This is a genomic window from Sphingomonas sp. BK481 (genome assembly GCF_014194875.1).
Lineage (GTDB): Bacteria > Pseudomonadota > Alphaproteobacteria > Sphingomonadales > Sphingomonadaceae > Sphingomonas > Sphingomonas aerolata.
In genome coordinates this window covers 112333-169821 of record NZ_JACIAP010000009.1, presented here as the reverse complement: position 1 = coordinate 169821, position 57489 = coordinate 112333, and the positions used below count along the sequence as shown (strand labels likewise).

Genomic DNA, 57489 nt, shown 5'->3' with positions numbered 1-57489 from the left:
CGAGGATCCTCGCACCCGACCGCGTGCTGGTAACGCTTCGTGTCGCGTCCAGAGGCGTCGTAGCCGATCAGCTTGACGACGCGCCCGCCTGCGTCCCAGCAGCGGCGCGCGGGTTCCCACTGAGCGGTCCAGGCATCTTGCGGGGCCGCCTTCCATTTCTGGCTGCACGACCCGCCACCAAATACCACGGAGGGCAGGGTGGCGTTGGTCAACATGTTCTCGGCGATGCCCGCATAGGGCGGCCAATGTTTGAAGTTTCGGGGCTGGTAGCGGACGATCTCGGATGGGATGCCGCGTTCCGACATCCAGGCCCGGAACACGGGGATGAACGCATAGGTCGCCGACTTCTCGGCGCCGGGATCGGCGAAGAGAACCATGTCGATGGGCTCGCCGCGTTCGGTGAGTTCGACGATCATGGCGGTAGAATCGACCCCGGCACCCCAGGCCGCGATGACGGGCGGGCGGTCAGCCACTGGCCGCGTCCCTTACGACGATCGCGGCATGAACGATGCGGTAGGCGCGCTTCCGAAATGCCGGGATGCGGCAGATGGCGCGGCTTTCCGGGTCGCGGAAGAGTGGCGTCTTGCCCTTAGGATTGGCGACCACCTCGAAGCGGCTCCGGTCGCGACCGTCGCTGAAGCGCATGGGCTCATCGAAGATGATGGTCTGCCCGGGCTTCGGGGTCGGCTTGGCCCGGTCGAGCTTCTTCGCGAGCAGGTTGGCGCGGCACCGCGCGCGCCAGGCCAAGGCATATTCGCTGTCCGTGGCGGTCAGCTCGTCGAGGATGGCAGCCGGACACTCGCTCTCGTTCGGCCCGACCGTTTCATCCATATCCTTGTACCCGAACGTGCATCCGTCGCGCGCGCCGGTGCTGGTCTTGGTGAGGCAGACGATGCCGAACACGATCCGTTCGACGTCGTCCGCGAGGCGCTCGCAAGCGGCGTAATAGGTTGATCCGACCATGGCGGATGCCAGCACGGTCAGGCGATGCGTGTCTCGCTGGTAAGTGAACTGGTTGTCGAGATAGGAGCGCGAGGTGGCGTGGCCGCCCAAATCGCGCATGAAGAGCCAACCCATGATAAGTCTCCGATGACGTGAGGATCAGGCGGCAGCGGCGAGGCGCGGAGTGCCTACGTCACCAACCGTCGCCGTGAGCCGGCGCTGGAACGTGGCTGCATCCAGCAGCTCGGCGATCGGTGCGCGCTGAACGGGGCCGGCGTGTTCGCCGCCCCGGCAGCGATTGAAAGTGATTTCGCTGTCGGGGAGGAAGCTGTGCGGCCGCACCCGGATCGACAGATCGGCGTGGCGCAGATCGGTTGTTCCGTCGTCCGCGATCCCGCCCATGTCCGTGTCGATGCGGACGTCATGCGCCTCGAGGCCGATCGCCGCGGCAAGCGAAGCGAGCGCGAGACGTGCCTGTCGATGAAAGGTCCGTTTCGCCGCGCCATCGCCGGCGACGGTATTGCCGGCGATGGCGAGCAGCGCTGATCCGGCGATGACGGTGCCCCGACCTTCCGCACAGCGCAGGCGCAGTTCGTTGGTGCTGGGCGCACCAAATTCGGCGACGGACGCCAGGTTGCGGATCAGCAGCAGGATCGACGCATCACGGTCGATCGGATTGCCGGCACGCCGGCAGTCGTCGACGCCCGCGTTCAGGGCATGGAGCGCAGCGGGCAGGGTGCCCAGCGCGTCAGGGGAGAGCGCCTCGTTGTGGCGGTAATGGGTGTCGTAGAGCATGACCGAACCTCCTGAGCGCACACGCGCGCTCAAAAGGCCGAAGGCTCCCTCTCCTCCGTGGACGGTGCCTTGGTCAGAGCATAAAGCGTACAGGATCGGCAGATCGTGAGGCCGCGTCATAGCCGGACTGCCAAGCCGTGCGGAGGTTGCTCCCTCGGCGGTAATGGCAACGGTCGTTGCCCATGACAAAGCAGCGCCATCCCGATTTCTCGGCTTCCCACAGCGGGTCTTCCCGCGTGGGACCGAGCAGGTCCATGAGATCGACGCGCGTCGCGGCGTTCATGGCGGGCCTGCATGGTCGCCGAAGGCGCCGGCAGGGAGCGTCCAGCGATCCGCCAGGATCGAGAGACGCCAGACCGGATCATTGGCTTGGGCCAATTCGTCGGGATGGAGCGTCGCAGCCGGGAACGCCGTGCCGCGGTCAGCGAGCTGCGTGACGGTGAGCGAGCGATGGATCGTCTTCCCGCTCGCGGCTTCGCGAGCCGCGACCCGTCGAAAGGCGGCAGGGAAGACGAGCCGGAGCGTCGCCCATTGGTCGGGCGAGCCGAAGATGCAGGCTCGGCAGGACAGGCGGCCCCAACCCAGGACGTAGGCTGGGTGGGGACGGATCCGCGCTTGCGCGATCGCGTCCCAGATCAGGCGCTCGGTCCAGTCATGGACCGGGCGCCAATGATCGACCGCACGCGCGAGGGTCGATGTGCGATGCGGCTCGAGCGTCGCATAGCGCGCACGCGAGGGACTTTCCTCGGCGCGCTCGCCGGTGATGACCAGCGTGCGGCCGTCGAGGAAGCGCGGCTGATTCCGGATCGCGGCCGCGAGGACGTCGATCTTCAGCGCAGGGCTGCACCAGCGCACGCGAAGATCGGGAGACGTCTGGGGAAAGAGCCCGCGCGTGCCGGTAGGGCCTTTGCCCCCGGCATGGCCAATGCCGGTTGGCGTCTCGAACGCGATCGGCGCGGTCGGCGCGTCGTCGCGCGCCAGTTCGCGCGCGAAGCCGCCCTCGCGCCACGAGACGTAGAGTGCGATGCCGAAATGCCCGGCGATCGCGCGGACATAGGCGGGCGTGCACGGCCAATCCATGAAGGTCGGCCCTTGGCCGTCGACATCATGATGATGCAGTTCGATCGCGTGTGCCGGCACGCCGAGGCTGAGGAGGTGGAGCAGGGCGGCAAGGCTGTCCTTGCCGCCACTGAATGCCACGACGAAGCGCCGGTAGGCGCCGAGTCGGGGAGGGCGGCCGGAGCGGTCATGCTGCTTCACGGATCTGTTCCTCGGGTTCGGCCGAGGCGTCGAGGCCGGTCGCGCGGAGCAGGTAGCCGGCTGCGGCTTCGGCCTTGGCGGCTGCGGTCATGATCGCGCGCGAGTCCTTGCGCAGCACCTTAAGCCAAGAGTCGATATAGGCGGCGTGGTCGTCCATATGCGAAGTCGGCAGACCGAGATCGGCACCGAGCAGCGCTGAGGTCATCTCGGCACAAAGCTCCTCGAACGCATAGGCGTCGTCGCCGAAGCGCTTGCCGAACGTGCGATCGAGCCGGTCGGGATGGCCGCTCCAGTGGCCTGCCTCATGGGCGAGCGTTGCCGCAAAGTAGGCGCGCGTCGAGAATAGCGCCACGGGCGGCATGGTGATGGTGTCGGCGGTGCGGTCGTAGAACGCGCGATCGCCGCGCGTGTGGACCGTAGCCGGCAGGGCATCGAGGAAGCGCTGCGCGCGCTCGGGCAGCGCATCGGCCGGGGGCACGATGCTGACAGGGCTCGGGTAGAAGTCAGGAGACAGCCCGTCGATCTGGTCGCAATTGAACACGGCGTAGGAGCGCAGCACGCGCCGCATCTCGTCGGTCGTGTCGCCGGTGACGACGGATTCGACGGTTTTGCTGTAGGATTTGTAGAAGATCGCGATCTGCGAGCGCTCGCCCTGGCGGACCTGGCCGCCAAGGGCCTGCGCCTGTTTGTATGTCATCCAGGTGCGCGAGTTGTAGCCCGCGCCCTCGGCACACAGCCACAGCCAGAAGCAGTTGATGCCCTTGTAGGGGTCGCCGGTCGCGCGCAGCGGACGGCCGCCAAGGCCGGGGCGCCATGGCTTGACCCAGGGACGCACCCCGGATTCGAGCTTGTCGATGATCGTGTTGGTGATGATGTCGGCAGGCGAGGGCTTATCGGTGGTCTGTGCCACGATCGTTCTCCTGATTGGGTTGAGGCAAACCCGCGTGACCATCCTCCCCTCTGGAAGGGCGGTGCCGGGTCACAAAAAGAGGGGCGACACTTGCGCGAAGAGTGCCGCCCCCAGGTGCCTCGAAATGTGCAAGCCGGCGTCAGGCCGCTTGGCTGAAATCCTCCTCTTCCTCGTGATCGATCACTGCGTCGTCACCGGTGTCGAGGTCGGTATCCTCGTCCTCGTCCTCGTCTGGATCGGTGCCGGTCTCGTCGTCGGCGAAGCTGGAGCGCAGCGGCGTGCGCGCCGCCTTCTCGGTCCCGTCGAAGCGCATGGCTTCCGGCAACCAGGCCGTCGCCTTCTCGCGGATCTCGGCCTCGACGATGCCCTGGCCGTTGCACAACGACGAGCAGGTTGCGGCAAGGTCGCCCTTCTTGGCGTCCTTGTACCGGCCGCGCAGGATCGGCCCGCCAATTTCCTCGAGCGCGTCGAGCATGACGGTCTTCTTGACTCGGCCGAAGAAGTTCTCGGCGGTCGGACGCCACCAATTTTCGACCTGGATGTCGAGGAGGCGACCGAGATGGTCGTGGAAGCCGTTACTCCGATAGCTCTCGGCGACGTTGAGCGTCGGTTCGAGAGTACGTGCTATCGAAAACGCGACCCATGCGCCCCGGGCCTCGTCATCGAGCGCCCGGAAAGCGTCGAAGCGCGCGGTCATGGTCGGCAGTCCCGCCCAGCTCGTGTCGAGCTTCTGGCGTTGGTCGTCGATCGTCTGCGACGCCATCGATCCTTCGTCGCGGAACCCAAAGATCGGGAACCCCGCGGCGCCTGACTTCAGGGTCGAGTGGTTGGAGACGTGGGCCTGCTCGAACACGACATTCTGCGCCATCAGGAAGATGGTCAGGTCGAGTGCGAGTCCCGGGTCGCTGGCGACGTGCGCGACGAGGATCTGGCGGCGCTGCGTTGCCAGTTCGTCGATCAGCGTGGCGCTGAGCTTGCGCCCCTGCTCGCCGTCGACGGCATCGCCGTCCCCGGCTGCGCCGCCCGACTCCTTGGGCGGGGCGTTCGGATCCACCACTGGCTTTTCGCTGAAGAGGCGGGTGTGGACGCGGGGTTCGCCATCACCCCCGATATAGACGAACGTTCCGATCTGGCTTTTAAGCGCCGGATCGATCTCGTGACGGGAGTCCTCGATCGTCTCCAGTTCGCGCTCGATCGCTTCGATGCGCGCGTTCGCCGCCTCGGCTTCGGCGCTGCCGTCGGGCAGCTCCTGCTCGAGCTGGTCGATCAGCGCGTCGTTCTCGACCGAAAGAACCGCGACACGCGCGGTCTCGTCCTCGGTGAGGGCGCGGGCGGGAGCGTGATACTCGTGAAGCTGGCGCTCGAGGTCGTAGGGGACGTGCGTCGCCGCGATCGGCTTGACGAACGCGAGGCCCTGGTCTCGCGCCAGTTCGGCCGCTGCGGCTTCGAGCTTCGAGGCGGCGAGCGTCTCGATCAGGTCGACGTCGATCCAGTTCTCATCGCCCTCCGTGGCGAACAGGTCGCCCTCGATGCGACCGCCAGCGGCGACATAGGCTTCGCGACCGACGAAGCGCGCCTTGGCGTCGTTCGCCTTGACGGTGCCGTTGAGGATCGCGCGACGGATGTTGTCGGGATTGCCGCCATAGTAGGACGTTTTCATCTGGGCGAACACGCGCGTCTGGCGATCGACGTCGGTGGTGACGGCGTAAGCCTGCGCAACGCCAAGCGTGATCTCGCCGGCTGCGAGCGCCTCGAAGACAGGCGGGGCCAGTTCGGCGAGGCGGACGCGCTGCTCGACGAAGCGGGTGGTGACGCCCTGACGCTTGGCGACGTCCTCGGCGGTCATGCCCTTCTGGATCAGGAAGTTGAACGCAGTGCATTCGTCCGCCGGATTCATCGGCACGCGCTGGAAGTTCTCGGCGAGGCTCGCCTCGATCGCGTTATCGTCGTCGCTCAGAACGAGGACGGGCACGGTGTGATCAGCGGGGAGGGTGCCCTGCTGGATCAGAAGCTGGAGCGCGCGCAAGCGGCGACCGCCCGCCTTCACCGTGAACGTACCCGCCTTCTTGAGAGGGGTGACGATCAGGTTCTGCAACAGCCCTTGGCTTGCGATATTCGCGGCGAGGGTGTCGATCCCTGCGTCACGGTTGGATTTGCGCACATTGTCCTTCGACAGCGTCAGGTTCTTGACTTTCACGGACTGGATCATCGGTCGTCTCCGTTTGGAAATGGCGCGCCGCGTCCCGCGGTCACGCGAGCCTGGTCCTCCAAGCTCACAAAGCCGAAGGCTCCCTCCCCTCCCTTTGACGATCGGGAAGAGAGCCTCGTTCGGGTCAAGCGATGATGCGGTCGATCACGGTCGCGGCGGTCGCGACGGGGACGAACATCCGCGTCTTGTGCTGGATGATCTCGGTGAAGCATCCGGCCGCCTTCAGCTCCAGCAACCGCGTGTGCGGCCAGTCGAGCAGTTCGAGACGCTGCTGGCCGGCGACCAGGCTGCGCTTCAGCCGGTACGAACCGAGCGCGGTGATCTCGCCACTGCCCATGACGTGCTTGGCGGTCTCGGCACCCGACACCGTGATGGTGGCGGCGATGCCGAAGGCGTCCGCGAGCTTGGTCACGAGCGGCGCAGGAACGATGCGGCCGAGGAAGGACTGGCCGTCATCGGTGTTGAGACGCCAGACTTGAACGTGATCGTCGGGCAGGCGGTCCCAGACCGGCAGGAGCAGGCCGGTGACCAGGTAGAGTGTATTGGTGCGGGTCTTGCCCGACATCTCCTCGACCTCGGCCTGCCAGAGCGCGGAAAACTCCGCCTCGCTCGCATCTTCCCACATCGTTTCGAGGAGAAGATCCTGCCGCATCCGCTCGGTGCGTGTGGGGCGGACCAACTCGTAACGGCGCACGATCTCGCCATCATCGTCGGTCAGCGAGTAGGTGCTGCACCGGATCGCGGCCTTGCCCGACTTGCGATTGACGATCGGGCGGGCGTCGTCGCCAAGAACGCGCAGCGCGCGGTCGAGCGCGAGCGGCTTGTAGCGTTCCTCGGTCTCGAGCCGGAGGATCTCGGTCTCTGCGCCGCTGGTCTGGTCGCGCCGGATGACGGTGCGATCGAGGATCGTGATGCGCTCGGCGTTGATGCTCTCGACGCCAAGATCGAGCGTGCCGGCTTCCTTGGCCGCCTCGATGCGCGCCTCGATTAGCCCCAGATACTCGTCGAAGATCGCGTTCTGCATGGCGATGCGCAGCGCGAGGATGCGATTAAGCCATCGCTGGATTGGGGGCATCTCCTCCTTGAGCCCGCCACCTTCACCCTCCAGCTCGAGGCCGGTCAGTTTCTGGAACTCGTCCAGCGTGGTCGAGCGCAGCTTGCCATTGGCGAGCAGGCGAAACCACTGCTCGAGCGACTCCTTGGCATAGTCGCTTTCGAGGTTGTCGCGCGGGTCGAACAGGCCCTGACCGCCGGTCTGGCGCTGACCGCGGGTGAGCGCGCCCAGGCTGTCGAGCCGGCGCGCGATCGTCGAGATGAAGCGACGTTCGCCCCGGCAGTCGGTAGAGACGGGCCGGAACAGCGGCGCGGTCGCCTGATGCGTGCGGTGCGTGCGGCCGAGGCCCTGGATGGCAGCGTCAGCGCGCCATCCGGGCTCGAGGAGGTAGTGATTGCGCCGCGACTGGTTCTCGGCCGTGAGGCTCGCGTGATAGCTGCGGCCGGTGCCGCCAGCATCGGAGAATATCAGGATCTTCTTGGCGCCGCGCATGAAGGCATCGGTCTCGGCGAGATTGGTGCGGGGTGAGCGGCTTTCGACGCGCTGGCGGCCGCCCGCGTCCATGATGACGCGCCGGCTGCGCCCCGTCACCTCGGCGACGGCATCGGTGCCGAAATGCCCGATGATATGATCCAGGGCAGAGCCGACGACGGGGAGGGCGCAAAGCTGCTCGACCAGGTTGTCGCGCATCTCGAGCGCTTCCTGGCTGAACACAGGTCGGCCATCTTCGTCCGACATGGGTTCGGAGCGCGTCTTGCCGGTGTCATCGACATAGGTCTTCATCTGCCGGACAGGGAAAGCGGCCGTCAGATAGGACATGACGAACTCGCGCGGCGAAAGCTCGATGTCGAGATTGGCGCGTTCCTCAACCGAAAGAGCCGCCAGTGCCCGGTTGAGCATCGCCTCGGACGTCGAGACGAGCTGGATCACGACGCTCTCACCGCGGGCGAGATCGGCGCGGATCGCGGGAACGAGTGAGGGCAGCTTCATGCCGATCAGAAGTTGGCAGAAGAAGCGCTGCTTAGTGGATTCGAAGATCGACAGCGCGGCCGCCTTGGCGCCGCTGTTATAGGTGTCGTTCGAGAAGCTGTCCGTCACGCGGGTCGCGTCAAGCGCCGCGCGCAGGTTGCTGTGGATGATCGCCCACGCATCGGCATAGGCGTCATAGACCTCGGTCTGGGCAGGCGTGAGCTTGTGTTCGAGGATATCGTACTCGACGCCGGCGAAACTCAGCGCGCGCGAGACGTAGAGCCCCTGCATCTTCAGGTCGCGCGCGATCAGCTCCAGCGCGGCGATCCCGCCCCGGCGCAGGGAGTCGACGAAGGTCCGGCGATCGGCGAACGCCGTGCCCGGACCCCACAGGCCAAGCCGCGTGGCATAGGCCAGATTGTTGACGTCCGATGCCCCGGTCGCCGAGACGTAGAGGACGCGGGCGCGCGGCAGGAGGTTCTGCAGGCGTACGCCGGCGATGCCCTGGTCCGAGCCGTCCTTGGTGCCGAAGCTACCTTCGCCGCCTGCGACACCGGCCATCTCGTGCGCCTCATCGAACACGATCATGCCGTCATAGTCGTCGCCGACCCACTCGAGGATCTGCTGGAGCCGCGTTCCCTTGTCGCCGCGATTGGAGCGCAGCGTCGCATAGGTGAGGAACAGCACGCCTTCGGCCGCGCCTACGGGCGAGCCCAGCTTCCACTGGTTGAGATGCTGGATGTCGAGCGCGAGACCGCCAACGGCGGTCCAGTCGCGACGCGCATCTTCGAGCAACGTCTCGGTCTTGGAGACCCAGATGTGTTTTCGGCGTCCGCGCAGCCACTGGTCGAGGATGATCGCGGCAACCTGACGGCCCTTGCCGGCCCCGGTGCCGTCACCGAGGAAGAAGCCGGTCCGGTAGGGACGCCCATCCTCGGACGGTGCGATCGAGAGCCCCTCCTCGACAGGTTTGAACAGGCCGGGAATGTCGCGCTCAAAGGCGTCGCCGGCATAGATCAGCGTCTCGAGCTGCGCGTCGGAGAGCGTCTTCGCGTCGACGACAGCGTGCGGGAGCGTGGGAACGTAGGTCGGCCGTGGCGCTGTGATCGAGCCCATCGCGATCGATTCCACCAGCGCGGTTGGATGCGCCGATGCGCAACCGATCGCGATACGGCTTGGCCGATAGGGGAGGTACACACCGACAGACTCGCCGGTCGGTAGTGGCTCGGCAAAAACGGTATAATCGATCGGGATCGCGGTCTGCGACCTAGCGGCTTTTGCGGGTGGTGCGCTCAGGCGCGGTTTGCTCGCCAAGCCGCCAAGAAGCGAGCTACGCCCGGTGGGGCGGGTGAGCAGCGACGCCGTGCGCGGGACAGGCGCGCACACAGGCGGAGCGGTCTTGGCGGTGATCGCCGCAAGCGCATCGGCGAGCGTCGAGCAGCGGATCAGCTCGGCAGGCGTGCCAGTGCCCTTTTCCAGCACCATGATTTTCACCGTCTGGCTGGTGCCATGCTTCGCATAGGTATTCGCCGGCAATTCGAGGTGCAGCGTCAGCGTGCAACCCTCGGTCGCCTTCGCCCAGGCGCGGCTCGAGGTATCGACGCGGTCGGGCAGGATGGCGGCGCAGCGGCCTCCGGTGCCGAGACGCATCAAGGCGGCGCGAAGATGTCGGAACGCTGCTTGGCGGTCGGCGTGGCGACCGATGCTGCGCGAGAAGGGAGGATTGATGAGGACGGCCGTTGGCCGGATCGTTGGTTCGAGTAGATCGTGGATCAGCTCGCCGTCGTGCCGCGTGACAGCAACGCCCGGGAACGCGGCAGCGAGCATCTCAGCGCGCGCCGGATCGATCTCGTTAAGGACCAGGCGGGCACCGACGCGGTGCGCGAAGGCGGCGAGCAGGCCGGTCCCGGCAGACGGTTCGAGGACCAGATCCGTGGTCGCGATCCTGCCGGCGAGCGCAGCGAGGTAGGCGACCGGGGCCGGGGTCGAGAATTGCTGAAGCTCGATCTGCTCCTCGCTGCGAACGGTATGCGTCGGCAGGCCGGCGACCAGCTCGGTCAGCGCGGCAAGGCAATCGCCGGGTGTGGACGGCAGGTCGGCCTTCGCCAGGTGCATGACCTCGGCGAGTTCGAGCATGTCGTAAGCGTCGCGTAGCGACCAACGACCGTCGGCCGAGGATCCGCCATAGGCTTGCTCCATAACCCACAGCAGCGTGTCGCGCTGGAGCGAACCGTTCCTCGCGATGGTGTCGGCGACCGCCTTGGCGGCCGTGATCGAGGGTTCGGTGAAGTCGAGTTCGAGAGCTGCGGCTGAGGTGCGCATCGAGGGCTTCCTTCTTGTCGCCCGGTGCTCATCACCGGATCAACAAGCCGAAGGCTCCCTCTCCTCTGAACGCCTTGTGCCCGACGAAGCATCGCTACCGCGAAGCCATCTCCCAAAGCCGGTTGGGACGCGTCGACCGCAGCTAGTTGCGCAGGATGTCAGGCATATGGATCGATATCAGGCGGCCAACGCGGCTCGACTTCCTGTCAAACGATCCTTGGGCTTCATCACAACAACCGTCTCGGGCTTCCCGACCCGTCGGCCTAGTTTATCCCGCGCAGGGACTTCCGGAACAACTTCCCGCACTTCGATTGAGTAGCTCGGCATTTTATTCTCGGCTGCGATCTTCTTCAGCTGACTTTTCAACGTGCGGAGCGGCGACGTTGAGCCGATCTTCGCACCCAGCATTTCCAGAGGCATTTCATATTCTTCATCACGACAATAGCAGTGCGCCAATTCATAAAGGCGTCGTTCAATCGAGCCGAGACGAAAATAGTCGTTGTGGTAGTCATAGATACGGCTGTCACGAGAGACCGCGCGGACGAGCCAGTCACAGAGCTGGACGCGGACCGGCATGAGTTGATCGACGCCGCTCGCCGTTTCGCGAGTGGTCGCCTGCGCTTCCGCGAACCAAGAGAAGAAGCCCTTCGTCCCCACGGTGCCAGTTTTGATGTTCGTCCGGATCTGCGTGCCCTGCAAACGACCGAGCGCTTCGATGAAGCGATCGTAATCACGCTTCGATGGGCGTCCAACGCCGGTCGCCCGGAAGAAGTCGTGTGCATTGAACGTGAAGACGTTCTGTACTTCACCCCCGGTCCGACCAATATGCTGCACCATCAGCGACAGGACGTAGATCAGGACCTCTTTATCCCACATCGTCGCGATACCGCTCGAACTGGGCTTGATCTCGATTTTGACGCCGTCCATCTCGTAGGTCATCGCCTCCATCTGAGGCCGCTTCGCTAACGAGAAGAGTGGAAAGTCCATGATACTCTGCTCGCCACGGACTTTGCCGTGTAGCGGGCTGTCGAGATAGTCGAACAGCTTACCCTGGGTGAGAGCGACTTCTCGCGAATCCATCGTCGGGGCTCCCACCAGCTTCACTTAGCAAACCCGCTTATAGCGGATCGGCCGCAAACCTGCAGTCGGATAAGCGACCGCGTTATCGATAGCACGAGGATTTGGAGCGATTTAGCCGGTAAATCGGGGTGTGTTTCACATTTCGGTAGGTGCGGGCCACCGCAAACTCGGTCGGGACTCGTGCTATCGGTAACGCCGTGAAAGCCGTTCAAAGACCAGGTGTGCAGCACGAGGTCCAGGCCTTTGAAAAGATGAAGAGATCCCGTCATCGTAGTCCGGCTCCCCGGGAAACCAGCCGCGACATCAGGCTCCCGATCGGCGTCGCGTCCGTCCCATCGGACATCCCCCGCATGGCGACCGCGCGGCTCGTGTCCTTGAGACCGTGGAGCGTCCGCCCAAGGTTCAATTCGCCCTTACCAGCCTTGCTGCTCATTCCGCGGAGATACGCGCCGGGCCGCTGAACCTCGCCGCGCCGGTATTTCTGGATGGTGGCGATGACGGAGGCAGCAGCACCTCGTTGCCCCATGATGCGACAGGCTTCCTTGAACGCGTGATTGCTGATCCCCGACTGGCCCGCAAGCCGCTCCGCGGTGGCGACCACCTCGCCCCACGATCCATCCCGGTGGAGCAGACCGGAACAGAGCTCCGGCGCGATCGACATCATGAATTCCGGATCGACACCGTGTTTCTCCAGATCGTCGTCGACGGCAGTTTGAGGTTGAGAGGGGAGGGCGTCCCCATTTCCACTACTCTTTTTCGCTAAGCCGCTACGGGTATCTGCTTTAGCAGATTGGAGTTGGTTTGTAGTTGTAGAGTGGATGTCCTCCGGTCCATCCCAGCATGAACTATCATCCTGATCGCTAACTATATTGGGGACGGCAATCTTGGCCGAAACAGCCCCGGCAAGACGACGCGCACGCTCTTCGATCTGCTCCACACAGGCCGTCAGAAGGCCGGCATCGCGGACGCAGCGCATCTGGTCGGTGGCCATCAACGCCAACGCAAGATCGTCGCCCGCCTTCAAATCGTGAAGATCGGCGTCGAATGCCGTTTGGGCCAGAGCCCTGATATTCCTGCGGGCAGCGGCAAGGCGCTTGCGGAGCACTGTCAGTGCCGCGTCCTCTGCGGCTCCCTTGGCCGCGCGGGCAGCAAATTCTTGAAGCCTGGTCCCGATCGGAGCGAGCACGATGCCGTAGCCCCACGTGATGAAGCCGTCGGCCCCGCGGCGTCCACCACGATGACCGTTCGGACTATCCCGAAAGCTGATCAGGCCGAAGGCCTGTGCCTGGTTCAAGAGCTTTTGAACCTGTCGGACGGTTACGCCCAGCTTTTGCGCGAGCAGGTCGTTCGACGGCCAAACGACGGGGATTTGGCCACCCTGCCAGTCCTGCGGCTTCGTCCAGGCAAACAGGAGATCGATGACGGAGACCACGCGCAGGGGGACGCCCATATAAGGAGCCGCCCTTTTGAGCGCCGCAAGCGCGTTGGAAGGTGCCATTCCGGTCTCGAGCCCGCAAAATTCATCGACAAGCTTCGTCGCCTTGGCGGCATGCTCGTCAAACCGGCGTAGTCCCCGGCCGGGGCTTTGGGCAGCAGCCATTGTTCGTTCTCCCTGGGAGGGGAGCCCGTGCAGACAAAGCGACTCCGTGGCGCCACGGTCGGCGCTTTGGGGTAGCAATATGAAAGGGAGCCAGTTAGGTGAGGGTTCTCACATCCGCCCTAGCAGGCGTCCCGAAAAGCCCGGCCTCGTGCCGGGTTTTTCATGTCCGCACAGCGTCCCCCTTGATCGTTGTGGCGCCCGCCCGGGTGGACGGCGGCGGTCAGCGTTGAGCCGATCCACAACGTCGATTGTTAAGCATCGCTGGCGGGTCAGTCGTGCGCGATGAATCGTGCTATCGGTAACGGGACGCGCAATAATCACGTGCTATCGGTAACGAAGCGTCGATCTTCGCTCGTGCTATCGATAACGCCGTGCCGCTGAGACACGTGCTATCGGTAACGTCGTCGCGCTCTCGCTCGTGCTTTCGGTAACGGCGTGAGAATCCGACGATTCGGCTGTCTCACGTGACATGTAGCGCAGAAGGAGAGCATCCTCCACTGTGCCGCGCCGGATAGGCGTGGCGGGGCAATGGCAGTTAAGTTAGCGAGGCATTGCAGGTTCGGGCTCGAAATTGGCTGACGCCGTCTGTCCAAGCGGTAGATCGAACGAGACCTTTTCAGTCGTTCGATATGTCTCTGATGATCAAAAGAACGGAGTCTAGTGTGAGCCGTAGAAAATCGTCAGCCCGATCTCCGATCCTGTATTCGGGACTCGGCGATTTGAAGATCGAGCCACTGCTCGGAAGCAGCAAGAAGGGGAGCGAGCGTGCCGACAATCAGGCGGCGTCCGTCCTCGGGATCCGTTTGTCTGACTATGTATCCAAGCGCCTCGAGATGCTCGATGTGGCGCAAAGCGGTGGTCGTCGAGCCTCCGCTCAGCTTACAAAGCTGGGACACAGCGATGCGGCGCCGCTCGCACGTAGCCACGTAAAGCTCCAGGATCATGTCCCAGCTCGGATCATAGAAGCGGACCCCGTTGAAGTGGGTCGCCCGCCGACGCCGGCCGACCAACACCGCCCTGGCCTCGGCGAGCCTGCGCTCGGACAGGTCTCTCGCGTCTGGCGGCATAGACAGCAAAGTTTCTTCGATCGCCTTGCGCGGCAGCCGCACGACGACGTCGATCAGGTCGTCTCCTTCAGATGCTGCACCCATAATCGTCTTGACCCGTTTCCGATGTAGGGCTCGGCGTTCGCTGGCAAGCGGAACGTGCCGAGCGCAAGCGCGCCGAGCGCGAGGTAGGCGTAGATCCCAAGCCCGGTGTGGTAGGCAAAGAGCGGCACGGTTGGCAGCAGGGCGCCGAAGATGCTCATGAAGAGATCGGCTACCGCAAAGCCTGCTGCCCAGATCGGCCAGAAGCGGATTGTCGATATGCCCAGCCAGAAGAATCCGGCGGCGACGCCCGCATCAATCACCAGGATCGATACCTCACCTGGAGCCCAGCCTTCGCTCGCCGCGATCAATCGAATAGCCGTAGTCGTGGCGAACCCCGCCATGTTGATGAGCGCGCCCAGTCGCTCGGGCCGGCCTCCTCGGAGTGCTGCGAAGAGCAGCACGCCGACCATGACGACGTTGAAGATGACCGCGAGGATTATCTGGGGGCTCATAGGATTTCTCCCGGCCCGCCCGCCGTTACCCCTGCGGTGACGTAACCTCGACAATCGGCGGAAAGTCGATCTCCTCGAGCGACGCAGATGATGGCTTCGGCAAATTCTCGCCCCAACTCGTCTCCGTCAGACCCAGTTGGCGACCGACCTTCTCGACAAACAGATGTGCTCGCATTGCCATCTGATCCTGACCATCGACGAGGGCCGACAGCGCCGCGACCGTCGCCTTCACCGTGCGCTGCGTCATCGCGGCGGATAGGCTGTGCGCCTCCGTCGCCTCGAGCGTGGTCAGCAAAAATTGCGCCGTATCGCGTGTGGCTAGATTGATTGATCGCTCCGCTCTGCGCAGTTCGTCCGCGACGATCCGGCTTGTGTTCGAAAGGGATTGCATAAGGCCTCCTTGGGCACCGCGCGCCCATCACATTGGTTTCAGCCCGAGCAGAAGAAGCAGCGTTACGATCGCCATGCCGGCCGCAGTCAGCCCCAAGGGGGTCACGATCGAGATGATCGCGGTCCAGAAGGCAACCTGCTTCCAGGTGAGCATATTCGCTGCCGCCCCAGCGGTCGGCAACGGGAGGGGAAGCGGGAAAGTTGGTGGCGCGGAAGGTAGGTCGTTTGCAGGGGGTAAAGGCTCTACCCCTCCGTCGTACTCCGCCAGTAGCCGCGCGGCATCAAAACGGGTCGGCGCACCGAGAATATTGTTGGCCTTTAACAGCTGCTTATCGACCGCCCGGTGGCTGCTACCTGTGGCCGCCGCGATCTCCTTCGAGTTGCGGTTCTGAAGCACAAGGCGGAGATAAGACCGTTGCCGATCGGTCAGGCGGGCAATGCGATCCGGTGCGCTTACATCGGGCGTCGGGGTTGGGGGCGTCCGTTCGGCAGGACGTCTGCCCGGTTCGTTGGTCAGCATGCTCTCGAAAATACTCGCGACGCGGAATGATTCGGCTCCAGATCAGGGATAACTCCTGACGGGCTCTGTCGATCAAATTGACATCTCGAATGAGTTCAGTCGGCGCGCGAACGCGGCGAACAGGTCACGTTCGAGTGCCCACGACGCGTCGCCGAGTTCTCACTTTCGAAGCAGGCCGACCCCATGCGCACCTCGGCGATCGGCAGCGGCCGCCACTCAGCATGAGTGATAGCCCTAGTGAACGGACGGAAATTTGCCGAGCGTTGCGGCTGCGTCGTTCAAGCGTGAGGCCCAAAAGGAAAGGATCTGTCCCTCGGCAGGGCGATCTTCGGCTGTATGCGCGGCAAATTCGGACAGGGTGCGGGCGAGTTCGGCGCTTGTGATCACGCGTTCGCGTTCCAGTATCGTGGCCAGAAGAGCCAGCCAGTCACCATGTGCCTGCACCAGCGCTTCGACCTGAAGCATTCCCGAACCACTTCCGGAGAAACCCTTTGAAGGGCTTTGATGCCGGCGGAACCTCGTAAGCAAACTTTTGATCAAGGACATGGCGCGCGTTCCATCAACCGCCCGTAGCCGGGACGGTTGAACACGCGGGAACACTGGTAACCACGCCCCACGTATTCCCCGCACCGACAAGCGGTAGCAAGGTCTTGTATTTCGCGGGCCGCCCGACGGAAATCGGGGACCCAGCATTCGACCGCACATGCGGGCCAAGGATGGTGTTCAAGCCATGCCCAAGCCCGACCGCTATGGCACAAGGCTCAAGCGAAAACACGCTGTCATTGCAAACCCGAGCAGAGCCCAGCATCCTGGAAGTAGGCGTCGCGCTCGTTGCCGTATCGATCTGCCGCATGGCGGGCGGCGCGGGAGCTCGCCCGGACGATCGTCGTGTCGATCGCCTCCGTGGAGGAGGTCATCAACAACTATCGGGCATTGCTCGCGCGTTGCGCGTCCACAGGTGTGCCACGTGGCACACCTCAAGCGAGGATCCTCACCCGCGAGGGCAGGGACGCTGGCACGGTGGCTTGGTCCGCGTAAATGCGCCGATGGAGCCTTGCCCGGTAGGGGGTCGGTACATAGAACGGACCCAGATATACGCTAAGGTTTCGCCGGGCCTTCTACGGCGCGGGTCTGGCGGAGCGGCCTGAGGGCTTTCGATGGCGCGTCGGGATCGGTCCAGAGATAATCGCCGGTGAGGTTGATGTGCTGCCAGCCGAGCGGCGAAAGGTGTTGCAGCAGGTCCGGGGAGACCGGCCGGCCGAGGTTGGCGAGATGCTTCCGGGCGGCTTGCAGGTAGGTCGTGTTCCACAGGACGATGGCACCTGCGACGAGATTGAGCGCGCTCGCCCGATGGCTCTGCGCTTGCAGCGCATGGTCGCGGATACGGCCGATCCGGTGGAAGAAGATGGCGCGTTTCAGCGCATTTTCGGCCTCGCCCTTGTTGAGTTCGCGGGTAGCGCGACGCCGCTGTTCGGGCTGCTCGATCCAGTCGAGCGTGAACAGGGTACGCTCGACGCGGCCGATCTCGCGCAATGCGAGTGCCAGGCCGTTGGCGCGGGGATAGGAGCCGAGCCGTTCGAGCATGATCGACGCGCTCACGACGCCGGTGCGGATCGATGTTCCCAGACGCAGCACGTCGTTCCAGTGCGCGGCAATCAGGGCTTCGTCTATCCCGCCCGCGACCAGCGGCGCGATATCGGGTCCGGGCTCAATGCCGTCGAACAGGTGCAGACGGCGCGCGGCGATGTTCGGGATGCGCGGCGCGAATCGAAATCCGAGCAGATGGCATAGCGCGAACACATGATCCGACACGCCCCCGCCATCGACGTGGTGCTCCTCAATATGCAGATCGGCACCGTGGTGGAGCAGCCCGTCCAACACCTGCGCGGCCTCGCTCGCGGACGCCGAGATGACGGTGGAATGGAACGGCGCGTAGCGATCCGAGACATGGCTGTAGAAGGAGACGGCAGGCTCTGCCCCCTTGTGCGGATTGACCGCGCCGGTTGCCTGGGCGCGGCGATCGAGCGGGAAGTTCTGACCGTCCGAACTGGACGAGGTGCCGGACCCGAACAGGGCGGCGAGTGGCGCGGTATGCTGGGCGTCGACCAGACGAGCGAGAGCGCGACCGTAGGTTTCCTCGCGCAGATGCCATGAGGCGAGCCAACCAAGCTGGCGCTGGGTCACGACATTGCAGGCTTCCGCCATGCGCGTGTGGCCCAGATTGGTCGCATCCGCGAGCACCGCCGTCAGGATCGCACGCGGTTCATCGGCGACACGGCCACTTTGCAGATGCGTGAAGCACTGGCTGAATCCGGTCCATCGATCGACTTCAGCAAGAAGGTCGGTGATGCGGATCGCGGGCAGATGGGCATAAAGCGGTGCGAGCGCGGTATCGGCTTCTTCGGGCGTGATCGCCTTCAACGGCGAAATCCGCAGCCTGCCGAGGCTGAGCCGCACGTCTTCCAGCGCGTCCGTCTCCGCCTTTCGCTCGACCTCGGCCAATCGACGGGCAAGGCGGGCGCGTCGTTCGGCCAGCCAGACACCGGCCGTATCCGGTGCCGGGATCGGCAAGGGACCGGCCGCGCGCATGGCAGCGAAGACGGGACCGGAAATGAGTTGTTGTTCGACGGCACGATAGCGCCGGCTTCCCTCGACCCACATGTCGCCGGCGCGCAGCCGGTCGCGAAGCTCCACCAGCACGCACAGTTCATAGGTCCGGCGATCAGGAAGGCCGGAGCCGATCGTCCGACGCCAGGCCTGTCGGATGAAGCCGACCGGCGCATCGGACGGCAGTTTTCGCAAACGACCGAGATGAAGGTCGCGGATGATCGCAACCGCTCGCGCGAGCGCATGGCAGGCCGGCACCGCCCCGAACGTGAACGACGCGATGAATGAGGGGCCGACCTGTCGGAGAACGGGGTAGTGGGTCGCGGCGATCGTGACGGGATCGACGGCATCGGGGCGGATCAGCTTGCGGGCTTCATCGACCTCACGGCCGAGATCGTCCCATCCGATCGCGGCCTCGACCGCAGCGGCGATGTCGCCGCCCGACACCCTGGCGGCAAGCAGGGCATCGCCGAGCCGGGCGAGCAGCCGGATCTTGCCGTTGATGGTGCGCCGGTCGCGCTTGAGCGCGGTGTCCGCGCTGTTCTGCTCGCGCCGGAACATCTGCCCCAACAGGCGGTCGAACATCAGCACCGCATCGTCGGTGAGCGTGACGATAGTTTCGAGTATCGTCGCCACCAGGACCGCGCGACGCCGCGTCGCTTGCAACGTTCGGACATGTTGCGCGGTCAGCCGCGCCCCTTGCTGACAGAGGCGTCGCAGGCGCTCAGGGTGGATGCCCGTAGCGATATCGGGATCGATCCCGATATCGCGGAGCAGCGCGAGCCGCTGGGCGATGATGGCGAACGTCTTACGGCCCGGCTTGCCGGGTGGCTGTCGCACCCATCCGAGGCTGCTCATGTTCGTACCGGCATGATGCAGGAGAAGGGCATCGAGCAGACGGCATTGACCGGTATCCAGCCCTCGGGTGAGATGGTCGGCGACATGGCGCTCGGCATCGAGCAACCCCTGCGCGACCATCCGTTCGACCGCACTGATGCCCGGCATGATGATGCGCCGTCGCCGGCACTCGCCCAGCAGCAACCGCGCCAGCCCGGCACCGCTGGTCGTCGTCAGCGCGATCGGCAGGAGCCATTCCTGCAATGTCGTTCGCAGCGGCCGACTGAGCGGCGAAAACCCGAACGCATCGCGCAGCGCATCGAGTTGTTCGTACCGGGTCGGGCCGCGTGTCGCGTAATCGGCCAGCACCTCGGCCGCGACCTGCAATTGCTCGGCGACGAACGCGAGCGGGGTGGCGGGGATCAGTTCACCGGGGCGGAGCAGGCGACCGGGATAGCGCAGCGCGCAAAGCTGGATGGCGAAACCCAGCCGGTTGTGCGGCCGCCTCCGGCGCACGATGACGGCCAGGTCGTCGTGGCTCAACGTCCAGTGCTGGACGAGTATGGTTTCGTCGTCGGGAAGCGCGAGCAGTGCCGCGCGTTGTTCCTCCGACAGAACGGCGCGACGCGGCATTGGCTCAGACCTTGGCGGGCGGGGTCCAGCCGATCCGGGCCAGCGTCCCAAGGAGGGTCGAGCGCGGCACCTTGAAGGTGCGACAGACGGACGCCTTGCTGGCGCCGCCATCCAGCGCGGCGGTGATCCGTTCGAGCGTTTCGGCGTCGATCATCGGCGGACGCCCGCCCTGTCGGCCCCGGCGCTTCGCGGCAGCGAGCCCCGCCATCACCCGTTCGCGCGTCAGCGCCCGCTCGTACTGTGCCAATGCACCGAACAGTGAAAACAGCAATTCGCCATGCGGGGTGGTCGTATCCATCGCTTCCGTCAGCGATCGGAAGGCGATGCCGCGCGCCTTCAGGTCGGTGATGATCGTCAGCAGGTGCGGCAGCGAGCGTCCGAGCCGGTCAAGTTTCCACACGATCAGCGTGTCGCCTGCGCTCAGATAGTCGAGACAAGCTTTCAGCCCCGACCGATCGTCGCGCGCGCCGGATGCCTTATCGGTATGGAGATGCCGATGATCGACACCGGCTGCGACCAGCGCGTCGCGCTGTAGATCGACCGTCTGGCGGTCGTCGACCGACGACACCCGCATATATCCGACCAGCATGTACGACAAACCTCCGAACGCATGTTCCCACACACTCTATCAAAGCGACAGGGTTTGTCGATTGTTATGGGCGGAGGCGCGTGTGGTTCGGCGAAGGCACAGGTCCGGGGTGTCGCTTATCATGTGTTTTCCGACAGTCTCAAGACGCTGCGGCAACCTATACCGGCGTCATGACCAAGATACTCGATACGGACAGGAGATCGCAGGGTTCACCTGAACCCTCATTTCTGCACCTGAACGACAGCGCTCGGCATCATCGGGTCGCCTGACGCAATGACGAGGTACCGGCGCATGTCGCCCTTCGCGTCGCTGACGATCTGGCGGAGCGGTCCGAGCGTGTTGACGATCGCGCCGCCCGCGGGATTGGTCATGAACTTTGCCAGAGGCTGGATCACGCCGCCACCATCAGCGCGGGAGGATAGCCCAAGGACATAGGGCATCTTTGGGCTGAGGCCCGCAACCGCCGCCTGCAGGATCTGGACTTGGCCTTGATCGAACAGCGTGACCTGGCTGCGGCCAGTCCCGGCGAGGGTCAGCTGGATCTTCATGCCGGCCTGTGCGAGCGGTATCAGGTTTGCACGGCCTTCGCCTACCGGCACCGCGCCGGGAACATAGGCCACGCCTTGCGGCCCCTGACCGATCGGAATCGTCGCGATGACGGTGTTGCTGGCGGTGTCGATCGCCGCAACAGCGTCGGCGTTCTCCAGCCCGACATAGATCCGCGAGCCGTCGCCCGACGGCCACAGACCGTGCGGCAGCGCGCCGACCGGGATGCTCGCGACCTGCACGAAGTCGGTGGTGCGGAACACCTTCACGACATTCTCGGTGCCGACCGTCACATAGGCGAACTGGCCGGCCTTGGTGCGGGCGATGTTGACGTGGTTGGTGATCGCGCCGGTGTCGAACGTCTTCAGCACTGCGAAGGGTGGCTTGGCGTCGAACACCATGACCTTGCCGACGTCCTTCAGCGTCAGCCAGACCTGCTTGCCGTCGGGCGTCGCGGCGATGTCGGGGCAGAACGGGCTTGCCTGCTTGACGCGACCGACGATCTTCTTCGAGGCGGTGTCGATCACCACGGTCTCGGGTGAGAAGCTCGAACAGACATAGCCGTATTTCCCGTTCGGCGAGAAGATCGTCATGCCGGGGCCGTTAGGTACGGGAATGCGCGTCGTTGGCGCGAACGTCTTGCCGTCGAGTACCTGAATGTAATCCTCGCCGCGCACCGCGACCCACACTTCGCGACCATCGGGACGGAAGAACGCCTCGTGCGGCGAGCGCCCGACATAGGTCGTGTGCTTCACGGCGTTGGTCGCGGTGTCGATGAACGTCACCGAGTTCGACCCGATGGAGATCACCGCCAGCGTCTTACGGTCGGGCGAGAAGCCCATGCCGTGGACGAGCAGCTGCCCCTTGTAGAGTGGGCTGAGATTGGCGGGGGTCTGGTCACCGAGCTTGATGACGCCGAGCAGCGTGTTGGTCGACGGATCGATCACCGACACGGTGTTGGAGAACTGGTCCGAGGTGTAGAACCGGTCCTGCGCGCTGACGGGTATGTCGGGGCTCGCGTTCGGAACCTGCTGCGCAAATGCCGGGGCCGAGAAAGACAGGGCGGCACAGGCGGTTAAGGTGAAACGCTTCATGGACGGTCTCCTTGATGGGGGTGACCGGTCGCGGTCGGTTCGGTGTGGGGCGGCAACGCGCCGCCTTCGGATAGGATGCTCTGCATCACCGCGATTTCCTGTCGTTGTTCGACGATGATTCCCTGCGCAAGCCGGCGCAGGCGTTCGTCTTTGCCATAGCGCAGTTCGACTTCGGCCATGTCGATCGCGCCCTGATGATGGGGAATCATCATCCTTGCGAAGTCGCGATCGGGATCGCTCGAATAACCGGTCATCATCGCGCCGTGCATCCGCGTCATCGCCGCATCCATCGCGGACGCGAAGCCGTCCGTTTGCGCGATAGCAGCGGTCGATACGGACAAGCCTATCGCCATCAGCAAGGTCGTGCGTGATCTCATCGTCCTGTCCCTAGTTTTACTGTTTACGACACGCGAGCGATGATGCCGATGATCGTTGCTAGCACGGCCATGCAGGCCGGGAGAAAGAGCATCTGTACAGCCGCTTCGCGCCCTGTGATCGTGCCCGTCAAAATATCGACCGGGCCCTTGATGAACTCCGGGAACGAGCGGAGATGTTCGCCGGGGGCGGGAGTATCGCTGAGTACGATGCCGCCAGCAATCAGACCGAAATACAGGATCATGAAGACCGACACGACCGTCAGGACGAGCGCCGTAGCTGCATCACGTGCGAAGAAGGTCCAGAAAGTCAGCAACATTACTGCATACACGCCGACGAGCAAGCCCAACGTGGCAGGATGGACGCCGCGCGATGCGATGCCTGGAGCGGTTCTTTCCAGGTCGTCATAATTGCCTGCATCCGGCACGATTGTGAGATGTCGGCGCACAGGCGTAGGAGCAACGAGTGTCTCGATAGCGAGATCGTAGATCGGCTGTGTTGCCATGAGGAAGTCTCCGCGCGTCTCGATGAATGCCGAGCGTGACAGGATAGATGATTGCGGCGGGGCGGTCGGTCCAACGCATAACCACAGTCGTTCCGATCATCTAACAAGAACGGTAGACAATCTATGATCGCGTTTTCGTATTGAAACCATCGCGACCATGCGTTGGACGCAGGGGACATATCGGTCGATCTAGCGGCATCGGACTGGCACGATCACCCGCCGGATCCGCGATAAGGATCGAACGATGAAAGCTGCGATCGTTTTGGTTGCCGCGATGTTGGCCTCCGTAGCGCCAGTCCCGGCGATCGCTCAGGCCTATTGGGCTGCACCTGCGGCGGGCGACTTTCCCTACGATATCAAGGCGGTTCAGGCACCGTGGTCGAAGGCTGATATCGACCTTAGCCATCATGACCGGATCTATGTGTCTGACCCGACATCGACGAAGATCGTTGTCATCGATCCTGCAGCGGGCAACGAACTGGGACGCATCGACCTCGCCAAAAGCGCGATAGCTGAGCCCAGCTTTTCCAGCCCCAAAGTCCAGCACCTGGCTGCAACGCGTGACGGGCGGACCCTGGCGGTATCGGCATTAGCGCAGCACAGTGTGACGCTCGTAGATCTGGCCACGAACACGGAACGAGGCCGGACCGTGTTCCAGACGTCTCCTACCGCCGTCGCGTTTACGCCCAATGGGCACGAACTTTGGGTTTCGCTCGGCGATGAACATGCCATCGCGGTCGTGGATCCTAAGACCGCGCGGGAGATCACCCGCGTACCAGCAAGTGGCGGAGCAGGCGCGACCATCCTGTCGCCAAACGGACGCTATGCCTTTGTATCGCTTACTGAAAGGCCGTCCATCCTGGTTGTCGACGTCGAGCATCGGCGCGTCGTCGGACACGTTGCCAGCAACGGTGCAGGTGCGGGAGCAATCGCGGTCTCGCCAGATGGCAAACAGATCTGGGCAACACGCCGCGAGAGCGGCACGACCACGGTCTTTGCTGCCAAACCGCCGTTTGCGGTACGCGAAGTGATAAACACTGGTCCAGCAACGGGCGCGGTCAACTTCGCTCAGCGCGCGGACGATTCCTTTGCCTATGTCAGCGTTGGCGGCGATCAACCTGCAATCAAGGTCTATAGAACCGACAGCCTGGAGGCTGTGACAACCATCCCGCTACAAGCGGCTCCGACCGCGGTTTGGCCGTCGGGCGATGGTACGAGGATCTATGCCAGCCTGGCCGGAACCAACAAGGTCGCTGGGATCGACACGCTGACGTACACCACCGCGTCGACGATCCCGATCAGTACGGATGTGCAAAGCCTGATCTACGTTCCTGGTGCCGTAAGATCAGGAAAAGGTCTCGCCAATCTAGTGCCATCCGGGCGCGATGCAGCGCTTGCCCTGGCGGCGCGTTGATCGGTCTTACACCGTCTGTAATCTCCCAACGAAAGCCCTTTCCAAAATGACCAAGCCCCCCGTCAGGATCGTGATCAGCGGTGCCGCAGGACAAATTTGCTATTCGCTGCTCTTCCGGGTCGCGCAGGGTGATGTGTTCGGACCGGACCAGCCCGTTATCCTTCAACTGCTCGACGTGCCGCAGGCGATGGACGCAGTACGCGGCGTGGTCATGGAACTGGAGGATTGCGCGTTCCCGCTGCTGGCAGATGTGATCATTACTGATGATCCGATGGTGGCTTTCAAGGACATCGATGCGGCCATGCTGGTCGGGTCTCGTCCCCGCTCGAAGGGCATGGAGCGCCGTGATTTGCTCGCTGCCAACGCAGCGATCTTCAAGACGCAGGGCGCAGCGCTGGACGCAGTGGCCAAACGCGACGCCAAGATCCTGGTCGTCGGCAATCCCGCCAACACAAATGCCTGGATCCTTGCGCAAAGCGCGCCGGGTTTCCCTGCCGAAAACATCACGTCGATGATCCGCCTCGATCACAACCGCGCGCAGGGACAGCTTGCGGCCAAAGCGGGTGTCGGTGTCGATGCGATTACAAAGCTCGTCGTCTGGGGAAACCATTCGCCGACGATGTTTGCCGACTGGGGAAATGCCGAACTCGATGGCCAAAAGCTCGCCGACCGTATTGGAGACGAGGCTTGGTACCGCGAAACGTTGATCCCCACCGTTGCGCAGCGCGGAACCGCGATCATCGAAGCACGGGGTGCGTCCTCGGCCGCATCGGCCGCAAATGCGGCGATCGATCATCTACGCGACTGGGTGCACGGCGCAGGCGACAATTGGGTGTCGATGGGCGTGGTGTCAGATGGCTCCTACGGTATCCCGCAAGGGCTGGTGTGCGGCGTGCCGGTGCACTGCAAAAGCGGTGGGTATGCGCGTATCGAAGGACTGATCCTCGATCCATTCCAGCGAACGATGCTCGATCGCACGATTGCCGAACTGGTCGAAGAACGTGAGGCGGTTATCGACATTCTGAAATGAACGACCGGTATATCTGATTGGAATGACCGTAATCTTTGGTTGGTGCGATTGATCTCCTTTCCCTATCATTGGGGCAAGGAGATCGGGCATGACCCTGGAACAACTCAGGATTTTCGTCGGTGTCGCTGAGCGCGAGCACATGACGCGCGCGGCCGAAGCGCTCAATGTGACGCAGTCAGCCGCAAGCGCTGCCATCGCCGCGCTGGAAGCCCGGCACGGCGTGCCGCTGTTCCACCGGGTCGGCCGTGGGATCGAACTGTCCGAAGCGGGCCGCATGTTTCTGGTCGACGCACGCGCAGTGCTTGGCCGTGCCGCCAGCGCGGAACTTGCACTGGCCGAATATGCAGGACTGGAGCGCGGCACTCTGCGGCTAGTCGCAAGCCAGACGATCGCGGGCTATTGGCTGCCCCGCCAGCTGGCCGCGTTCCATGCGCGCTACCCCGCGATCTCAATCGAACTGGCGATCGACAACACCGAGGGGGCCGCGGCGCGCGTGCTCGACGGTGCGGTCGAGCTCGGCTTCGTCGAGGGTGTGATCGACGAGCCCGCGCTCGCGCATTGGACGGTCGCGAACGACCGCATGGTGCTGGTAAGCGACCGCGCAGCCGACACGATCGACGAGGACTGGATCCGCGCCGCACGCTGGATCGTCCGCGAGCAGGGATCGGGCACGCGCTCGTCGTTCGAGGAGGTGCTGCGCCAGCGCGGCGTCGATCCGTCGGACCTCACCGTGGCGCTGATGCTACCATCGAACGAGGCGGTACGTAGCGCGGTCGAGGCCGGGGCGGGCGTCGCGGTGCTGTCGCAGCATGTCGTCGCACCTGCAATCGCGGCCGGCACGTTGCACGATCTGCCGCTCGGTCTGCCGCGGCGTCCGTTCTACGCGCTGCGCCATAAAGAGCGGTATCGAACGCGGGCGGCCGATGCGCTGACCGATCTCATCAAGGAGACTGGCAAGTGACCGCCGATCTGAAACCCGTTCTCGATGGCCTGAAGCCCCTCAGCCGGCTCGACTCCCCGCGCGAGATGATCCGGCAGTTCACCCCCAACTGGTTCGCCGCTACGATGGGCACCGGCATTCTCGCGCTCGCCTTGCCGCAGGTGCCGGGCGTCGGCGCATCGCTGCACCCGGTCGGCGAGGCGCTGTGGTACTTCAACATCGCGCTCTTCACGCTGTTCGCCGGGCTCTACACCGCGCGCTGGACGATGTTCGGACACGAGGCGCGGCGGATCTTCGGGCACAACACCGTGTCGATGTTCATCGGCACGATCCCGATGGGGCTGGCGACGATCATCAACGGGTTCCTGGCGTTCGGCCTGCCGCGGTTCGGCGCTGGCGTGATCCCGATCGCCGAGACATTGTGGTGGATCGACGTCGCGATGTCGCTCGCCTGAGGTGTAGCGATCCCCTACCTCATGTTTACTCGGCACGAACATTCGCTCGACGGCATGACCGCGGTGTGGCTGCTGCCGGTGGTCGCGGCGGAGGTCGCAGGTGCGAGCGGCGGCCTGCTCGCCCCGCATCTGGCGGACGCGCATCACCAGTTCGTCGTGCTCGCAACGTCGTATGTGCTCTGGGCTTATTCAGTGCCGGTCGCGTTCGGCATCCTCGCGATCCTGATCCTGCGGATGGCACTGCACAAGCTGCCGCACGAGAGCATGGCCGCCTCGAGCTGGCTCGCGCTCGGTCCGATTGGCACCGGCGCGCTTGGGATGCTGGTGCTCGGCAGCAACGCGCCCGCGATCCTCGCCGCCAACGGCCTGGGGCAGATCGGCGCGGTAGCGCAGGGGATTGGCACGATTGCCGGGCTGCTGCTCTGGGGTTTCGGTCTGTGGTGGCTGGCGCTCGCGACGCTGATCACGATCCGCTACTGGCGCGCGGGCATTCCGTTCAACCTCGGCTGGTGGGGCTATACCTTCCCGCTTGGCGTCTCCACGGTCGCCACCTTCAAGCTCGGCACGACGCTTCAGCTCGGCTTTTTCGGGATCGTCGGCACTGTCCTCACAGTGGCGCTCGCAGCAATGTGGCTGCTGGTCGGCGCTAAGACGGTCGCGGGCGGCTGGCGCGGCAACCTGTTCGTGTCGCCCTGCATTGCCCAAGCCAATTGATGGGCCAAACCGATCGTCCTGCCGGATCGAACCGGCGAATCTGATCGACCCGTACCGGGCAGACCGGCGGACGGGTCGCGCATACAGAACATGACAGAAACGGGAGAATGTTGGTGGACAGCCTGGATATGAAACTGGCGCAGGCGACGAACCGCCGTCGCTTTCTCGCAGAGGCCGCGATCGGCAGCGGCGCGCTGATCGCCGCACCCGCGCTGGCGCAGAGCATGGTCGATCTGCACCTGCCGGGCGGTCCGTCGGAACGGCCGATGACCAGTGCGTTCCCCGGCAAGGGCAACATGATCCTCCAGCGTATCCACCCGCCTTTGCTGGAAACGCCGATGAGCGTGTTCAATGGCGACGTCTTCACGCCAAACGACCAGTTCTTCGTCCGCTGGCACTGGGCTGACATTCCGACCGCGATCGATGTCGAGGCGTTCCGGATCAAGGTGCACGGCGCGGTCACGCGGCCGCTGTCGATCTCGCTCGCGCAACTGCTGAAGTTGCCACGCGTCGAGCTGGCGGCGATCAACCAATGCTCGGGCAATTCGCGTGCGCTGTTCCAGCCGCCCGTTGCCGGTGCGCAGTGGCGTCACGGGGCCATGGGCAACGCCAAATGGCTCGGCGTGCGCCTGCGCGACGTGCTCGACATCGCCGGCGTGAAGCCGGGCGCGGTTGCGGTGCGGTTCGGTGCGCTCGACCAACCGGTGGTCGCGGGTGGACCGGATTTCGCCAAGTCGCTGTCGATCGACCACGCACGCGACGGCGAAGTGATGCTCGCCTTCGGGATGAACGGCGAACAGATGCCGCTCCTCAACGGCTTCCCGGTCCGGCTGATCGTACCCGGCTGGTATTCGACCTATTGGGTCAAGATGCTGAACGACATCGAGGTGCTCGCCGCACCCGACGACGGTTACTGGATGGCCAAGGCGTACAAGATCCCTGACACTCCAGGCGCGAACGTGCGGCCTGGCCAGAAGGATTTCCCGGCCGTGCCCATCAACAAGATGATCCCGCGCAGCTGGGTCACGAGCCTCGACGAAGGGCAGGCAATCGCGTTCGACCGGTCAATCCCGCTGGGCGGCATTGCGATGGGGGGCGATTGCGGCGTCGCCAAGGTCGATGTGTCGACCGACAACGGCAAGACCTGGTACAAGACAGTGCTCGGCCCCGATCACGGCAAATACAGTTTCCGCCGCTGGGACGCGCAGGTGCCGCTCACGCATGCGGGCCCGACCAGGCTGATGTCGCGCTGCTGGAACACCGCCGGCATCGCGCAGCCGATGACGCCGATCTGGAACCCGGGCGGGTTCATGCGCGGCAACATCGAAACCACCAACATCGTCGTCGGCTGAGGAGCGCTCCCCCATGAAAACGCCTTCCATCGGCACGCTGTCGTTCGGGTTCGTCGGCGCGACCGTCGTTCTTCTGCTCGCGATTGGTGCCCCGAACAGCCGCGTCGCCCCGCCGCCTGCCGCCCCGACCGCACCACCGCCGCCAAGCGTCTCGGCGCGCGGCTTCTCGCTGGCGTCCACTTCGGTCGATCTCCCAACCGACGAAGGGCAATATCCCGCCGGCCCGCATGCCGACGTCATCAATGCGAACTGCACCTCGTGTCATTCGGCGAGCATGGCGCTGAACCAGCCGCCACTCTCCGCCGACCAGTGGACCGCGGAGGTCACCAAGATGCGCGAGGTCTACAAAGCCCCCGTCGCCGCAGCCGACGTGCCGGCGATCGTCGCTTATCTGACCGCCATGAGCGCAAAGCAGCCGGGCGCCGCGAAGGGCAAGGCGCAAGACCCCGATCCGAAGGCTGCGCCCGACGTATCGGGGGGATCAGGCTAAGCCCATCAACTCACGACACGCGGTTCTGCGCGCGAAGTGCTGTGCGGTGTGGCCTCTGGGGGAGGGCGTCGACGCCAATCGAAACACTGCTCGCGCCTGCGCGTTCGCAGGTGCGCCACGTGGCACACCTTACGCGATAATCGTCACCCGGCAGGGCCGAGACGCCGGCACGATGGCTCGGTCGGCACGCCCAGCGGGCCGATAGAGCCGTGCCCGCGGGGTCCCGCCCCACTCGTTGGGGACTTCGGAAAAGAGCGTAGGGTGCCGACTGCCTGCCTACTTGGTGCTATAAACGTCTGTACCGGAACCATATAGCTGCTATTCTGGATATATGGAAAACAACACGGCAATTTCAGCGCTCGGCGCGCTCGCACAAGGAACACGCCTCGACGTGTTCCGCCTGTTGGTGCGGCACGAACCGCATGGCTTGGCTGCGGGCAAAATCGCCCGTCAGCTCGACGTACCGCAAAACACAATGTCCGCACACCTCGGCATCCTCGCCCGTGGCGGGCTGGTGCGATCCGAACGTCATAGCCGCTCGATCATCTATCGTGCCGATCTCGACGGCCTGCGCGCGCTAACGCTCTTCCTCGTCAAGGATTGCTGCGCCGGCAACGCGGAGCTGTGCGCCCCGCTGATCGCCGAACTCACCCCCTGCTGCTGAAAGGACGCCCGTGGCCGTCGATATCGTGATCTATCACAACCCCGTGTGCGGCACGTCGCGCAACACGCTCGGCCTGATCCGCAATGCCGGCATCGAACCGCACGTGGTCGAATATCTGAAAACTCCGCCCTCGCGCGCGCTGCTGGTCGAGCTGATCGACCGCGCCGGCATAACGCCCCGCGGGCGCGGCCAATACGCCGCTGGCCTGCACGATCATGGGCGTCGAGCTGTTCGGCGCCGAGACCGCAGTGCCGGTCGCGGTCGCCTGTTTCGTCGCTTACGCCTGCTCCGGGCATAACGGCATCTACCTGTCGCAACGGGTGGCGGTGCCGAAGCGGGCGGGCAGCACCCTGCCGCCGGACCTGACGCTGCGCGATGCGCGCGCGCTCCGTCCCGTGCCCGACCTTTCAGACCTGTTCGCTCCTCACCCCACGGAAGGCTTATCCATGTCCGACGCCCACCACGTGTCGCAGACCGAGATCGGCTGGTCCGCATCTACATGAAGCCAGCCGACAAGGCGGTAAAGCCGGGCACGCGCTCACGCTGGGCTGCCAAGCCGCTCGACCGAACGCTCGTCGCGCAGGCCAAGGCGGACGGAATCATGAACGCTGTCGCCCACCATACCCACTACGGCTACAGCAACCACGGCCCGGTGCGTGAGAACGGCGCCGAGATCGCCGATCCGCACCTCACCATGTGTGTCGAACTGATCGGCCAGCGCGAGCAGCTCGAAGGCTTCTGCCGGGCGCACGGCGACCTGCTTGCGAACAAGGTCATCGTCTACAAGCACCTGGAGCATTGGACGGTCAGCCCGGCGGGCTTGCGCCAGGAAGATGCGGATACGGCCGAGCTGGCTGGCTGAGGCATGGGGCCATACCTGATTATGTTCGCCGGGACTGGTTCCGACGGCATGCTGCGGTATGGGCTGAACGGCCTCAGCCTGCGCCTGTTCGGCCCCGACCTGCCGATCGGAACGCCCATCATCAACGTGCTCGGCTCATTCCTTATGGGTCTGCTGGACGGCTGGTTCCTGTTGCGGAGCGGATCGAGCCGGGGATGGCGATTGTTCCTCACCACCGGCGGGCTGGGCGGCGTCACGACCTTCTCGACCTTCTCGCTGGAAGCGGCCTTGCTTTAGGAGAGAGCCGAAGTCGGGCAAGCCGCCCTTTATGTTGTCGGATCGGTTGGGCTGGGCGTGCTCGCGCTGTTCGGCGGCCTCGCTCTCGTTCGCTCCTTCAGCCCGGCTTAGCGGCGCCAACCGGCTCAGGAGCGATCATCTTCCTTGACGTTGTCAACCTTCGCCTTGTCTTTGGCGCGGACCGACTCCTCCAGCTCCAGAATCTCGGCCGATTCTTGCGTGGTGGGCTTCTTCTTGTCGATATCGCTCATGAAGTCCTCCGTCTGCAAAACTACTGGTACACCGTTTCGCGCCAAGGATTATTCAGGGTTTCTGCTCGGCGTCCCGCCGGTCCGCTTCGGCCGGGGTCTGCCGAGCGCGTTCGCGGATACGGCGTTCGAGCGGTGCGCCGACGAACAACACTAGCATCGCCAGCAGCAGACCGCCCACAAGTAGTGGCCACACCGCCAATCCCGCTGCCGCTCCGAGCGTCGCTGACACCCAGATGCACGCCGCCGTTGCTAGCCCGTGCACCTCCTGCCCGCTGCCAACGCGCAGGACCGCGCCCGCGCCGATGAAGCCGACGCCGGATAGGATGCCCTGCATCACTCGACCTGCTGCATCGGCGTTCACGTTCGGCAAGCCGCTGTGGACGATCGCCTGGACGGCGATGCAACTCGCGAGCCCGACCAGCCCCAGCGTCCGCAGACCCATGATCTGTCGGTTCTCGCGTGACCGTTCCCAGCCGAGCGTCATGCCGGCCGCCGTCGCCACGATCATCCTGCCGATCGCGTCGACCCAGAAGGCGAGATCGACCGACAAAGGCGGCGGATTCACTCGACCAGCACGTGGACGTGGTGCCAGGCCGTGCAGAGGTATCCGGCGAAGTTCCACATCGTATCGGGTAGTTCGGGCTGACCCTGGCCCGCATCGTCGAACGCGCGCACCACAAGGTGCTGGCGCCCCTTGGGCAGTTCCGCATCGAGCGACCAGCGCTGCCAGCTCCACTGCCCGTCCGGATCGTCGGAGAAATCGGCCTGCCGCCAGTCTCGACCGCCGTTCAGCGACACCTCTACCCGCGACACGTCGCGCTCATAGGCGACGGCATAGCCCTCGATCCGGACCTTGCCCGCGGGCAGACTCTCGCCCGAACCAGGCGAGCAGATCGCGGCGTTGAGCGGCATGGCGTTGATCGTCAGCCCTTGCGTCCAGTCCGCCGTCTCGCTGGTCACGTCGGCCGGAAAAAGCTTGTAATCGTGCGCCTGGATCGGCGCCTCGGAGGGCGTGTCCTTGACCTCGATCCGGGTCAGCCACTTGGCGCTACGCACGCCAGCATAGCCTGGCACGACCAGACGCAACGGCGCACCGTGCTCGGATGCCAGCGGTTCGCCGTTCATCGCCCAGGCGAGCAGCACGTCGGGCGCCCGCGCCTTGGTCATAGCGATCGAGACGCCGAACGGTGCCACCTCGCCTTCCACATCCACCTCGTCAGCGCCGGTGAAGCAGACGAACAGGTTGGACGCGTCCGATGCTCCAACTGCATCCAACAGGTCTGCGAGCCGCACGCCCGTCCACTCGGCATTGCCGATCGCGCCTATGTCCCACGGATCGCCTGAAGTCTTGCCCACCTGTTGGAGATCGGTCCGGCGGTTGCCGGCGCACTGAAGCACAGCCGTGACAGTCCGGACCGGAAAGCGCGCCTTCAACTCCGCAATCGAGATGGAGCACTCGCCCACACTGATCCCGCCCACCTCAATCCGGTGATCGGCCGGCAGGTCCGGCACGGGCCCATGGCTGCGCACATAGAACAGGTTCTGTGGCGTCAAGAACCGCTCGATCAAGGCGCCGGGCACCGGCTCGGCGTTGTAGGGCTCGGGGTTCCGCTCTATCATCAGCTCGCTCATGCTATTGTAACGCCTGACAATCGGTTTGGCCTCGGCCTCATCCTCACTATCTTGCCCGATCATGCGATGTGCAGCGCGGCCAGCAGCGTCAGGCTGATCGCGGCCAAGCCGAGCAACGACAACACGACGGCCATGGTCACGCGGCCCCCGGCCTTGGCGACGGTGCGGACGTCCACGCCGAGCCCGAGCGCCGCCATGGAAACGACGGTCAGCAGCGTGGCGCTCCGGCCGATCGGCGCGATGGCGACGGTCGGCACCAGACCCAGCGAGCGGCAGGCGACCAGTGCGAGGAAGCCGATGATGAACCAGGGCACGAGGTGGGCGAGGTCCATCCGCTTGGCCGTAGGCGAACCGGCGACGAACTCGCCTTCGGGAACCGACTGCGGCGCGAGACGAGGCGCCACCAGCGACAGAACAAGGCACACCGGCCCGAGCATCAGCACGCGCACCAGCTTGACGAGCGTACCCATCTGCACGGCGGTGGCGCCCAACGGCGAGGCGGCTGCGATCACCTGCGGCACGGCATAGACAGTGAGCCCGGCGAGCGCCCCGAAGGCGAGCCCGCCCATGCCGAGCGCAATCCCGAGCAGTGGCAGGCCAAGCACTACCACCACACCCAGTACCGCCGTGAACGCGATCGAGGCAGCTACGTCGTCGCTGTCGGCGCCGATTACCGGTGCCACGGCCGCGATGGCGGAGTTGCCGCAGATTGAATTGCCGCAAGCCACCAGCAGCGCCATCCGCGTCGGCAAGCCGAGCAATCGGCCGATCCCAAAGCTGAGCAGGATTGCGCTCACGACCACGCCGGCGATACCGGCGAGGAGCGGCAGCCCGGCCGCCAAGATGGTCGCGGCACTGACCGAAGCACCGAGCAGGACGACCGCCACCTCCAGTAAGTATTTGGCGCTGAATGCGATGCCTTCGTGCCACCTTTCATCCGGGGTCCACAGGCTGCGCACGGCGGTGCCGATCAGGATGGCGAGCACCAGCGCCTCCAGCCACGCCTTGCCGGCCAGTGCGCGCTCGCCCGCCTCCAGCGCGTAGGCCGAGCCGGTGACGGCGAGGCAGAGGCCGACGCCGGGCAGCAGCGCGGGCAATCTGCTAGTCTGGACGGTAGGGAATATACGATCGGGATAGGCAAAACTGGCCACGGCGGTGTTCCTTCCGTCGCACGATCTAAACCCTGCCTACCGATCGCTCCAACTTAGCCTTGTTGTCATTCCGATCGTCAATCGCGATCGGTTTCTATATCAGGTGCGGTGTGACACTGGAGCAACTGCGCATCTTCGTCGGCGTGGCCGAGCGCAAGCATATGACCGTCGCGGCGCGGCCTTAAACGTCACGCAGTCAGAGGCTTCCGCAGCCATCGCCTCGCTTGAGGAGCGACACGCAACCAAGCTCTTCCACCGCGTCGGGCGCGGCATCGCTCTGACAGAGGCCGGACGGCTGTTCCTGACCGAGGCTCGCGGAGTTCTTGCGCGGGCCGACGCGGCCGAGACGGTGCTGAAGGAGCTTGGCGGGCTGAAGCGGGGCACGCTGCGCCTCGTCGCCAGCCAGACCATCGCCGCCTACTGGTTGCCGCCCATCCTTGCGGCTTTCCATGAGCGCTATCCGGCGATTAGTATCGAACTGTCGATCGGCAACACCGGGCAGGCCGCGGCACGCGTCTATGACGGCAAGGCCGATCTGGGTATTGTCGAGGGCGAGATCGACAACCCGGCGTTGGCGCATTGGCCGATCGGCGAAGACCGGCTGTTGCTCGTCGGAGCACAGCCTTTCGGCGACGCCGACATCGACGTGACATGGCTGCGACGAGCACGCTGGGGGCAACGGGAGCCTGGATCAGGCACGCGATCGACGTTGAATAGCGAGTTGCGCAGCTTGGGAGTCGATCCGGCTGCCCTCGACGTGGCGCTGACGATGCCGTCTAATGAAAGCGACCGAACGGCCGTGGAGGCTGGGGCGGACGTTGCTGTCCTGTCGGCGCTAGTGGTCGACCCGGCCATCAAGGCAGGTCTGTTGCACGTCGCACCGATCACATTCGCTCCTCGCCCCTTCTTCGGGCTGCGGCATAAGGAACGCTATCGCACGAAAGCCGCGGATGCGCTGTTGGACGTGATCGGGTTGCAGCGGCGGTAGGTACGCATCGGCATTCTCAAAACGCCATCCTTTTTGGGACCGCCCGCGATCGCCATCTCCTTCCTGAAACCTGTCTGACCGCACTCTACCAGATTTGCGCCATAGTAGGACGGGACATCGCCCACGAGCGGCCGGATCTGGCAGTAGCTGTCGTTCGGCAGACCGTGCCGGGACGACGCCCTTGTCCCAGAAGGCGTAGATTACGGCGGAAAACCCTGTCGCCATCCTGGATGCACGACAAACGGGTGTTTTCCGCCACGGCGGGTGATGCCGCCTTTGGCTCAGCATGGGGCTGCCCCGAATGGGTCGGAACATCAAACATTGGTTTCGCGCAGCGTAAGTGGCAGGTTTCGCGAAAAGCCGCCGTTTACGCCTTCGCTCATGTATGGCGTGAGTTGGTCGACTCTTGCCGCTGCCGCCCTGTCGACAAACACTTCGGTTTTGACTTTAGTCGGCGCGCCACGTCGCCACACGATAAAGATATGCGGCGACCACCAGTCCGACGATGATGTTGGTAATCGGATTCAGGTAGGCGGCAACGATACGGTATTGCCCTTCAAGAAGGTAGCCGGCCACGGCTAACAGCGTCGTCCAGAGCGCGGTCCCAAGCGTCGTGAACAGCAGAAAACGTGGCAGGCTCATACCGAACACGCCTGCCGGTACCGAGATCAGCGTTCGCAGCGCGGGGACGAGCCGCCCGAGCAACACGGCTTTGCTGGAGTGTCGATCGAACCAGCGGTCCACGCGGTCAATGTCTCGCGGGGAGAGCGTCAGCCAGCGCCCATACCGTCCGGCCCAGCGCCGCAGCCGATTGGCATCAATCCATTTGCCGACATAATACCAGAACAGCGCGCCTGCGACCGACCCGAGCGTTCCGGCAACGATGACGCCGAGCAGATTCAATTGCCCTTGCCCCGCGCCGAACCCGGCCGCGGGCATGATGACTTCGGATGGAATTGGCGGAAACACGTTTTCGAGAAACATGAGCGCAGCAATCCCGAGATACCCGGCTCCATTCAAAAATTCGATGATGCGATCAAACACGGGCAGTCTTTCAATAGCGATATGTCGTGGTGAGAAACCGGTTCAATTTACCCAGCTTTGTTCTCACCAGGATGTTGGCCTGCGCGTTGCGGCAGGATCAGGATGAGGGCCAGGATGGCCCCCGCAAGCACTGCCGAAGCGAGCGGGCGGCTGAAATCGAGTCCGCCCTTTGCGATTGGCTTATCGAGGAAATCGCCTACAGCGGCACCGAGCGGCCGGGTCAGGATGAACGCTGCCCAGAACAGGAAGACACGGCTCGTCTTCGTCCAGAAATACAACCCTGCCAGCACCGCCAGCATCGCGCCGAAGATCGCCGCTGCACCCAGATAGCCGATGCCCCCGGTGTCCGCTGTCCAATCACCGAGTGCCGTGCCGAGCGTCTGCGAGAAGGTGATGGTGAGCCAGTAGAACAGCTCTGCCTTGGGTTCCCGGACGGTATCGACCGAGATCGAGCCAAGGGTGCGATACCAAGCGAACAGTGACGCCAGCACGCATCCGAGCAGCAGCGCCGAACCTCCGGTATAGCCGATGCCCAACGACCGCGTGGCGAAGTCCGCCATCGTCGTTCCCGCGGTGGTCGATGCGATTATCGTCGCCCAATAGAGCAATGGGCTAAAGCGCGTCGCCGCCACCTGCCACCAGACCAGCGCGATCAACGCCGTCAGGAAAATCGCAGTGCCGACAAGATAGCCCAGGTTCATCGACATGCTGACGGTATCGCCGGCGGTTTCGCCGAGCGTCGTCGCCAGAATCTTGATGATCCAGAAGCCCAGCGTGATCGCCGGCACCTTGCTCAGGAGTTCGCGCCTGTCGCCGATCGTCATCATGCTTTCCCAACTGGTAGTTCAACAACAACCCCAAATCCGGGTGGCGTGAGCAGCGAAACCGTGCCCCGGTGCGCGGTCGCGACCGCAGCGACGAGTGCCAGGCCCAGGCCATGACCTTCCGACGATCGGCTACGTTCCGCGCGCGCGAACCGCTGGAACAGCCGGGGCGCATCTTCGGGTGCTACCCCGTGTCCGTCATCGGCGACCGTCAAGCGAGCAACTGCACCATCATGCACCAGCTCGACGCGAACCGTCGTCCCAGAGGGGGTGTGGCGGAGCGCGTTGTCGAGGAGATTGGTGACAAGCTGTTGCAGCAGCCGTCGATCGCCCGTTACCCCTATTTGGGGGACAATCGCTGTGATGAGCAGGTGGCCGCTTGCCTCCATATCAGGACGGTAGGTGTCGACCAGTTCCTCGACCAGTTGGTCCAGCGGCAAGTCCTGGAAATGGGCGCGGGGCGACAAGGCTTCCACTTCCGCGATGCGCAGCAATGCCCCGAATATGTCGAGCAGGTCGCGCGACTGTGCGGCAGCGGCTTCGATCGCCTGTCGCTTGTCGTCCATGTTCTCCGTCGTCAGTGCCTCGTCGAGCCGGTTATGCAGGCGGGTCAGGGGTGTCCGCAGGTCATGGGCGACGTCGCTCGACACTTGTCGGAGATTGTCCATCAGCCCACCAATCCGATCGAGCATCCGGTTGAGCGTCGCCGACACGCGGTCGAACTCATCTCCCGTGCCGGTGGTCGGCATACGCCGGGCAAGATCACCGTCGATGATCGCCAGCGCAGTGCGATCGATGCGCGACAGGCGCGCGCGCGTGACCGCGCCGACCAGCCAGGCCGCGCCGATGCCGAGCAGGAGCATGATGCCGAACGCTCCGGCGAACAGCTTGAGAAGCGTAGCGTCCATTTCGTCTATGACGCCGCGATCGGCCGCGACGACCAACCGGCTGTTGTCGGGCAAGCGCGTGGTCAACGCCTGAGCGATCCGGTGTTCACCGTCGCGCCGGTAGTGGAGAAGCTCCAGATAGCCGGGCGTGATGGGTGCGGTAGCGTCGAGTAGTCCCGCCACCCCGCGACCAGAGGGATCGACCAGCAGGTAATCCAGGCTGGCGGTGCTTCGCGCCGCCTCGCGCCGACGGATCGCCGCGGCAACGCCAGTGGGGCCGTCGTCGCCTTCGTCGATCAGCGCGTGTGTTTCGATCGCGACCCGGTGATCGAGCTGGATTTCCAGGGCTTCGTGCGTGACTTCGTAGGCGACGACCCCGATGACCAGCGTCGCCAGTGCGAAACAGGCCGCGACCAAGACGACCAAGCCGAAGGTGGAGCGCCAAAGTTGGATCATCAGCTGCGGATCATGTAGCCCGCGCCGCGCACGGTTTCGACCGCATCGTCATCGAACCCGGCGTTGAGCTTGGAGCGCAGGCGGCTTAAGTGCGTCTCGACGATATTGGTCTTGGGATCAAAGTCGAAATCCCAAACCCGTTCCAGCAGCATCGTGCGGGTCATCACCCGACGCGGATTGCGCATCAGCTCGGCGAGCAATGCGAACTCGCGTGGTTGGAGCGCGATCCGGCGACCGTCGCGGGTGACGGTGCGGCGATGAAGATCAAGCTCGATTGCGCCGATTACGAGGACGCTCGCTTCGGTCTGGGTGGCTGGACGTCGCCCGAGCGCGTGGACACGCGCTGCCAGCTCGGAAAAGGCGAACGGCTTGACCAAATAGTCGTCGGCACCGCCCTCCAACCCCTCAACGCGATCGGCGATGCCGCCAACGGCGGTTAGCATCAGCGCTGGCGTCGTGTTGCCCGCCGCGCGCAGTGCCTTGATGAGGGACAGGCCATCGAGGCCGGGCAGCATCCGATCGACGATCAGCGCGTCGAACTGGTCGCCAGTCGCTTGGAACAGTCCATCGCGACCATCGGCGCTGGTGACGACGTGATGTCCCAGCTCCGTAAGTCCGCGGGCTACGAAGCGGTTGGTCTCGGCATCATCTTCAACGATCAGGATTCGCATGGGTGCATCCTAGCCCGCCGGGCCGCTCGTCTGCCATCCACCCCCCAGCGCCCGGAACAGGGCGACCTGGGATTGAGCAGCGGTAAGATCGGACTGCGCTTGCGCGAGCGCCGCTTGCGCCCGTGCACGCTCGGCATCGAACTGGATCAGGAATGCGGCATCGCCGAGCCGAACCCGCGCGGTAGCACGGCGCGCGTAGAGATCGGACTGGACGCGGGCGGCATCGAGCGCGCGATTGCGGCGCACCTCGCTGTCATAAGCGGCAAGCGCTGTTTCGACTTCGCGCAGCGCCCGCAATACCGCCACATCCCAACCGGCGAGCGCCGCACGCTCGGTGGCGCGGGCCTGTTCCAGTCGTGCGCGCGCCGGGGCCTGATTGGGGAAGGCCCAGCTTATCAGCGGCGAAGCTGTCGCGACGAAGCCACCCGTCAGCAGCCCGACCGCACCGCCCAGATTCACGCGTGGGTAGAGATCGGCACGGGAAACACCGATCCGCGCCGCAGCAGCGGCGAGGCGGCGTTCGGCTTCGCGAATATCGGGGCGACGCAGCAGTAGCGCTTGTCCGTCGCCCACGGGCACCGCCGTGCGGAGCTTCGGGGGCGCATTGCAGACGATGTTGAACCCGCGCGCTTCAGCGGAGGGGCGGCCCTGCAAGGTTGCGATCCGGTATAGGGCATTCGCGCGCGCCGCCTCGAACGGGGCCAGCGTGGCGCGGGTGGATTCCAGCAGGCTGGCGGCTTGCGAGACTTCGAGCGGCGATACTTCGCCAGCGGCGAACTGGTCCCGGACCAAGGCTACAGAGCGCTCCTGAACCGCGATAATCTCGCGCGAGACCGTCGCCGCGCGCGTCGCGCCGCACAGGTCGACATAAGCGAGCACCGTATCGGCCACGACCGCGACGCGTAGCGAGTCCAGTGCCGCGGCCTGCGCGTCCGCATCGGCTCTCGCCGCCAGTGCGCCAGACCTCAGACGACCGAACAGGTCTATGTCCCAGCTTGCGGTGAGTGCCAGATCGTAATCCGTGGTCGGTACGTTCGATGATGCGCTTGGCTGGGTCGCGCTGTTGTCGATCGTGCCCGCGCTTTCGATCGTGGTTTGCGGCAGGCGCGCGGCGCGGGCCTGACGCAGCGCGGCCCGCGCGCCATCGAGATTGGCATAGGCCACGCGCAGATCGGCGTTGGCGGCGAGACTGGCCCGCACAAGCCGGTCGAGCGCCGGGTCGTCATACAGCCGCCACCAGTCGTTCGGGACCGGGGCGATAGCAGCGGTCGGCAAATGCGCGAAAGCACCCGTGGCGGTCGCGGGAGCGATGGTTGGCGGGGGCAGAGGCGCTGTCATGCACCCCGCGACCGCGAACGCGGCGATCGGAGCAAACCGGCGGATCATGCGGGAACTCCGGCGAGCGGGGCATCGGGTGTGGGTTTCTCCCGTCCGAAGCGCGCGTAGAGCGCGGGCATCAGGAACAGGTTGAGCACGGTCGAGGAGACAAGTCCGCCCAAGATGACGATCGCCATCGGATGCTCGATTTCATGGCCCGGCGCGTTGCCGGCGACGATCAGCGGCAGCAGCGCAAGGCCGGCGCACGCGGCGGTCATCAGGATCGGCACCAACCGTTCCTCCGCGCCGCGAAGGATCAGGCGGGGGCCAAATTCCTCGCCCTCAAACCGGCGGAGATGATCGTAGTGCGACAGCAGCATGATACCGTTGCGCGCCGAGATACCGATCACGGTGACGAATCCGACCAGCGAGCCGAGCGACAGCACCCCGCCCGTCAGCGCCACGCCGACGACACCGCCGACCAGCGCGAACGGCAGGCTGGTCGCGACCAGCGCGGTGATGCGTGCCGATCGAAACTCCAGCCATACAAGCAGCAGGACGCCCAGCAGGCACAGCAGCCCGGTTGTCCAAAGCCGCTGGCGCGAGTCACGCAGCGCCGCATATTCTCCCAGCACTTGCGGGTGATAGCCGGTCGCGAACGGCACTTGTCCGACCGCTGTTTCGACGGCGCGCGCGACCGTACCCAGGTCCGCGCCCGCGACGTTCAACGTCACGTCGATCCGACGCTGACCGTTCTCGCGCTTGATTTCATTGGGCGCGGGCATGATGCGAATATCGGCCACGTCGCGCAGCCGCACCGGCGCGCCCGCGGGCGTCTGGATCATCATGTCGGCAAGCGCATGGACATCGCCGCGCACCTTGGGTTCGCCCCATAGCGCCACGTCGAACGCCTTCTGGTCTCGGTAGATTTCACCGACCTTCTGCCCCGCGACCAGCGTTTGCGCCTGTCGCCGTACTTCGCCCGCGGTGAGGCCCAGCGTTGCGAGATCGCCGGGCCAGGGACGGACCTGAATCTGCGGCACCAGCACCTGTTGCTCGACCTTGAGATCGGCAACCCCGCCGATCGCCGCCACCTTGGCCCGCACCCGCTCAGCCGTGGCGCGAAGCTCGACCTGATCGGGACCGAAGATGCGGACGACGACGGTCGCGCCCGCGCCGCTCAGCACTTCCTTGATGCGCTCGCGCAGATAGGTAAGCACGTCGCGGTAGAGGCCGGGATAGCCGTCGATCACTTCCTTGATACGCGCGACGCTGGCGTCATAGTCGACATTCTCGTCCAGGCTGATCCATAGCTCGGTGAAGTTCGGGCCGACCACCTCGTCCGCGGCTTCGGCACGGCCGATATGCGCGCCGAAGTTGCGCACGCCGGGGATTGCGCGCAGCTCCCTGGACGCGCGGATCGTGATGCGGTCCATCGCCTCGATCGACGTGCCGGGCTTCTCGACGAAGTGCATCAGGAAGTCGGTTTCGCGGAAGTCGGGCAGGAACTGGTCCTTGAACCCGGCATAGCCGACGCCGGCCAGCAGTAGCCCGCCCGCGACGATCCCCATCGCCAGCGCCGGTCGCGCCACCATGCGCGGCAGCACCCCGGCGTAACGGCGCTTGAGCGCCCCGACGAGCCGCGTGTCACGCTCTGCCTTGAGGGGCGCGCTTGGCAGCAGGAACAGGCACATCGCCGGCGTCACCACCAGAGCGACCAGCAACGACGCGGCGATCGCCAGCACATAGGCGATGGCGAGTGGCTGGAAGAACGTGCCCGCCACCCCGCCCAGGAAGAAGATTGGCAGGAACACCAGCATCACGATCAGCGACGCGAACACCACCGCCGATCGCACTTCCAGCGAGGCCGACAGCACCACATCGAAGTTGGAGCGCGGGTTGCCTGCCTCGCGATTGAGCCGCAGCCGGCGCGCGATGTTCTCCACGTCGATGATCGCGTCGTCGACGACTTCGCCGAGCGCGATGACCAGCCCGGCGATCACCATCGTGTTGATCGTCGCACCGCTCCACAACAGCACCAAGCCCGCGCCGAGCAGCGACAGCGGGATGGCGACGAGGCTGATCGTCGCCTGTCGCCAATCGCGGGTGAAGACGAACAGCACCACGGCCACGAGCAGGCAGCCGATCGCAAGCGCGCGCGTCAGATTGTCGATCGAGCGTTCGATGAAGGTCGCGGGGCGGAAGATCGTCGTATCGACCTTCACGTCGCGCAGGCCCGGCTTCAGCTCACCGATCGCAGCCTCCACGTCACGGGTAAGCTGGAGGGTGTTGCCGGTCGGTTGCTTCTCGACGATCAGCATCAGGCCGGGGCCGTCGTCAATGATCGCATTGCCGATCGGCGCGGCGAAGCCGTCGACCACGCGGGCGACGTCGCCGATGCGGACCGGTGCTTCGCCGCTCTGCTTGATGACCGCTTGCGAGAGATCGGCCGAGGACTGGATCGCGCTAGTCTGTTGCACGGCGAGCCGCTGGGTTGCCGTATCGACGAAGCCTCCTCCGCCTACCAGCACCGCATCGCCGGCCGCGGCGCGCAGTTCGGCGAGCGTCACGCCGGCCGCGCGCAGCCGGTCGGGATCGACCAAAACCTGCAATTGGCGGTCGCGCAGACCCCAGATTGCGACGTTGGCGACGCCCGGCACCGCCATCAGTCGCGGCCGGATCGTCCATCGCGCCAGTTCGGAGAGCTGCATCTGATCGAGCTTTGCCGACGATATGCCGATCTTCATAGCCCGACTGGTCGACGACAGTGGCGGCAGCATCACCGGGGGACGCGCCGCGGCGGGCAACCGCGCCTGCACCTGTGTCACCCGCTCCTGGACGAGCTGGCGGGCGCGGATCACGTCGGTGCCGCGGTCGAACAGGATCGACACCGACGACAGCCCGAGGACCGACTTCGACCGCAGCGTCATCAGATCGGGGACGCCGTTGACCGCCGTTTCGATTGGCACGGTAATCAGGCTTTCCACCTCCTCGGTGGAGAGGCCGGGCGCTTCGGTCTGAATCTCGACCATAGGCGGTGCGAACTCGGGAAACACGTCGAGCGGCACGTCGCCGGTCGCACGTAGCCCGAGGACAACCAGCAGCGCAGCGAGCGCGAGAACGAGGACACGCTGGATTAGCGCGGCACGGACCAACCAGGCAAGCATCAGTGCGGCGTCCCGAACTCGGTCCCGAACAGCTCGGCCGCCCCGTCCGTCACGACTTCGGCACCGCGCTCCAGGCCGCGCGATAATAGCGCACGGCCGTCCGCGACGCTCGCGACCTCGATGCGCTGCCGGACATAGGTGTCGGGCGCGGTCTTCCGGTACACCCATTCGCCGCCATAGATGTCGCGGACGATGGAAGCGGTCGGGATTGATAACCCATCAGCCTTCCCGCCAAGCGGCAACGCCACGGCGACGCGCTGGCCGACGCGGTAGGCACGGTCGCGATTATCGAGCGCGAAGAACAGATCGACGGTGCCCGCGACCGCATTGGCCGAGGGTGGGGCCTGGACCGGGCGCGCAGCGCGCAGAGCGGCGCGATCGTCGCCGAGCGGACGAACGGTAGCCGTGCGACCGCGTTCGATGGCGCTCACGTCGGTGCCGAACACCGGCACCCGCACCCACAGCGTCGACAGATTGCCCATCGACGCGATCGAGGGACCGAGCAGCCTTCGTTGCGCGCGTGCCGCATCCAGTGCCGCCCGCGCGGTGGCGAGTGCCGCCGCGGCTTCGTCGCGCCCTCGCACGCTGCCCGCCTCCTCGCGCACCAAGGCGTCGGCGCGATTATAGGCGATGACGGCGAGTCGCACTTGCGCTTGCGCTCGCGCGACCTCGCCTTCGGCCGCAACCTGACTGACTCCGATTTGAGCGAGGTTGCTCGTCGATCCCGTTGGCACACCTGCCCCGCCGGTTGCCGGCACGACGACCTCGCCGCTCGTCTGGCGGGTTTGCGTGGCCGAACCATCGCCAATCCTTACCGTTCGGATGCCAAGACGCTGTTGCGCTTGCGTCGTGAGGGTGAGCTTGAGCAGATCGCTTTCGTGAGCGACTGCCTCCGCTTTGGCGGGGGGAGCCGGTGTCGGAACCGGATCACTGCCGCATCCAGTCAGGATCGCCAGCAGGGGCCATGTGGCGATCGGAAGGCATCGGATAGGCGTCATGCCACGATGGTAGCAGCCTCATGTTGGCGGCAGCTTGGCGCGACTATACAAAATCCCAATGTTCGGCAGGAAGCCATAGGCTGGTGTCACGACCGAACGAGACTGTTGAAAAACGGCTGCTTGCGAAGGGGCTGGAGGCGTGATTCACTCCTGAAAGGCGTCGGAGGATCACGAACATGATGGGTCGGCAGGTGGCGCAAGGCGCACTGTTCTACGGGTTCCGGCTCGACGATCATGTGCCAGCCGACCACCTCCTACGTCGAATTGACGGACTGTTCGACTTCAGCTTCGTCCGTGAGGCGCTGGCAGCGAGCTATAGCCCGAGCGGGCGACCCTCGATCGACCCGGAGTTGATGCTGCGGATGCTGCTGGTCGGCTACCTGTTCGGCATCCGGTCGGAACGCCGCCTGTGCGAGGAGGTGCATCTCAACCTCGCCTATCGTTGGTTCTGCCGGCTCGATCTGGCCGACCGGGTGCCCGACCATTCCACCTTCTCCAAGAACCGGCACGGCCGCTTCCGCGCTTGCGGCCTGCATCGCCTGCTATTCGAGCAGGTGGTCGCGAAGTGCGCTGCGGCCGGGCTGGTGGCTGGGCGCGACGTGGCGGTTGACGGCAGCACGATCATGGCCGACGCCAGCCGCGAGAGGAAGCTGAAGGGAGCCGATGCCGCGGACGAGCTTCGTGCCGGGGAGAGCATATCGCGACCCGTCGCCGAATATCTAGCGGCGCTCGACGCCGCGTTGCCGCCAGATCCCGACGAGCCCGCGCCCGTCAATCCAACCAGCATCTCGCCGACCGACCCGCAGGCGGCGCTCAGCTGCAAGCACGGGCCGGCGCGGTACGCATACGCCATCAACCCGCTGCTCGACCTTGATACCGACTGCATCCTCGATGTGGAGGCGACGCCGGCGCGCTTCTCGTCCGAGGTCGCGGCGACCCGGACACTGGTGTCGCGTGCCGGCACCATGCTGGGCATCGCACCCGAGAGCCTCTCGGCCGATAAAGCGTATGGCAGCGGCCCGTTGCTCGGTTGGCTAATCGACCGGAATATCACCCCGTACATCCCGGTCATTGACCGCAGCCGCCAGCGCGACGCCTTCTTCACCCGTGATGCCTTTCGCTATGATCGCGAGGCCGATGCCTATCGCTGCCCGGCGGACAAGCCGCTCGGCTATTGCGGCACCAAACGCGCCAGCCAGGTTCGCGTATACCGGAGCCATGTCGCCGATTGTACTGGCTGCAAACTGAAGCCCCGATGCACCGTCAGCCGGAAACGCAGCATCACCCGCCTCGTTAGCGAGGATGCCCGCGATACCGTGCGCGCCCTAGCCGGCACCGACGCCTATGTGCACGCGCGGCGTCGAAGACAGCGGATCGAGCGCGTGTTCGGCCACCTGAAACGCAACCTGGGGCTACGAACGCTTAAGCTGCGAGGCCTCGCCGGAGCAGCCGAGGAGTTCACCATGGCTGCCGCGGCATACAATCTTCAACTGCTGGCCCGGCAGGCCGCGCCGGCCTGATACGCGGCGCATCCTCCGGTGCCCGGCGTCGCCAGCTATCCGCCAAGCCAATCCCGCGCACGCCTTTTTCAACAGTCTCGTTCGGTTGTGACACTTGGCGAGATTGCCCATAAGAGCCGCAGCCCGAACCGCAATTCGTCTGCGTCCGGGCTTGCTTGGCTAAAGCGCCACGAAAAGGGTCGCGCTCAGCACGTGGTTGGTGCGATCTTCTCCGCGCCGAAAGACGTGCTGGTTCAGGTAGCCCGGTTCTAATCGCATTCGGGGCGCGACAGGTACGCCGACTCCGACGAAAGTACGCCACTGGTCCACGCCGTCACGGGCACCCCAGCTCGTCGAGTTCAGGTTAAAAAATCCTTCGGTGAAGGCGACTGCCTGCACTGTTCCCTGGCGCGCGATCGGCACCTGCACCCGGACAAACTGTCGCAACCGCCACCCGGTATCATCTCGACCCTCCAGCATGCGCTGTTCGAGCCGCGTGCGACTGATGAGAAGGGGGGTCCCGTTACCATTCCGCACGACGGCGAATTGCACCTGCTGCCAAAGCCTGTGTTCGTTCGTGATCCGGCCGCCTTCCGGGTCGGTACGGATATAGGCGTAACCCGCGATTGCATGAGCGTCGGGTGCTATCCTCGCGCCGATCGCGGTCCGTGCAATGAACTGGCTGCCTCCCCCGACGTCATCGGTCGCGCGCCCCTGAGCTTCGAGCCATAGAAAGAGGTCGCCGCGAACCGGTCCTGTGGCGATCACTGATCCCCATGCCTGGATGTCGTCCTGCGCGTGGGCGGGAGAACCGATGACCGCGCTCGCCAAACAGGCGAGAAGAAGCGGGATATATCGGACGTTCGGCATACCCATTTTACTGCTACCCTTCATATGCACTGCTCCAACCCGGACATGCGTTTAGACGTTGCTTCAGACTTGAGATCAGGGGGCGTCGCTATCCCATCAGGTCAGGGTGAACGCTCCGACCGCGGCCCCGATAGCCAGAACGACAGGCGTGGCGAGCTTGCTTTTCCAGCGGTACATGACGGCAAGCGCGACGCCAAAGATGAGCAAGCTCGCGATCGGGTTTGGTGTTCGCGTGGCCGTGGTCTGGGCAAGATCGATCACCGTCACCACGATCAGACCGACGACACCTGCCGCCACCCCGGCCAGGAATAGCTGGAGGCGTTTGTGCTCGACGACGGCTTCCAGGCGATCGTAGAACAGGAGCGAAAAGGCGAATGCGGGCAGGAACATGCCGGCCGTCATTGCCAGCGCACCGGCCAGCCCGCCGCTGATCCAGCCTACAAAGGTCGCAAAGATCACTAGCGGCGCAGGCAGAATGCCCGACAGGCCGAGGCCATCTAGGAATTGTCCATCGGTCATCCAGCCTTGGCCCACCGTGTCGTGCCGGATGAACGGGATTGCTGTGTACGCTCCACCGAACGTCAGCAGGCCGCCCTTCAACCCCGCCCAGAAAAGCGCGGCCATCGTAGGAGCGGATTCCCGCACGCCGGTCGTCGTCCCCGCCAGGGCCGTGCCACCCGTCCAGGTCAGGGTCGCCGCGCCGATCGCGAGCGCCACCACGACCGCGGCGAGTGCGTAACGGCCGGTCGAACCGAGCGCATAGACTGCACCGGCGGCGAGAAGCACAATCCAGAAGCTGACCCCGGCGAGCGACGCGACTGCGGCTGCGATGGCGGTCGCCCATAGCCACGGCCCGAGCAGGATGTGCTCGCCGATGCGGTGGATGGCGCGCACGATAACCGCAATGACCGCCGCTTGGACGCCAAGGAAGATGGCGCCGAACACGGTCCCCTGGATCGGTAACCGTGTATAGGCCCAGGCGAGCGCGAGCATAAGGACAAGTCCCGGCAGCATGAAGCCTAGCCCGGCGAGGACACCTCCCAGACGGCCCTTGGCACGGATGCCGAGATGGACGCACAGCTCATGCGCCTCCGGTCCGGGCAGCACCTGCATCACGGCCAGGAGCTTGTTGAACCGGTCGCTTGGAATCCAGCGTTCCTCATCGACCAGCTCGCGCCTGATCATGGCGATCTGCGCCACCGGACCACCGAACGCCATCATGCCGAAACGGAGGAAGCGCAGGAACAGCGCGGGGTAGCTCAGCTCAGGTGGCCGAGCTTCTCCGATGACCGAGCTTGTGGGGGCGAAATCACCGATATGTGCCATCATCCAGCCCCCTGTCCGCCACGTTGTTTGGTGAAATGCGCGTGGAAACCATCGAGCGCGCCCGAGCCTTGGGCAATCCGCTCCACGTCATCATCCGTTCCCGCGCAAATGCCGTTGACCAACGCGGCGATTCCGGCCGCTTCCGGTCGGCCGAACTTGCCATCCGCAATGTCGAGGTCATGGATAATCTCGGCTAGCGCGATCAGCGCCCGGTCGGCATCGAGACCGGTTCGATATACCAGTGTTTCGAAGGAGCAGCGGTCGCCCTCGTGCGTGAACTCCGCGTCTGCCATGTCGAAACGCAGTTCTTCCGGCTCGGGCACGTAGCCTTTGCCGTCCACGAACTTGAAGCTGGCTTGCGGATCGATGAACCGGCGGATCAGCCAGGCCGACGCGATGCGGTCGACATGGACATGCCGGCGCGTGACCCAGGTGCGGCCCTTCAGCTCCGCGGGCGTCAGCTCCAGCGCGCCCGTCCCGCTTACGTCCGGATGTTCATGGACGCGGCGGTCTGCGTCGGCGAGGGCGGCCAGGACAGCCTGTCGCCCGTGCGCGCCGAAAAAGTCGATCGCGGCGATCTCGTCCAGACGCTTTCTAAGCCGCCGGGTATCCGCCAGGGCCACCTCGCCGCCTTCGGTCAACGAGCGTAACTCACGCGCCAGATCGTCATAATCGGCGTCGCGGGCCGCGTCGAACATGGCGCGAAGTTCCGCACCGGTCATGCCTTCGACAAGCCGGGCCTCCAGGATCAGTGCCTCGCCGCCTCCGTTTGTGATTTCCGCTCGCAACTCCTCGAACAGCGCGCGCGTGTCGGGACGCAGGGGTAGCGCGTGGACTGCGTTCTTCAGCGGAGCAGAACCGATCGCCTGCAAGCGCCGCCACACCCGCACGCGCAGATAGGCCGGCTTGGCCGGTAGCTGCGGGATCAGCAGCAGCCAGTCATGTGGCTTGATAAGTGGATCGTCAGTCATGCGGCATTCTGTATCACAATAATAAATCTAACGTACACTTGTATCATTTCACATCACAAGCTAAATGTTGTCCGGAAAATTCGTGGTGCACATCATAGGGTCGCGAGCATTCGCGAATGCGGCCCGCCAGTCGAATCCAAGGAGAAAAGCATTGCGTCACTTGTTGCTACCGCTTGCCGCCCTGCTCGCTGGACCGGCAGTCGCCCAGACCGCTCCGCAAACGGCCCCAGCTCAGGCGAACAGCAACAGGTGGGCAACAGTGGACGAAAATCTTGGCCGGGGCGGCACGACGCAGCCGGACGGGGTCCGCCGTTATGCGTTTCCTCGCTCCGATCTGAACGTCCAGCTCGACGGCGTGGCGATCAAGCCCGCGCTGGCGCTCGGCTCCTGGCTCGCCTTCATGCCGATGGGCGAAGAGGCCATGGTCATGGGCGATCTCGTGTTGACGCACGACGAGGTGAACCCTGTCATGAGCAAGCTGCTCACGAGTGGCTTCACGGTGACGGCGCTCCATAACCATTTGCTCCGTTCCTCACCGGCGACGATGTACCTGCATGTCGGCGGGCACGGCGATCCGGGAGAGATGGCCAAGAACCTGCGGTCCGCGCTTGCCGAGAGTCGGACACCGATGACCGCGCCTGCCAAGGCCGCGGATTCCAAACTCGACTTCGACACCGCCGCGATCGACGGGATCATGGGCGGCAAGGGCAAGCCCAACGGAGGCGTCTACCAGTTCGGTTTTCCCCGAGCTGAAAAGCTGAGCGACAGCGGAATGCCTGCACCCGCCTCAATGGGCACGGCAACGGCGCTCAACTTTCAGCCGACCGGCGGAGGAAAGGCGGCCATTACGGGCGATTTCGTGCTGACCGCCGCCGAAGTCGATCCGGTGCTTCGTGCACTACGGTCAAATGGGATCGAGGTGACCGCACTCCACAACCATATGCTGGACGATCAGCCGCGGCTCTTCTTCATGCACTTCTGGGCAAACGATGACGCGCGTAAGCTGGCACGCGGGCTTCGCGCCGCGCTGGACAAGACCAACATCGTCCGCCCTGCGGGCTGAACATTTTAAGGCCGTAGTAAGTCAGGAGCAGATCAATGAGGACGTTATCAGGCGTATTTCTATGCGCGCTATCCATGGCGAGCTTTGCGATGCCGTTCTCGCCGTCCCTCGCTCAGGCCGGGATCAGCACGAACCCGGCACCGTTGGAAACCACGGGCTATTCGAGCGCCGTGGAAGCATTGAGCAAGTACGAGGTCGACTCCAGTCAGCTCGCGCTGACCCGCTCGAAGAGCCAGGCTACGCGAGCCTTCGCGCAACAGATGGTCCACCATCATAGCCGAGTGAAGTCAGACCAGAAGATCGTTGGCCGCTCCGACACCGGAAGCGCGCTGGACGCCCCCTTGTCTCAGATGCTGGACACGTTGCAGAACACGCCGAGCGTTGAGTTCAACGCGGCCTACAAACGCGGGCAAATCGCCGCGCACGAGGAAGCGCTGAAGGTTCATGGCGCCTACGCGGCGCAGGGTAGCGATCTTGCTGAACGGGCAAAGGCTCAAGCGGCCATGCCCGTGATCCAGAAGCACCTCGGTGCAGCACGCGATCTACCGGAAGCCTGAGGTAATCGATGATGGCGTCATGATTTGTCGGTTATGGTGTTGGTGAAGCACGCTGCCTATCGGCACTCGACCGTGAGATGCACTATTTCGTGGACTGGCATCAGGCGGGCGCGGATCGCGTCGCCGTCTATGTCTTGCCCGCATACGACACTGACGATCGCGGCGTGCGCTTCCGGGCCGACCCGCCAGACGTGAAGGTCTGCAATCCGGGCATCCCCCGGTGCCTCGACCAGCTCGCGCACTTCATCGGCAACGTGATTGTCGGTCGCGTCGAGTAGCACCGAGGCTGTGTCGCGCATCAGTGTCCACGACCATCGCGCGATCACAACCGCGCCGACGATGCCCATCACTGGGTCCATCCATATCCAGCCAAGATAGCGCCCGGCCAATAGCGCCGCGATGGCAAGGACGGAGGTGAGTGCGTCGGCGAGGACGTGGACATAGGCCGAGCGCATGTTGTTATCGCCACCATGCGTGCCGTGAGCATGGCCGTGATCGTGTCCATGATGATGATCGTGCCCGTGGTGATGCCCACCCGAGAGCAGGAAGGCGCTGGCTATGTTCACGCCCAGGCCGACGACGGCGATGATCGTTGCTTCGCCGAAGGCGACCGTAATCGGCTGAAACAGGGCAGGACGGATTCCACCGCGATCCCGAGCGCGATCAGCCCGAGCACCATCGCCGAGGCGAACCCGGCCAGATCGCCGACTTTGCCCGTGCCGAAGCTATAGGCGAGATTATGGGCGTGCCGTTTGGCATAGGCGTAGGCAGCAGCCGTGACGCCGAGCGCACCCGCGTGTGTCGCCATATGAAACCCGTCCGCGAGTAGCGCCATCGAGCCGGTCAGGTATCCGGCGACAATCTCGACCACCATCATTCCGGCTGTGAGTGCAACCACCCAGAGCGTGCGCCGGGCGTTTTCGTCATGCGAGGAGCCGAGGAAAACGTGATCGTGAGTGTGGCCCTTGATCGCGGGGAGCGTTGCCATAGATGTCCCTATTTGGAGTAGCGGCGGATCGCGGCGATGAGCTGCTCCGCCCCAGCGGCGCGATCGTCGTCGGATAGATCAGGCCGGGCGACATGCTCGCGAACGTGCGATTCAATAATCGCGTCCATGAGGCCGTTCATCGCGCCTCGCGTCGCCGCAACCAGGTGAAGAGTGGTAGCGCAATCCTTCTCTGAAATCAGCGCTCGCTCGATCGCGGTGACTTGCCCGGCGATGCGCCGGACGCGTTTCAGAAGGGCGTCATCAGTATGCAAGTGAGACATAGCTTACCCCCCTACCCTATATGTGAAAGATTAGGCAATGCGGTGTCAAAATCGGTCGAGACTGTTGAAAAACGGCTGCTTGCGAAGGGGCTGGAGGCGTGATTCACTCCTGAAAGGCGTCGGAGGATCACGAACATGATGGGTCGGCAGGTGGCGCAAGGCGCACTGTTCTACGGGTTCCGGCTCGACGATCATGTGCCAGCCGACCACCTCCTACGTCGAATTGACGGACTGTTCGACTTCAGCTTCGTCCGTGAGGCGCTGGCAGCGAGCTATAGCCCGAGCGGGCGACCCTCGATCGACCCGGAGTTGATGCTGCGGATGCTGCTGGTCGGCTACCTGTTCGGCATCCGGTCGGAACGCCGCCTGTGCGAGGAGGTGCATCTCAACCTCGCCTATCGTTGGTTCTGCCGGCTCGATCTGGCCGACCGGGTGCCCGACCATTCCACCTTCTCCAAGAACCGGCACGGCCGCTTCCGCGCTTGCGGCCTGCATCGCCTGCTATTCGAGCAGGTGGTCGCGAAGTGCGCTGCGGCCGGGCTGGTGGCTGGGCGCGACGTGGCGGTTGACGGCAGCACGATCATGGCCGACGCCAGCCGCGAGAGGAAGCTGAAGGGAGCCGATGCCGCGGACGAGCTTCGTGCCGGGGAGAGCATATCGCGACCCGTCGCCGAATATCTAGCGGCGCTCGACGCCGCGTTGCCGCCAGATCCCGACGAGCCCGCGCCCGTCAATCCAACCAGCATCTCGCCGACCGACCCGCAGGCGGCGCTCAGCTGCAAGCACGGGCCGGCGCGGTACGCATACGCCATCAACCCGCTGCTCGACCTTGATACCGACTGCATCCTCGATGTGGAGGCGACGCCGGCGCGCTTCTCGTCCGAGGTCGCGGCGACCCGGACACTGGTGTCGCGTGCCGGCACCATGCTGGGCATCGCACCCGAGAGCCTCTCGGCCGATAAAGCGTATGGCAGCGGCCCGTTGCTCGGTTGGCTAATCGACCGGAATATCACCCCGTACATCCCGGTCATTGACCGCAGCCGCCAGCGCGACGCCTTCTTCACCCGTGATGCCTTTCGCTATGATCGCGAGGCCGATGCCTATCGCTGCCCGGCGGACAAGCCGCTCGGCTATTGCGGCACCAAACGCGCCAGCCAGGTTCGCGTATACCGGAGCCATGTCGCCGATTGTACTGGCTGCAAACTGAAGCCCCGATGCACCGTCAGCCGGAAACGCAGCATCACCCGCCTCGTTAGCGAGGATGCCCGCGATACCGTGCGCGCCCTAGCCGGCACCGACGCCTATGTGCACGCGCGGCGTCGAAGACAGCGGATCGAGCGCGTGTTCGGCCACCTGAAACGCAACCTGGGGCTACGAACGCTTAAGCTGCGAGGCCTCGCCGGAGCAGCCGAGGAGTTCACCATGGCTGCCGCGGCATACAATCTTCAACTGCTGGCCCGGCAGGCCGCGCCGGCCTGATACGCGGCGCATCCTCCGGTGCCCGGCGTCGCCAGCTATCCGCCAAGCCAATCCCGCGCACGCCTTTTTCAACAGTCTCGAACGGTTGTGACACCATAGAACCTACCACGATCGTCCAAGGGTTTGCGTGTGTCAGAACCCCGGTTCAGAATATCCGCTCCCGAGATCGGAAACGTGCCTCGCCTATGACCGCCTTTGGGTCGGAAGCTGCCGAAAGACTGAACCGCCGCGAACGGCCGGTTTGTCCCAAAACTCGTCGCTGGGCAGCAGGGATGGCGGAAAACCCTGTCGACATCGCAGATGCACGACAAACGGGTGTTTTCGGACACCCAAGCAGACCTGTCGGCGCTTAGCGTATATCTGGGTCCGTTCTATGTACCGACCCCGGTAGGGTCGCGCCCGATCATCGGCAAAAGAGTATGTATCTCACAAGCCGGCAGCGGCGACGGCTACCGCGAAGATCCGGATACTTGGGGGGATCGGCTGAGTTCGGGAAGGTGCGATGGTCGCCGCGTACCGATGGAAACGATCGCACCGCCCAGGATCAACGCGCGCGGATCGCTGTAACCTCCGCCACGGAACCGCGCATTCTCATGGCGAAGTCGACCCGCTGTCCGACTTTCACGGTCTTGAGCAGTGCCGGTGGGATTGCCGTGAACGCCATCGTCATCGCAGGCCAGCCCAGTGCCGCGATCGGCCCATGCTGGATCGTCACCTTGGCGGCCTTGGGATCGATCGCGGTCACGATGCCACTGCCACGCCCGACTTTCACGGCCCCTTTCATCGGCATGCCCTGCATGGAAGCGCCCGCCTGCGCCGATGCTGTGGTCGTCGTCAGGCCCGCGAGGATGGCGAGTGCCAACAGGGTGTTCTTCATAGCGTATTCCTTTGCAGCGTTGGGACTGGGGTTGAAGGGTGAGGGGAACGCCGGGCGCGCCGCAGCAGCAAGAATGCTGCCGGCAATACCAGCATCGAGAGCAACGGTGCGGTGAGCATGCCTCCGATCATGGGAGCCGCAATCCGGCTCATCACTTCGGAACCGGTGCCTGTCCCGATCAGGATCGGAAACAGGCCGGCCAGGATCACCGCGACCGTCATAGCCTTGGGCCGGACACGAAGGAGAGCGCCTTCGCGCACTGCCGCTGCGACCTCTGCGTCGTCCGGTGTAGGGCCGCGGGCATCCAGCGCGTGCTTGAGGTAGATCAGCATTACCACGCCGAACTCCGCCGAAACACCGGCGAGCGCGATGAACCCGACGCCGGTCGCGACCGATTGGTTGTAGCCGAGCAGATAGAGCAGCCATAGGCCGCCGGTGAGCGCGAACGGCAGGGTGCCCATCACCAGCGCAGCTTCATCGAACCGGCGGAAGGTCGCGTAGAGTAGCAGGAAGATGATGACCAAGGTCGCCGGAACGACAATCTTCAATCGCTCGACCGCGCGCTGCAAATACTCGAACTGGCCGGTATAGGTGACGCTGACGCCGGGCGGCAGTTTCACCTTGGCGGCGATCACGTTCTGCAGATCACGAACGATGGTGGTGAGCGGCGCGCCGCGCCCGTCGATGTAGATCCACGTTACCGGCCGACCATTCTCGCTGCGCAGCATCGGCGGTCCATCGGTGATGCGAACGTCAGCGACAGTGCCGAGCGTGATCTGCTGCCCTGCCGGCGTCAGTACGGGCAGATTGCGCAGGCCCTCGATGCTGTCGCGCAGCTCGCGCGGATAGCGCACGCTGATCGGATAACGCGCGAGTCCCTCGACGGTCTGGCCGATCGTCTCGCCTCCGATCGCGCTCGACACGATCGACTGCACGTCGGCGACGTTGAGACCATAGCGTGATGCGGCTGCCCGGTTGACGTCGACATCGATATACCGACCGCCGGTGAGACGTTCGGCGAGCGCCGAGCCGACCCCGGGCACGGTCTTCGCCACCTGCTCGATCTCGCGCGCAGCCGCATCGATCTCGGCAAGGTTCGCGCCTGCCACCTTGATCCCGATCGGGCTTTTGATGCCGGTCGACAGCATCTCGATCCGATTGCGGATCGGCGGGATCCAGAAATTGGCGAGGCCCGGCACCTTCACCGCCTTGTCTAGCTGATCGATCAATTTGTCCTGCGTCATGCCCGCGCGCCACTGATCCTTGGGCTTGAAGCGGATCGTGGTCTCGAACATTTCGAGCGGGGCAGGGTCGGTCGCGGTGTCGGCGCGGCCGGCCTTGCCGAACACGCTTTCCACTTCGGGTACGGTCTTGATGAGCCGGTCGGTGAGCTGGAGAAGCTGGCCGGCCTTGGCGGTCGAGATGCCGGGCAGCGCGGACGGCATGTAGAGCAGGTCGCCCTCGTTCATCTGCGGGATGAACTCGCCGCCAAGCTGACTGATCGGCCAGAGGCTGGTCGCAAAGACAAGGCCGGCGATGACCAGAGCTTGTTTCGGCCGCGCCAGTACCCAGTCGAGCGCGGGACGGTAGATGCGGGTGAGGACGCGATTGATCGGATTGGCATTCTCGGACGGGATGCGACCGCGGATCAGCAACCCCATCAGCACCGGGATCAGCGTGATCGACAGGATTGCAGCGCCCGCCATTGCATAGGTCTTGGTGAAGGCGAGCGGCGCGAACAGCCGCCCCTCCTGGCCCTGGAGCGAGAAGATCGGCACGAACGAGAAAGTGATGATGAGCAGGCTGAGAAACAGCGCCGGGCCGACCTCGACCGCTGCAGCGGTGATCACGCGCCAGCGCTCGGCACCCGCCAACGTTTCGTCCGGATGATCGTGCGCCCAATGTTCGAGATGCTTGTGCGCGTTTTCGATCATGACGACGGCCGCATCGACCATTGCGCCGATGGCGATGGCGATGCCACCCAGCGAGAGGATATTGGCGTTCAGTCCCTGCACGCGCATCGCAATGAAGGCGATGAGGATACCGAGCGGCAGGGTGAGGATGGCGACCAGCGCCGAACGGACGTGCCAGAGGAACAGCGCGCAGACGAGCGCCACGACGATGAACTCCTCGATCAGCTTGCTGCGCAGATTGTCGACCGCGCGATCAATCAAGCCCGACCGGTCATAGGTGGTGACGACCTCTACGCCGGGTGGCAGGCTCCTCTTCAATTCCTCAAGCCGCGTGCGTACCCCGTCGATCACCTCGCGCGCGTTCTTGCCCTGGCGCATCACGATGACGCCGCCTGCGACCTCACCCTCGCCATTGAGCTCTGCCAACCCGCGCCGCATTTCGGGACCGATCTGAATCGTGGCGACGTCGCCGAGTGTCACGGGGACGCCGCCAACCGTCTTGAGCGGCACGCTGCGGAAATCGTCCAGCGTCTTCAGATAGCCGGTCGCGCGGACGATATATTCCGCCTCGGCCATCTCGAGGACCGATCCGCCGCTCTCCTGATTGCCGCGCTTCAGCGCTTCAGTGACCGCCTCGTGGGTGATGCCGTAAGCGGCCAGCTTCTGCGGATCGAGGACAACCTGATACTGCTTCACCATGCCGCCGATGCTCGCGACCTCGGCGACCCCTGGCACGGTCTTCAATTCGTAGCGCAGGAACCAGTCCTGGATGCTGCGGAGTTGCGCGAGGTCGTGACGCCCGGTCCGGTCAACCAGCGCATATTCATAGACCCAGCCCACCCCGGTAGCATCCGGGCCGAGCGATGCCTTTGCGCCCTCGGGCAGGCGGCTTTGCACCTGGCTCAGATATTCGAGTACCCGGCTGCGCGCCCAATAGAGGTCGGTCGCGTCGTCGAACAGCACATAGACGAAGCTGTCACCAACGAACGAATAGCCGCGCACGACGCGCGCGCCCGGCACAGACAGCATCGTCGTCGCGAGCGGATACGTGACCTGGTTCTCGACGATCTGTGGGGCCTGGCCTGGATAGGTGGTGCGGATGATGACCTGGACATCGGACAGGTCGGGCAGCGCATCGACTGCGGTTGAGCGCAAAGCGCCCACCCCGATGACGATCAGCGCGAGGGCTGCGAGTAGGACGAGGAAGCGCGCCTTGACCGACGCCTCGATGATCCGCGCGAT

At 64.6% G+C, this 57489-nt stretch carries 52 protein-coding genes and 4 pseudogenes (3 of these 56 running past the window's edge); 16 read left to right on the top strand and 40 right to left on the bottom strand.

The features are described from left to right. The 21 genes from FHY04_RS16825 to FHY04_RS16725 form a co-directional block, all read right to left on the bottom strand. Positions 1-416, bottom strand: partial view of a hypothetical protein gene (locus FHY04_RS16825; protein ID WP_221211841.1) — the 5' end (the start) only. It extends 472 nt beyond the left edge of the window; the window shows 416 of its 888 coding nt (coding positions 1-416); its start codon is at positions 414-416; its stop codon lies beyond the left edge, outside the window. 49 nt (positions 417-465) lie between these two features. Beyond that, positions 466-1077, bottom strand: a complete 612-nt coding sequence (locus tag FHY04_RS16820) for a DUF6927 domain-containing protein (RefSeq protein WP_183937258.1) — start codon at positions 1075-1077, stop codon at positions 466-468. 24 nt (positions 1078-1101) lie between these two features. Then, a complete protein-coding gene (locus FHY04_RS16815) occupies positions 1102-1737 on the bottom strand; it encodes a hypothetical protein (protein WP_183937257.1) in 636 nt (211 codons plus the stop codon). Positions 1738-1810: 73 nt separating this feature from the next. Continuing rightward, positions 1811-2020: a hypothetical protein gene (locus FHY04_RS16810; protein ID WP_183937256.1), complete on the bottom strand. Its 210-nt coding sequence runs from the start codon at positions 2018-2020 to the stop codon at positions 1811-1813. Next, a complete protein-coding gene (locus tag FHY04_RS16805) occupies positions 2017-2997 on the bottom strand; it encodes a phosphoadenosine phosphosulfate reductase family protein (protein ID WP_183937255.1) in 981 nt (326 codons plus the stop codon). Before FHY04_RS16805 ends, FHY04_RS16810 begins: the two co-directional genes overlap by 4 nt. Beyond that, positions 2984-3907, bottom strand: coding sequence for a zincin-like metallopeptidase domain-containing protein (locus FHY04_RS16800; RefSeq protein ID WP_183937254.1), 924 nt, complete (start codon positions 3905-3907; stop codon positions 2984-2986). The genes FHY04_RS16805 and FHY04_RS16800 overlap by 14 nt, the downstream gene beginning before the upstream one ends. A 139-nt stretch (positions 3908-4046) precedes the next feature. Continuing rightward, positions 4047-6116: a ParB/RepB/Spo0J family partition protein gene (locus tag FHY04_RS16795; protein ID WP_183937253.1), complete on the bottom strand. Its 2070-nt coding sequence runs from the start codon at positions 6114-6116 to the stop codon at positions 4047-4049. Between the two features lie 124 nt (positions 6117-6240). Beyond that, complete coding sequence (locus FHY04_RS16790) at positions 6241-10461, bottom strand: strawberry notch-like NTP hydrolase domain-containing protein (RefSeq protein WP_183937252.1); 4221 nt, start codon at positions 10459-10461, stop codon at positions 6241-6243. Between the two features lie 177 nt (positions 10462-10638). Further along, positions 10639-11565 carry a replication initiator protein A gene (locus tag FHY04_RS16785; protein ID WP_267382050.1) on the bottom strand — a complete coding sequence of 309 codons (927 nt, stop codon included), beginning with the start codon at positions 11563-11565 and terminating at the stop codon, positions 10639-10641. A gap of 241 nt (positions 11566-11806) precedes the next feature. Continuing rightward, the gene (gene repC, locus FHY04_RS16780; protein WP_183937251.1) at positions 11807-13141 is read right to left on the bottom strand and encodes a plasmid replication protein RepC; all 1335 of its coding nucleotides are present in this window, start codon (positions 13139-13141) and stop codon (positions 11807-11809) included. A 680-nt stretch (positions 13142-13821) separates the two neighbouring features. After that, positions 13822-14292, bottom strand: coding sequence for a MarR family transcriptional regulator (locus FHY04_RS16775; RefSeq protein WP_183937250.1), 471 nt, complete (start codon positions 14290-14292; stop codon positions 13822-13824). Continuing rightward, positions 14262-14744 (bottom strand): hypothetical protein, encoded by a 483-nt coding sequence (locus FHY04_RS16770; protein WP_183937249.1) that lies wholly within the window; start codon positions 14742-14744, stop codon positions 14262-14264. Before FHY04_RS16770 ends, FHY04_RS16775 begins: the two co-directional genes overlap by 31 nt. Positions 14745-14769: 25 nt before the next feature. Beyond that, the gene (locus tag FHY04_RS16765) at positions 14770-15135 is read right to left on the bottom strand and encodes a hypothetical protein (protein ID WP_183937248.1); all 366 of its coding nucleotides are present in this window, start codon (positions 15133-15135) and stop codon (positions 14770-14772) included. Positions 15136-15162: 27 nt separating this feature from the next. After that, positions 15163-15654, bottom strand: coding sequence for an RNA polymerase subunit sigma-70 (locus FHY04_RS16760; protein WP_183937247.1), 492 nt, complete (start codon positions 15652-15654; stop codon positions 15163-15165). A 234-nt stretch (positions 15655-15888) separates the two neighbouring features. Next, a complete protein-coding gene (locus tag FHY04_RS16755) occupies positions 15889-16200 on the bottom strand; it encodes a hypothetical protein (protein ID WP_260171589.1) in 312 nt (103 codons plus the stop codon). Between the two features lie 233 nt (positions 16201-16433). Then, positions 16434-16571, bottom strand: coding sequence for a hypothetical protein (locus tag FHY04_RS16750; RefSeq protein WP_183937246.1), 138 nt, complete (start codon positions 16569-16571; stop codon positions 16434-16436). Positions 16572-16752: 181 nt separating this feature from the next. Next, positions 16753-19731, bottom strand: a complete 2979-nt coding sequence (locus FHY04_RS16745) for a Tn3 family transposase (protein ID WP_183937245.1) — start codon at positions 19729-19731, stop codon at positions 16753-16755. A gap of 4 nt (positions 19732-19735) precedes the next feature. Then, the gene (locus FHY04_RS16740; RefSeq protein WP_183937244.1) at positions 19736-20320 is read right to left on the bottom strand and encodes a recombinase family protein; all 585 of its coding nucleotides are present in this window, start codon (positions 20318-20320) and stop codon (positions 19736-19738) included. Between the two features lie 221 nt (positions 20321-20541). Continuing rightward, entirely contained in the window at positions 20542-21960 is a 1419-nt protein-coding gene (locus tag FHY04_RS16735) for a YncE family protein (protein WP_055879837.1), read from the bottom strand. Further along, positions 21957-22313 (bottom strand): DUF305 domain-containing protein, encoded by a 357-nt coding sequence (locus tag FHY04_RS16730; RefSeq protein WP_260171594.1) that lies wholly within the window; start codon positions 22311-22313, stop codon positions 21957-21959. The genes FHY04_RS16735 and FHY04_RS16730 overlap by 4 nt, the downstream gene beginning before the upstream one ends. A 47-nt stretch (positions 22314-22360) precedes the next feature. Next, on the bottom strand, positions 22361-22840 hold the full coding sequence (locus tag FHY04_RS16725) for a hypothetical protein (RefSeq protein WP_183937242.1): 480 nt from the start codon (positions 22838-22840) through the stop codon (positions 22361-22363). A gap of 244 nt (positions 22841-23084) precedes the next feature. Here FHY04_RS16725 and FHY04_RS16720 point away from each other — a divergent pair, with 244 nt between their 5' ends. The 11 genes and pseudogenes from FHY04_RS16720 to FHY04_RS16670 all read left to right on the top strand — a co-directional run bounded on the left by FHY04_RS16720 (position 23085) and on the right by FHY04_RS16670 (position 31037). After that, positions 23085-24254 carry a YncE family protein gene (locus FHY04_RS16720; protein WP_183937241.1) on the top strand — a complete coding sequence of 390 codons (1170 nt, stop codon included), beginning with the start codon at positions 23085-23087 and terminating at the stop codon, positions 24252-24254. 46 nt (positions 24255-24300) lie between these two features. Next, positions 24301-25284 carry a malate dehydrogenase gene (locus FHY04_RS16715; protein WP_069710277.1) on the top strand — a complete coding sequence of 328 codons (984 nt, stop codon included), beginning with the start codon at positions 24301-24303 and terminating at the stop codon, positions 25282-25284. An 88-nt stretch (positions 25285-25372) separates the two neighbouring features. Further along, positions 25373-26245: a LysR family transcriptional regulator gene (locus FHY04_RS16710; RefSeq protein ID WP_019054677.1), complete on the top strand. Its 873-nt coding sequence runs from the start codon at positions 25373-25375 to the stop codon at positions 26243-26245. 65 nt (positions 26246-26310) lie between these two features. Beyond that, positions 26311-27393, top strand: a pseudogene (locus FHY04_RS16705) (TDT family transporter). Between the two features lie 107 nt (positions 27394-27500). Then, the gene (locus tag FHY04_RS16700) at positions 27501-28745 is read left to right on the top strand and encodes a molybdopterin-dependent oxidoreductase (protein WP_019054679.1); all 1245 of its coding nucleotides are present in this window, start codon (positions 27501-27503) and stop codon (positions 28743-28745) included. Between the two features lie 13 nt (positions 28746-28758). Further along, positions 28759-29235 (top strand): hypothetical protein, encoded by a 477-nt coding sequence (locus tag FHY04_RS16695; RefSeq protein ID WP_037535047.1) that lies wholly within the window; start codon positions 28759-28761, stop codon positions 29233-29235. Between the two features lie 331 nt (positions 29236-29566). After that, positions 29567-29899: a helix-turn-helix transcriptional regulator gene (locus tag FHY04_RS16690; RefSeq protein ID WP_037535046.1), complete on the top strand. Its 333-nt coding sequence runs from the start codon at positions 29567-29569 to the stop codon at positions 29897-29899. Between the two features lie 10 nt (positions 29900-29909). After that, positions 29910-30080 (top strand): annotated as a pseudogene (locus FHY04_RS22720) (arsenate reductase); the annotation flags it as partial. 34 nt (positions 30081-30114) lie between these two features. Further along, positions 30115-30402: a hypothetical protein gene (locus FHY04_RS16680; RefSeq protein ID WP_409349175.1), complete on the top strand. Its 288-nt coding sequence runs from the start codon at positions 30115-30117 to the stop codon at positions 30400-30402. Continuing rightward, positions 30399-30761, top strand: coding sequence for a DUF190 domain-containing protein (locus tag FHY04_RS16675; RefSeq protein ID WP_192239384.1), 363 nt, complete (start codon positions 30399-30401; stop codon positions 30759-30761). Before FHY04_RS16680 ends, FHY04_RS16675 begins: the two co-directional genes overlap by 4 nt. Positions 30762-30764: 3 nt before the next feature. Continuing rightward, complete coding sequence (locus tag FHY04_RS16670) at positions 30765-31037, top strand: CrcB family protein (protein ID WP_277970856.1); 273 nt, start codon at positions 30765-30767, stop codon at positions 31035-31037. Positions 31038-31162: 125 nt separating this feature from the next. Here FHY04_RS16670 and FHY04_RS22715 read toward each other — a convergent pair whose 3' ends face one another. The 4 genes from FHY04_RS22715 to FHY04_RS16655 are packed head-to-tail and all read right to left on the bottom strand — an operon-like array spanning position 31163 to position 34071. Continuing rightward, the gene (locus FHY04_RS22715) at positions 31163-31288 is read right to left on the bottom strand and encodes a hypothetical protein (protein WP_260171586.1); all 126 of its coding nucleotides are present in this window, start codon (positions 31286-31288) and stop codon (positions 31163-31165) included. A 52-nt stretch (positions 31289-31340) separates the two neighbouring features. Next, positions 31341-31853, bottom strand: coding sequence for an MgtC/SapB family protein (locus FHY04_RS16665; protein ID WP_107963382.1), 513 nt, complete (start codon positions 31851-31853; stop codon positions 31341-31343). After that, positions 31850-32920, bottom strand: coding sequence for a sulfite oxidase (locus FHY04_RS16660; protein ID WP_037535043.1), 1071 nt, complete (start codon positions 32918-32920; stop codon positions 31850-31852). Before FHY04_RS16660 ends, FHY04_RS16665 begins: the two co-directional genes overlap by 4 nt. 59 nt (positions 32921-32979) lie before the next feature. Beyond that, a complete protein-coding gene (locus FHY04_RS16655) occupies positions 32980-34071 on the bottom strand; it encodes a putative sulfate exporter family transporter (protein WP_183937240.1) in 1092 nt (363 codons plus the stop codon). Between the two features lie 110 nt (positions 34072-34181). Here FHY04_RS16655 and FHY04_RS16650 point away from each other — a divergent pair. Beyond that, positions 34182-35059: pseudogene (locus FHY04_RS16650) on the top strand (LysR substrate-binding domain-containing protein). A 447-nt stretch (positions 35060-35506) separates the two neighbouring features. On the opposite strand, the gene FHY04_RS16645 reads toward FHY04_RS16650, so the two are convergent. From FHY04_RS16645 to FHY04_RS16615, 7 genes are read right to left on the bottom strand one after another with little or no spacing between them, the layout of a single operon-like run. Next, the gene (locus FHY04_RS16645; RefSeq protein ID WP_183937239.1) at positions 35507-36103 is read right to left on the bottom strand and encodes a DedA family protein; all 597 of its coding nucleotides are present in this window, start codon (positions 36101-36103) and stop codon (positions 35507-35509) included. A 47-nt stretch (positions 36104-36150) separates the two neighbouring features. Then, on the bottom strand, positions 36151-36927 hold the full coding sequence (locus tag FHY04_RS16640) for a hypothetical protein (RefSeq protein WP_221211839.1): 777 nt from the start codon (positions 36925-36927) through the stop codon (positions 36151-36153). Continuing rightward, complete coding sequence (locus tag FHY04_RS16635; protein WP_260171585.1) at positions 36927-38240, bottom strand: HAMP domain-containing sensor histidine kinase; 1314 nt, start codon at positions 38238-38240, stop codon at positions 36927-36929. Before FHY04_RS16635 ends, FHY04_RS16640 begins: the two co-directional genes overlap by 1 nt. Before the next feature lie 29 nt (positions 38241-38269). After that, positions 38270-38941: a response regulator transcription factor gene (locus FHY04_RS16630; RefSeq protein ID WP_183937237.1), complete on the bottom strand. Its 672-nt coding sequence runs from the start codon at positions 38939-38941 to the stop codon at positions 38270-38272. A gap of 9 nt (positions 38942-38950) precedes the next feature. Next, positions 38951-40327: an efflux transporter outer membrane subunit gene (locus tag FHY04_RS16625; protein WP_183937236.1), complete on the bottom strand. Its 1377-nt coding sequence runs from the start codon at positions 40325-40327 to the stop codon at positions 38951-38953. Further along, positions 40324-43425: an efflux RND transporter permease subunit gene (locus FHY04_RS16620; RefSeq protein WP_183937235.1), complete on the bottom strand. Its 3102-nt coding sequence runs from the start codon at positions 43423-43425 to the stop codon at positions 40324-40326. Before FHY04_RS16620 ends, FHY04_RS16625 begins: the two co-directional genes overlap by 4 nt. Beyond that, positions 43425-44072, bottom strand: coding sequence for an efflux RND transporter periplasmic adaptor subunit (locus tag FHY04_RS16615; protein ID WP_183937234.1), 648 nt, complete (start codon positions 44070-44072; stop codon positions 43425-43427). The genes FHY04_RS16620 and FHY04_RS16615 overlap by 1 nt, the downstream gene beginning before the upstream one ends. Positions 44073-44599: 527 nt before the next feature. Between FHY04_RS16615 and FHY04_RS16610 the strand changes: the two genes are divergently transcribed. Beyond that, positions 44600-45943, top strand: coding sequence for an IS1182 family transposase (locus FHY04_RS16610; protein ID WP_128456138.1), 1344 nt, complete (start codon positions 44600-44602; stop codon positions 45941-45943). A 159-nt stretch (positions 45944-46102) separates the two neighbouring features. Here FHY04_RS16610 and FHY04_RS16605 read toward each other — a convergent pair whose 3' ends face one another. The 3 genes from FHY04_RS16605 to FHY04_RS16595 all read right to left on the bottom strand — a co-directional run bounded on the left by FHY04_RS16605 (position 46103) and on the right by FHY04_RS16595 (position 49089). After that, positions 46103-46816 (bottom strand): DUF2490 domain-containing protein, encoded by a 714-nt coding sequence (locus tag FHY04_RS16605; protein ID WP_082679274.1) that lies wholly within the window; start codon positions 46814-46816, stop codon positions 46103-46105. Positions 46817-46888: 72 nt separating this feature from the next. Next, entirely contained in the window at positions 46889-47992 is a 1104-nt protein-coding gene (gene chrA, locus FHY04_RS16600) for a chromate efflux transporter (RefSeq protein WP_409349173.1), read from the bottom strand. 125 nt (positions 47993-48117) lie between these two features. Further along, positions 48118-49089, bottom strand: coding sequence for a chromate resistance protein ChrB domain-containing protein (locus FHY04_RS16595; protein WP_234422447.1), 972 nt, complete (start codon positions 49087-49089; stop codon positions 48118-48120). Between the two features lie 151 nt (positions 49090-49240). On the opposite strand from FHY04_RS16595, the gene FHY04_RS16590 reads away from it, so the two are divergent. After that, positions 49241-50152, top strand: coding sequence for a DUF1259 domain-containing protein (locus FHY04_RS16590; RefSeq protein ID WP_062734604.1), 912 nt, complete (start codon positions 49241-49243; stop codon positions 50150-50152). Between the two features lie 74 nt (positions 50153-50226). Further along, positions 50227-50709 carry a DUF4142 domain-containing protein gene (locus tag FHY04_RS16585; RefSeq protein WP_062734594.1) on the top strand — a complete coding sequence of 161 codons (483 nt, stop codon included), beginning with the start codon at positions 50227-50229 and terminating at the stop codon, positions 50707-50709. A gap of 56 nt (positions 50710-50765) precedes the next feature. Here the strand turns inward: FHY04_RS16585 and dmeF are convergent. After that, positions 50766-51697, bottom strand: a pseudogene (gene dmeF, locus FHY04_RS16580) (CDF family Co(II)/Ni(II) efflux transporter DmeF). An 8-nt stretch (positions 51698-51705) separates the two neighbouring features. After that, entirely contained in the window at positions 51706-51978 is a 273-nt protein-coding gene (locus FHY04_RS16575; RefSeq protein ID WP_066609287.1) for a metal/formaldehyde-sensitive transcriptional repressor, read from the bottom strand. Positions 51979-52113: 135 nt separating this feature from the next. Between FHY04_RS16575 and FHY04_RS16570 the strand changes: the two genes are divergently transcribed. After that, positions 52114-53457: an IS1182 family transposase gene (locus FHY04_RS16570; protein ID WP_128456138.1), complete on the top strand. Its 1344-nt coding sequence runs from the start codon at positions 52114-52116 to the stop codon at positions 53455-53457. Positions 53458-54001: 544 nt separating this feature from the next. On the opposite strand, the gene FHY04_RS16565 is transcribed toward FHY04_RS16570, so the two are convergent. Then, positions 54002-54334: a copper-binding protein gene (locus tag FHY04_RS16565; RefSeq protein WP_183937233.1), complete on the bottom strand. Its 333-nt coding sequence runs from the start codon at positions 54332-54334 to the stop codon at positions 54002-54004. Beyond that, positions 54331-57489: the 3' portion of an efflux RND transporter permease subunit gene (locus FHY04_RS16560; RefSeq protein WP_183937232.1), read on the bottom strand. Its footprint extends 3 nt past the window's final position; only the last 3159 of its 3162 coding nucleotides appear in the window; its start codon lies off the right edge, out of view; the stop codon is at positions 54331-54333. The genes FHY04_RS16565 and FHY04_RS16560 overlap by 4 nt, the downstream gene beginning before the upstream one ends. After that, position 57489 carries a 1-nt sliver of an efflux RND transporter periplasmic adaptor subunit gene (locus FHY04_RS16555; protein WP_183937231.1) on the bottom strand. It continues 1247 nt past the right edge of the window, so only 1 of the gene's 1248 nt is visible here; its start codon lies beyond the right edge, outside the window — the gene reads right to left on this strand; the stop codon is cut by the window's right edge — 1 of its three bases falls inside, at position 57489. Before FHY04_RS16555 ends, FHY04_RS16560 begins: the two co-directional genes overlap by 4 nt.

Excerpts from the sequence above, each read along its gene's own strand:
- FHY04_RS16820 (WP_183937258.1), bottom strand. The coding sequence starts at position 1,077 with ATGGGTTGGCTCTTCATGCGCGATTTGGGCGGCCACGCCACCTCGCGC.
- FHY04_RS16815 (WP_183937257.1), bottom strand. The coding sequence starts at position 1,737 with ATGCTCTACGACACCCATTACCGCCACAACGAGGCGCTCTCCCCTGAC.
- FHY04_RS16810 (WP_183937256.1), bottom strand. The coding sequence starts at position 2,020 with ATGAACGCCGCGACGCGCGTCGATCTCATGGACCTGCTCGGTCCCACG.
- FHY04_RS16795 (WP_183937253.1), bottom strand. The coding sequence starts at position 6,116 with ATGATCCAGTCCGTGAAAGTCAAGAACCTGACGCTGTCGAAGGACAAT.
- FHY04_RS16790 (WP_183937252.1), bottom strand. The coding sequence starts at position 10,461 with ATGCGCACCTCAGCCGCAGCTCTCGAACTCGACTTCACCGAACCCTCG.
- repC (WP_183937251.1), bottom strand. The coding sequence starts at position 13,141 with ATGGCTGCTGCCCAAAGCCCCGGCCGGGGACTACGCCGGTTTGACGAG.
- FHY04_RS16775 (WP_183937250.1), bottom strand. The coding sequence starts at position 14,292 with ATGGGTGCAGCATCTGAAGGAGACGACCTGATCGACGTCGTCGTGCGG.
- FHY04_RS16770 (WP_183937249.1), bottom strand. The coding sequence starts at position 14,744 with ATGAGCCCCCAGATAATCCTCGCGGTCATCTTCAACGTCGTCATGGTC.
- FHY04_RS16765 (WP_183937248.1), bottom strand. The coding sequence starts at position 15,135 with ATGCAATCCCTTTCGAACACAAGCCGGATCGTCGCGGACGAACTGCGC.
- FHY04_RS16760 (WP_183937247.1), bottom strand. The coding sequence starts at position 15,654 with ATGCTGACCAACGAACCGGGCAGACGTCCTGCCGAACGGACGCCCCCA.
- FHY04_RS16755 (WP_260171589.1), bottom strand. The coding sequence starts at position 16,200 with ATGTCCTTGATCAAAAGTTTGCTTACGAGGTTCCGCCGGCATCAAAGC.
- FHY04_RS16750 (WP_183937246.1), bottom strand. The coding sequence starts at position 16,571 with ATGACCTCCTCCACGGAGGCGATCGACACGACGATCGTCCGGGCGAGC.
- FHY04_RS16745 (WP_183937245.1), bottom strand. The coding sequence starts at position 19,731 with ATGCCGCGTCGCGCCGTTCTGTCGGAGGAACAACGCGCGGCACTGCTC.
- FHY04_RS16740 (WP_183937244.1), bottom strand. The coding sequence starts at position 20,320 with ATGCTGGTCGGATATATGCGGGTGTCGTCGGTCGACGACCGCCAGACG.
- FHY04_RS16735 (WP_055879837.1), bottom strand. The coding sequence starts at position 21,960 with ATGAAGCGTTTCACCTTAACCGCCTGTGCCGCCCTGTCTTTCTCGGCC.
- FHY04_RS16730 (WP_260171594.1), bottom strand. The coding sequence starts at position 22,313 with ATGGCGATAGGCTTGTCCGTATCGACCGCTGCTATCGCGCAAACGGAC.
- FHY04_RS16725 (WP_183937242.1), bottom strand. The coding sequence starts at position 22,840 with ATGGCAACACAGCCGATCTACGATCTCGCTATCGAGACACTCGTTGCT.
- FHY04_RS16720 (WP_183937241.1), top strand. The coding sequence starts at position 23,085 with ATGAAAGCTGCGATCGTTTTGGTTGCCGCGATGTTGGCCTCCGTAGCG.
- FHY04_RS16715 (WP_069710277.1), top strand. The coding sequence starts at position 24,301 with ATGACCAAGCCCCCCGTCAGGATCGTGATCAGCGGTGCCGCAGGACAA.
- FHY04_RS16710 (WP_019054677.1), top strand. The coding sequence starts at position 25,373 with ATGACCCTGGAACAACTCAGGATTTTCGTCGGTGTCGCTGAGCGCGAG.
- FHY04_RS16700 (WP_019054679.1), top strand. The coding sequence starts at position 27,501 with ATGTTGGTGGACAGCCTGGATATGAAACTGGCGCAGGCGACGAACCGC.
- FHY04_RS16695 (WP_037535047.1), top strand. The coding sequence starts at position 28,759 with ATGAAAACGCCTTCCATCGGCACGCTGTCGTTCGGGTTCGTCGGCGCG.
- FHY04_RS16690 (WP_037535046.1), top strand. The coding sequence starts at position 29,567 with ATGGAAAACAACACGGCAATTTCAGCGCTCGGCGCGCTCGCACAAGGA.
- FHY04_RS16680 (WP_409349175.1), top strand. The coding sequence starts at position 30,115 with ATGGGCGTCGAGCTGTTCGGCGCCGAGACCGCAGTGCCGGTCGCGGTC.
- FHY04_RS16675 (WP_192239384.1), top strand. The coding sequence starts at position 30,399 with ATGAAGCCAGCCGACAAGGCGGTAAAGCCGGGCACGCGCTCACGCTGG.
- FHY04_RS16670 (WP_277970856.1), top strand. The coding sequence starts at position 30,765 with ATGGGGCCATACCTGATTATGTTCGCCGGGACTGGTTCCGACGGCATG.
- FHY04_RS22715 (WP_260171586.1), bottom strand. The coding sequence starts at position 31,288 with ATGAGCGATATCGACAAGAAGAAGCCCACCACGCAAGAATCGGCCGAG.
- FHY04_RS16660 (WP_037535043.1), bottom strand. The coding sequence starts at position 32,920 with ATGAGCGAGCTGATGATAGAGCGGAACCCCGAGCCCTACAACGCCGAG.
- FHY04_RS16640 (WP_221211839.1), bottom strand. The coding sequence starts at position 36,927 with ATGACGATCGGCGACAGGCGCGAACTCCTGAGCAAGGTGCCGGCGATC.
- FHY04_RS16630 (WP_183937237.1), bottom strand. The coding sequence starts at position 38,941 with ATGCGAATCCTGATCGTTGAAGATGATGCCGAGACCAACCGCTTCGTA.
- FHY04_RS16625 (WP_183937236.1), bottom strand. The coding sequence starts at position 40,327 with ATGATCCGCCGGTTTGCTCCGATCGCCGCGTTCGCGGTCGCGGGGTGC.
- FHY04_RS16620 (WP_183937235.1), bottom strand. The coding sequence starts at position 43,425 with ATGCTTGCCTGGTTGGTCCGTGCCGCGCTAATCCAGCGTGTCCTCGTT.
- FHY04_RS16610 (WP_128456138.1), top strand. The coding sequence starts at position 44,600 with ATGATGGGTCGGCAGGTGGCGCAAGGCGCACTGTTCTACGGGTTCCGG.
- FHY04_RS16605 (WP_082679274.1), bottom strand. The coding sequence starts at position 46,816 with ATGAAGGGTAGCAGTAAAATGGGTATGCCGAACGTCCGATATATCCCG.
- FHY04_RS16595 (WP_234422447.1), bottom strand. The coding sequence starts at position 49,089 with ATGACTGACGATCCACTTATCAAGCCACATGACTGGCTGCTGCTGATC.
- FHY04_RS16585 (WP_062734594.1), top strand. The coding sequence starts at position 50,227 with ATGGCGAGCTTTGCGATGCCGTTCTCGCCGTCCCTCGCTCAGGCCGGG.
- FHY04_RS16575 (WP_066609287.1), bottom strand. The coding sequence starts at position 51,978 with ATGTCTCACTTGCATACTGATGACGCCCTTCTGAAACGCGTCCGGCGC.
- FHY04_RS16570 (WP_128456138.1), top strand. The coding sequence starts at position 52,114 with ATGATGGGTCGGCAGGTGGCGCAAGGCGCACTGTTCTACGGGTTCCGG.
- FHY04_RS16565 (WP_183937233.1), bottom strand. The coding sequence starts at position 54,334 with ATGAAGAACACCCTGTTGGCACTCGCCATCCTCGCGGGCCTGACGACG.